A 57,671-nucleotide genomic window follows, 5' to 3' on the forward strand; every position below is an offset into this window, starting at 1 on the left:
TATTTGTATTTAGAAAAAAATGGATAGACAAAGTGTCTATCCATTTCATTATTCTTCTTCTTTGGAGCGTTCCTCATCTTTGGAACGGCCTTCGTCCTGGATTTGATGAAGCAACGATTCGATGCGGTTGCCGTAGTCGATCGATTCATCAAATTCGAAAAGGATTTCCGGTGTTTTCCGCAGCCGGATTCGCTGGCCGATTTCAGATCGGATAAAGCCTTTTGCTTTAGCCAGCCCGCGAAGCGTATTCTCCCTTTGTTCCTCATCACCCAGAACTGAGATAAACACGGTTGCCTGCTGGAGATCCCCGGTTACTTGAACATCAGTGACTGTTACAAAACCAACCCGCGGGTCCTTGATTTTTCGGCTGATGATTTCGCCCAGTTCTTTTTTCATTTGTTCCCCAACCCGATTTGCTCTAAGGCTCATTCTATATCACCTCTTCTTAAAGCCACTCTAAATCTGTAATTGTCCGTTCAATTTCAGGGAACGAATCAATCATTTTCAGCGCATTTTGCAGCTCGTGCTCAGTTGAAACCTGAGTGGACGAAACGGCCACAATGGCAATTTTAGTCCTCTGCCATAGGTCCTGATAGTCCACCTCAGATACAGAAACATTGTATCTTTGTTTCAGCCGGGTTAGAATACGCTGCAAAACTGCCCGTTTTTCTTTCAAAGAATGTGTGTCATAAATGATACATTCACAGGCAGCAAGCCCAATTATCATTAACGTTCCACTTCTTCCATAATATATGCTTCGATTACGTCGCCTTCTTTGACGTCGTTGAAGTTTTTGATGGTAATACCGCACTCATAGCCTTGTGCTACTTCTTTAGCGTCATCTTTGAATCGCTTAAGAGCGTCAACTTCACCTTCAAAAATTACAACTCCATCGCGGATTAAACGAACGCCGCTGTCACGGGTGATTTTTCCATCCGTAACATAAGAACCTGCAATTGTACCGATTTTGGAAACTTTGAATGTCTGGCGTACTTCAGCCTGGCCGATAATTTTTTCCTGGAACTCAGGATCAAGCATACCCTGCATCGCCAATTCGATTTCCTCAATTACTTTGTAAATGATGCGGTGCAGGCGGATGTCAACATTCTCTGCATCTGCTGCACGTTTCGCGTTATTGTCAGGACGTACATTGAACCCGATCACAATAGCGTTGAAAGCAGCAGCTAAAGTGATGTCAGACTCGTTAATGGCACCTACACCTGTATGAAGGATACGCACATTAACACCTTCTACATCAATTTTATGAAGAGCAGCAGTCAATGCTTCCGCAGAACCTTGAACGTCCGCTTTCACAACGATGTTTAAGTCTTTCATTTCCCCTTGTTTCATATGTTCAAACAAGTTATCCAGACTTACGCGTGTTTTTTCATTTCTTTGCGCCTGCAATGCCTGTTGGGCACGGGCTTCTCCAACCTGGCGGGCTGTCTTTTCATCATCAAGAACAGCGAAGCGGTCACCGGCTTGAGGAACATCGTTAAGACCTGTAATCTCAACAGGAGTTGAAGGTCCGGCAGTTTTCACACGGCGGCCAAGGTCATTAACCATTGCTCGGACACGTCCAAATGAGTTACCGACAACGATAGGGTCTCCTACCTTCAATGTACCGTTTTGTACAAGCAGAGTCGCGACTGAACCGCGTCCTTTGTCAAGCTGTGCTTCGATAACAGTACCAACGGCATTGCGATCAGGATTTGCTTTATATTCTTCAACTTCACCTACAAGAAGAATCATTTCAAGCAGTTCATCAATTCCCTCGCCTTTAATAGCTGAGATCGGAACAAAGATCGTGTCTCCGCCCCAAGCTTCTGGAACCAGGCCATGTTCAGTCAATTCCTGCATAACACGATCAGGATTTGCTGCTTCCTTATCCATTTTGTTAACAGCCACAATGATTGGCACTTCTGCTGCTTTCGCATGGTTAATTGCTTCAACTGTTTGCGGCATAACACCGTCATCAGCTGCTACAACGAGAATTGTTATATCGGTAATTTTCGCACCGCGGGCACGCATAGTTGTGAACGCAGCGTGTCCAGGAGTATCAAGGAAAGTAATCTTTTTGCCGTTTTCTTCAACTTGATAAGCTCCGATATGCTGAGTGATTCCGCCTGCTTCTCCCGCAGTTACTTTCGTGTTGCGGATGGAGTCAAGCAATGTTGTTTTACCATGGTCAACGTGTCCCATGATTGTTACAACAGATGGACGTTCCACCAGTTGGGCATTTTCATCTTCAGTGAAGTATACTTCAAGATCGGTTGTATCAACCAGTATCTCTTCTTCTACTTCAACACCGTATTCACCTGCAATCAGCTCAATCGCATCTTTATCAAGTTCCTGGTTAATGGTTGCCATAACACCAAGCATAAATAGCTTTTTAATGATTTCAGAAGGCTCGCGGTGAAGCTTCTTTCCCAGTTCCGCTACTGTCAGTGATTCGCTGAAAGTAATTTTTGAAGGAAGCTCCTTCACTTTTTTAGGAGCTGGGGCCACATGCGTCTGCTGCTGTTTGCCTTTGTTGTTTTTATTCTTATTGTTGTTTCGGTTATTGTTATTGTTTCTATTGTTATTATTGTTTCTGTTGTTGTTATTGCCTCTGTTATTGCCGGAGAAGTTTTTGCCGGACTGGCTGCCCTGTCCCTGGCTTCTGTTTTCACCGGATTTATTCTGAGGCTTGCTTTTAGCAGCTGTGGAATTGCCGGCACTATTATTTGAAGCCGGTTTTTGATTTCCCTGCGGCTTCTGCTGATTTTGAGGTTTACTCTGCTTTTGAGCCTGGCTGTCATTCTTGATAAAAATACCGTCAAGCTTCTGGACTGCCGCCGGCTCAATCGTAGTCATATGATTGGAAACCTCAATATTCATGTCTTTTAATTTTGTAATAACATCCTTGCTTGAAATGTTATGTTTTTTCGCATATTCATAAACGCGCATTTTACTCATACTTTCACCCCCGCTAGTATTAATCGAGCAACGTTAACAGCTTTTTTGCAAATCCGGCATCTAACACTGCCACCACAACGCGGGCTTCCTTCCCTATAGCCTTGCCGAGCATTTCCCGGTTTTGAATCAGCTTATATGGAACCCCAAATGATTTACATTTATCTGTAACTTTTTTTGCCGTATTTGCGGATGCATCTGCAGACAGCAAAACAAGCTTTGCTTTGCCGTTTCTGATCTCTTTAACAGCAAGCTCTTCTCCCGAAGTAATTTTCCGTGCCCGATTGGCTAAGCCAAGCAATGACATCCATTGATTTGAGTTCATTTGGATTGCCGTTTCTCCTTCTCTATTAACTCCAAGAGTTCTTCATAGATAACATCATCTATGGAAACTTCTAAATGATTGGCTAAGATATTCTTCTTCTTTGCTAACAATATTGCTTCCTTTTCTTTGGAAAGATAAGCCCCGCGACCTGATTTTTTTCCGGTCGGGTCAACAGAGACTTCCCCTTCTTTGGAGCGAACGATGCGAACGAGTTCTTTTTTCGGCCTCATTTCACCGGTAGCGACACATTTTCGCAAAGGAACTTTTTTACGATTGTTCACGATCATTCACCTCTTCCCTATTCTTTTTCCTCTAAAAGTTCATCCTGAAAATCGAAGTCTGCATCATTTTCATAGTCTTCGTTTTCATAATTATCATTATCAAAGTTCAACAGTTTTTCATCCCTCGGATAAATTCCGGCTTCACGGGCATCTGTTTCTGATTTGATGTCTATTTTCCAGCCTGTAAGCTTTGCTGCAAGTCTGGCATTCTGTCCGCGCTTTCCAATTGCCAGTGAAAGCTGATAATCAGGAACTACAACAGTTGTTGCTTTGTCATCTTCATTTACGATTACGTCAAGCACCTTTGAAGGACTTAGTGCATTTGCGACGAATACTACAGGATCTGAGGACCATTTTACGATATCAATTTTCTCTCCCTTGAGCTCATTGACTATCGCCTGTACACGTGTGCCCTTAGGACCTACACATGAACCTACAGGATCAACTTCTTCATTGTCAGAATGAACCGAGATCTTGGAACGGTCCCCTGCTTCACGCGCAACGGATTTGATTTCTACAGTTCCATCATAGATTTCAGGAACTTCGATCTCAAATAATCTCTTCAGCAGGCCAGGATGGGTCCTGCTTACGAAGATCTGTGGACCTTTTGTTGTCTTTTCTACCTTTGTAATAAAGACTTTAATGCGGTCATGGGGCTGATAACGCTCATTTGGCATTTGTTCGTTCGCCGGAAGGATCGCTTCAATCTTTCCAAGGCTCACATAGATGAACTTAGGATCTGTACGCTGAACAATCCCCGTCATAATATCTTCTTCACGGTCGATAAATTCAGAATAAATGATGCCTCTCTCCGCTTCACGGACACGCTGTGTAACTACCTGTTTTGCCGTCTGGGCAGCGATGCGCCCAAAGTCCTTAGGTGTTACTTCCATTTCAACGACATCTTCCACCTGGTAGTTCGGATTGATTTTTTGAGCATCCTCAGCAGAGATCTCAAGACGCGGATCAAATACTTCATCCACTACCTCTTTGCGGGCAAAGACTCTCATCGTTCCGTTCCCTAGGTTTAAATCAATGCGCACATTCTGTGCCTGGTTAAAGTTTCTGCGGTAGGCTGACACCAATGCAGCTTCAATGGCTTCGATAATCACATCGCGAGAAATGCCTTTTTCTTTCTCAAGCAATGTCAGAGCATCCAAAAGTTCACTGCTCATGAGATTTATATCCCCCTTTATTTCTCTTATAAAAAATGATCAACTCTAAAGCAGCAATTCGCTTTCTTATTAAGACAAGCAGTGAATTTTGTATTTCAATAGCGCAAGGCGCTTCAGCTTTTCTTAATAAGCAAGCCCGCAATCAGCCGTTATTAAAATACAACGGCTAAACGGGCATTTGCTACCTTCTCATAAGGAATTTCAATATTTTTCTTCCTTGTTTTGATTTTGACTTCTACCGTAACGGTCTCACCGTCAAATTGGGTTAACACACCTTCGAACGTCTTTTCACCATCAATTGGCTCGTATGTTTTAATGTAAACATTCTTGCCGACTGCTTTAATAAAATCACTGTCTTTCTTAAGAGGGCGTTCAGCTCCCGGCGATGAAACTTCCAAGAAATAGTTGTATGGAATCGGATCTTCAGCATCAAGCTTTTCGCTTAGCCTTTCACTGACCATTCCGCATTCCTCGATATCAACACCAGTTTCTTTATCAATAAATACGCGAAGGAACCAGTCTTTCCCTTCTTTTACATATTCAATGTCGACTAATTCTAAATTAAGTTCATCCACAATAGGGGTGACCAGTTGTTCCACCGTTTCAGTCACTTTGCTCATTCATATCCCTCCTTTTTCCTGGAATCTAAAGCGCTGTTTTTCAATCAATAAATCAGAAATTGGCTCTGCTAAACTTAATTAACATATAGTTTTAACATAGATCCGATATTAAGAAAAAACCGTACACAACACGAAAGAGTGGGTTGCCCCACTCTTCCTTTTGCGAGAGTTATTCTTAGTATTTCCAATAAAACTATACCATAACCAATTTTTTTATGCAAATGGAATAGCTGTCAGCAGAAGGGTTTGGACCATTCGCTGGTCTTATTTTTAGAATAGAGAAAGCTGGTTTTGTTCCGGAAGGGATTCCAGGCAGCCGTGGTTATCGAGATACTCGATAATCGTCTTCGACACTTTTCCGCGCTGCTGCAGGTCTTCCTTCGAGAGGAATTCCCCTTCTCCCCTTGCTTTTACTATATTGAATGCTGCATTTGTACCCAAGCCCGGAATGGAATTAAACGGCGGTATCAAAGAATCTCCATCAATGATAAACTCACTTGCGCTTGAGCGGTATAAGTCCACCTTTTGGAAATTAAAGCCCCTTTCATTCATTTCCAGAGCCAGTTCCATTACAGTTAGCAGGTTCTTTTCTTTTGTTGAAGCATCAAGTCCCTTTGCATTGATTTCTTCAATGCGTGCACGGATCGCCTGGGATCCTTTTACCATTGCATCCACATCAAAGTCCTCTGCACGGACAGTAAAATATGCTGCATAGTAAAGGAGCGGATGGTGCACTTTAAAGTACGCAATCCGTACAGCCATTAATACGTAAGCAGCTGCATGGGCTTTTGGGAACATGTATTTAATCTTTTTACAGGAATCAATATACCATTCAGGCACTTCATTCTTTCTCATTTCCTCTTCCATCTCATCGCTCAGGCCTTTACCCTTACGGACCGATTCCATGATTTTGAAAGCAAAAGCAGGCTCCAGGCCCTGATAGATTAAATAAACCATAATATCATCACGGCAGCCGATAACTTCACTTAGGTTACAAATATTATTATGGATTAATTCCTGGGCATTTCCGAGCCAAACATCTGTACCATGAGAAAGACCTGAAATCTGCACAAGCTCTGAAAAAGTGGTCGGCTTCGTATCTTCGAGCATCTGGCGGACAAAGCGCGTACCAAATTCGGGTATGCCGAGTGTTCCGGTTTTACACATGATTTGCTCTTCAGTCACACCAAGTGATTCCGGCCCGCTGAAAATCTTCATTACTTCAGGGTCATCTGTGGGAATGGTTTTTGGATCAATTCCGCTCAGGTCCTGAAGCATCCTAATAACAGTCGGATCATCATGACCCAGTATATCAAGTTTTAATAGATTATCATGAATGGAATGGAAGTCGAAATGGGTTGTTTTCCATTCAGATGTCCGGTCGTCTGCAGGGAACTGAATTGGCGAAAAGTCGTAAATATCCATGTAATCCGGCACAACAATGATACCGCCCGGATGCTGTCCGGTTGTCCGCTTCACCCCTGTACAGCCGGAAGCGAGCCTGTCAATTTCCGCACCCCTTATTTGCAGATTATTATCGTTCTGGTATGCTTTGACGTAACCATAAGCTGTCTTATCGGCAACAGTACCGATTGTTCCCGCACGATATACATAATCCTCGCCGAATAGCACCTTTGTATAGTTATGGGCTCTTGGCTGGTATTCCCCAGAGAAGTTCAAGTCAATGTCGGGAACCTTATCTCCCTTGAAACCAAGGAACGTTTCAAACGGAATATCATGTCCATCCTTTTTATATTTAGCTCCACAGCTCGGGCAATCTTTATCAGGCAGGTCGAAGCCGGAGCCCACTGAACCGTCATTGAAAAACTCGGATGTTTTGCATTCCGGGCAAACGTAATGCGGCGGCAGCGGATTTACCTCCGTTATTTCGGTCATAGTCGCAACAAAGGAGGATCCCACAGATCCACGGGAACCAACCAGATAGCCATCATCCAGTGATTTTTTTACAAGTTTATGAGAGATCAGATAGATAACCGCGAAACCATGTCCGATAATACTCTTAAGTTCTTTTTCAAGGCGCGCCTCAACAATCTCAGGAAGCGGATCACCATAGATTCTTCTTGCCATTCCGTAACTCATGCTGCGCATCTCTTCATCTGCGCCTTCAATTTTTGGCGTATACAAATCATCTTTAATCGGCTTTATTTCTTCAATCATATCTGCTATTTTGTTCGTATTCTGTACCACAATTTCCTTCGCTTTGTCTTTGCCGAGAAATGAAAAAGCGTCAAGCATTTCATTGGTAGTCCTGAAATGAACATCCGGAAGCTGATGGCGATTCAGCGGATTCGCTCCTCCCTGTGAATTAACAAGGATTTTCCGGTAGATTTTATCATTTGGATTCAGGTAATGAACATTTCCTGTTGCAACTACCGGCAGACCAAGCTTGTCTCCCAGTTTTACAATATTAGTGATGATTTCTTCCAGCGCTTTTTCATCTCTTACAAGTTCAAGCTCTAAAAGGTGTGCATAAACGGCCTTTGGATGCACTTCAAGGTAATCATAGAATTGTGCTGTATCTTCGACTTCATCAGGGGATTTCTGCATCATGCCTTCAAAAACTTCCCCTTTATCGCATCCGGAACCAACCAGTATTCCCTCACGATGCTTTTGAAGGACTGACCTGGGAATGCGAGGCACTCTGTAAAAGTATTCCATATGCGAGATGGATACGAGTTTAAAGATGTTCTTCAGACCTGTTTCTGTTTGTGCAAGCAGGGTGCAATGGGCCGGCCTTGCACGCTGATAAGCATTTCCCTGCCCCATATTATCATTGAATTGATCATGATATTCGATTCCTTTTTCTTCTGCACCCTTTAACATCTTAAGTAGCAGATAGCCTGTTGCCTCCGCATCATAGATAGCACGGTGATGCTGGGTGAGTTCAACATCGAATTTTTTGGCAAGGGTATTCAGTCGATGATTTTTCATGTCGGGATATAAAAAACGTGCAAGTTCAAGAGTATCTATTACAGGATTTGGCGCCTTGCCAATACCGATTTTTTTATAGCCGACATTCAGGAACCCCATGTCGAATGAAGCATTATGTGCTACTAAAACAGCATCTCCTGTCCATTCATGGAACTTCTTCAGGACTTCTTCCACTTCCGGTGCATTCTCCACAAGATCATCTGTTATTCCAGTCAAATTAATGGTTGTTGCGGATAAAGGGTGATGAGGGTTTGCAAAGGATTCAAACCGATCAATGATTTCACCATCATGAATCTTAACTGCAGCAAGCTCAATAATCGTATCATAAACAGCTGATAGACCTGTTGTCTCAACATCAAATACAACATACGTATCTTCAGTAAGCTTGCGATGAGCATCGTTATAAGCAATCGGCACACCATCATCCACAAGATTTGCTTCAATTCCATACAGGATCTTAATATCATTCTTTTTCCCGGCACCATAGGCTTCAGGGAATGACTGAGCAACAGCATGGTCTGTAATGGCTACTGCTTTATGGCCCCATTTCTTCGCCTGGGAAACCAGTGCACTGACAGATGAAACAGCATCCATTTGGCTCATCGGTGTATGAAGATGAAGTTCAACCCTTTTTTCTTCAGCAGGCGATGTATCCTGCCTTTGAATAGGTTTAATCTCATTAATATCGTTCCCGATCATTACCAGATCACGGACAAATGTATCATTTTGAATGCTTCCTCGGACCTTTAGCCACATCCCTTTTTGAATATGCTGGTATAAAGCGGCATCCTCTTTATCCCGGGAAAACATTTTTACTAGAATGGAACTGGTATAATCCGTAATTTTAAAAGTTAAGAGTGTCCGGCCGCTGCGGAGCTCTCTTGTCTCAGCAGCAAACACGTAGCCTTCAACGGCTACCCGGCGTTCTTCATCTACTATATCAATCAATTTGCGGTAATCTGCATCATCTTTAATGGTAAGACCAATCGTAAGAGGCCCCTTGGGTGCTGTGTGATCTGCAGATTCAGCTTCCGCTTCTTTCTTCTGCATCTCGATTGCTGCCTGGAGACCACGCTCCTGGTCTTCTTTGCGTTTGGCTTCCATGAATTTTTCATATTCTTCATTGGAACCATCTGCAGAAATCTCTGTATCAACTGTTAAGGCCGGAAAGCCAAAAACTTGAAACACATCTGAAATAGTCCCGGCATACTTTTTCTTGATAGACAATCCTTCCAATTCATTACGGACTTTAATGATAAGTTTGTTGCCCTGTACAGAAGGAACCTGCTCATTCAGAAGCTTTAATAGCGGCGGCGCCATGCCATCCATTTCTTTAATGCAGTTATGCCAGTATTCAAGTACAAGCTGTTCAGTAAAATCCTGATTTCTGACGGAGATGCTATATGAAATTTCCGCGATATGGGAAAATGTTTTTTCCAGCTGATCTGTAAAACGGCTGTATACACTGCAAGGCAATATCTTTGGAAAGGCAAAATAAAAATGCCATTTCCGTGACTGTCTTTCGACTATGACCCTTTCGATTTGGGCATCATGAAAGTGCTGCACAAAGGCATCTTCAGTTAGCTGCATCTGCTGGAGCAAGAGCTGAAATCTAGAAGGTTCGCTCATCTTTCTCTCTCCCATCCAATAATCTTGGTTTCTATTTTAAGTTGAATTTTTTTTAAGTAATTATCAAAGGCTTTTTCCGTATAAATTGTTGTTTTTCTCTTTCAATGTTGTCCGTTGATTTCCGCTCCAGGCTGCTCGCTTTCCGCGGGGCGGGCGGTGAGCCTCCTCGACGCTCCGCGCCTGCGGGGTCTCACCTGTCCCGCTACTCCCGCAGGACGTTGAATAACCTTCCCCGAAAAAACACCGCACGAAGAAAATGCGATAGCATTTTAGAGGATCTCGCACCTTCCGCTCCAATCAACTCAGAAAAATAATATAAAAAAAGCAGCATCTGCGCAAACAGCCTTTTAAAAAAACAGACGGACTTAATTATAACATATCGTATCAGATAGTGATTGAAAAAAACGGATTCCATTTTGGAACCCGTTTTTTCGTCTAATTAAAGGATATTGCTCATATTTTTTATGCAGGAATGTTGCGCTGCACTAGCTTTTTACAGGAAAAATCTCTGAATATCGTTCCAAGTAACCACCAGCATTAATAGCATCAAAAGGGCAAATCCTATAAAATGGACCATTCCCTCTTTGTGGCGGTCAATCGGCTTCCCTCGTACAGCCTCAACTGCAAAAAACATTAATCTGCCGCCATCAAGAGCAGGTATTGGAAGCAAGTTCATAATTCCCAGATTTATGCTTAGAATTCCTGCCCATTTCATCAGGTAGTAGATGCCGGATTTAGCTACAGTATCTGTCGAAACATAAATGCCTACCGGGCCTGATAATGCATCAATTGAAAACTGTCCAGTGACAAGCTTGCCCAGCATAACAAAAATTTCTTTTGTCCAGAAATAAGTTTCCTTGGCTCCGTAGGTAATAGCCTTTAATGGAGATTTTTCCATCGGGCTATAAACACCAATAATTCCAATTTTTTCGCCTTCTACATCTTGAACCTTTGGTGTAACCAATATACTATGTTCCTGGCCGTTTCTTTCCACTAAAAATTCAAGTTCTTCACTTGGGTTCTTTCTAATGATTTCCACTACATCTGACCAGCTTGAAATTTCGGCTCCATCCACACTTTGAACCATATCGCCTTCCTTTAGCCCAGCTTCATAAGCCGCACCATCAGGCGTCAGCTTGCCAAGGGCAGGTTCATTTGTTGGAATGCCCTGCAATAAGGCTATTAGAACAAAAACGATAAAAGCCAGAACAAAATTCATCATTGGGCCCGCGAAAATCGCCATTGTTCTCTGACCCAAGGTCTTTGATGCAAATTGACGATCATACGGAGCAATGAGCGTTTCGGTCCCATCCTCAACCAGTACGGCTGAACGGCTGACTTTGAAAATTTGGATGGACTCATCCTCTTCTCCCTCAACATATCCTTTTATTACAAGGGTATGCTCAATATCAGCATCTTCAACTTCAACGATTCTTGCATCAGGATACTTATCTTTGTTGTTTAATATAATTTTGCTTACTTCCTCGTTTTTATCAAGGATCAAGCCAATGCGGTAGCCTGGTTTGATTTCCACCATTTCAGGATCTTCACCGGCCATGCGGACAAACCCGCCAATGGGCAGAAGACGAATCGTATATACTGTTTCATCTTTTTTAAAGGAAAACACCTTGGGCCCGAATCCAATGGCAAATTCCCGGCAGAGTATTCCTGCTCTTTTTGCGAATATTAAATGTCCGAGTTCATGAAAAAATACCAATGCCCCGAAAATAACAATAAAGGCTATTACTGTACTCAAGTTTTAACCACCTTTTTTTAGAGGTTGTTCAACTGCTGCTGGTAAGTGCATTAATTTATCAACTGTTACGCACTTTTAGCACTTGAACACAAGCTTATAGAAGCGAGCTTACAAATCTCCTCGTTTCCAAATCGGTTTCCTGAATTTCAGTCAGATTTGGATTTGAGATGATGTCATGGCTGCCCAGTGCTCTTTCGATGAAATCTTCTATTTGCAGGAAGGTAATCTTTCCATCCAGGAATGCAGCAACAGCAGCTTCATTCGCAGCATTCAATACGGCTGGCATTGATCCGCCAGCTTTTCCGGCTTCATAGGCAAATTTCAGACAGCGAAAACGATTAAAGTCCATTTCTGCAAAATGGAGCTTGCCGATTTCAGCAAGATTCAGCCGTTTTGCTGTTTGCAGCGGGAGCCTGTCAGGATATGTTAAAGCATACTGTATAGGTACTCTCATATCTGGTGTGCCAAGCTGTGCGATTACACTGCTGTCATGATATTCCACCATGGAATGGATAATGCTTTCTTTATGAAGAAGAACATCTATTTTATTGTAGTCCATGGAGAAAAGCCAATGTGCTTCAATAACTTCAAGTCCCTTATTCATCATAGTGGCAGAATCAATAGTTATTTTTGCTCCCATTGACCAATTTGGATGATTAAGCGCTTCTTGAACAGTCACATTTTCCAGTTCCTTGCGGGAACGGTCCCTGAAGCTGCCTCCAGAAGCTGTTAAAATAAGCCTTTCAATATTTTTTTCTTTTTCCCCCTGCAGAGATTGAAAAATAGCAGAGTGTTCACTGTCTACAGGAAGGAGGGGTACACCATTCCGCTTTGCTGCTTCCATGACCAGATGGCCGGCAGTTACAAGGGTTTCCTTATTCGCGATGGCGATTGTCTTCTTTTCCTCAATCGCCTGCAGGGTAGGATTAAGGCCTACACTGCCTAATACTGCATTAACCAGTATTTCTGATTTTTTGTAAACGGCAACTTCTATCAAACCTTCATGTCCATATGTAAATGTTATGCCGGGAAACTCCGATTTAAGAATATCTGCGGAACTTTTTTCTGATAGTGAGACAAGTTCTGGCTGAAAGTCAGATATAATCTTCCTGGCAAGATCTATATTCCTGCCGGCAGACATGGCTGCCAGCTTAAAATCCTCGGGGTGCTCCTTAATAATGTCGAGGGTCTGTATACCAATAGACCCTGTTGCCCCCATCAAACTGATATGTTTCATAGTCTCCTCCTTATAAGAAAAGCGGAAGCGTCTTGCCCACCCCGACAATGACCTCGAGGGGGTAGGAGCTGGAGCTAGACAGTTATTTAACTTAGGGATCACTAAATCCTGATCTATAAGAAAAGCGGAAGCGCCTCGCTCACCCCCGACAAGCATAAGATGAGCCTCACCCACTTAAATGCGTTCTTTTGCATTTATGAAGGAACGGCTTATGATCTCGAGGTGGCTGGCGCTGGAGCTGAACAATTATCTAGTATCCAAATGTTTACTGGTCTTTAGCCAATATGTTTACAGCAGGTGAAAAAAGTGGAGCAATGGCAGGACGAATAATAAACTGTCAAAACGGTCCAGAATTCCGCCATGACCAGGCAAAATATTTCCTGAGTCTTTTACATTATAATGACGCTTTAATGCTGATTCTACTAAATCCCCTATTTGCCCAAACACTGACAGGATTGCTGTAATTACTAATAACCCGAACAGGGATTCATCAATATCTGTAAAGATAATAAATAACACCGCAACTGCAAGAGCACAGGCTACACCGCCAAGCGAGCCTTCAACGGTCTTATTTGGACTGATTTCAGGCCAAAGCTTCTTCTTTCCCATTGCTTTTCCTATAAAGTAGGCACCTGAATCTGTTGCCCAAATAAGGAAAAGTGCAAAAAAGAGATAGGTCAGGCCTTGGTCGGCGAAGCGGGTTTCCATAAAATAATAAAACCCAATGCCAACATATAATGTGGACATAATAGAAAAAGCCACATCATCAAAAGTAAATTTGTTTTTTGTCGCAACTGTATACGTTAAGAAAAGAAGCACCCCAAAAAGAGCTACCTCAATTTTTGTATAATTCATATCATCCAGGATTGACTGAAATTCTTTAGGCAAAAGGAAAATCCACAATAATAATAAAGAAATAATGCCTGGAATCGAGAATAAACTTAAATTTCTCATTTTCAATAATTCAAATAGGGCAATGGATGCCAGCAAATATGCCAGGATGATGATTGGCATGCCTCCAATGATAATGATCGGCAGGAGGATTGCCCCAAATATAATGGCTGTGATAATACGCTGTTTCATTCAATTTTCAACACCTTTATTGTACTCCTCCAAAACGCCTCTGGCGGCTTTGGAATACTTCGATGGCTTCAAGCATTTGCTCTTCATTGAAATCCGGCCATAAGACATCCGTAAACCAGAATTCCGTGTATGCAAGCTGCCAGAGCATAAAATTACTTAATCTAATTTCACCGCTTGTACGTATCAGCAGATCAGGATCCTTCAGCCCGCCTGTCATGAGGTAGGATGAGAATTTTTCTTCATTCAATTCATTTTCATTCATTATACCACTTTTGCAATCATTTAAGACATGCCTGACGGCTTCAAGTATTTCTGCTCTGCTCCCATAATTTAATGCAAAGTTCAGCACCAGTCCTGTGTTGTTTTTTGTCTCTTCCATCGCTTTGGAAACTGCATTACGCGTATGAGCAGGCAGGTGGTCAAAATAGCCGATCATTCTTACCTGCACATTCTCTTCTATCAGTTCCGGAAGGAAAGTTCCCAGAAACTCCTCTGGCAGCTTCATAAGAAAGTCCACTTCCATTTTAGGACGTTTCCAATTCTCAGTTGAGAATGCATATAAAGTTAGAGTCTTCACTCCAATATCGCTTGCAAATCTGGTGATTTTTCGGACGACCTTCATTCCCTCATGATGGCCGGCAACTCTTGGGAGCGCCCGTTTTTTTGCCCACCTGCCATTCCCATCCATAATGATGGCAACATGCTCAGGTATTTGTAATTCTTTTATTTTTTCAACTCTCTCTCGGAGATTGGAAGAACTGTTTTGAGACTTCCATAACTTCATTTTATCAAACATAAGTCTGCTCCTTTAAAATAGGTTAATCCTCCGATAAAAGACAAAGTGTGAAACTTCAATCAGCAGGGGCTTTTTCCCGCTTATTGATAGTTGAAATTCAGTCATAGTATCTTTTAGAGATTATTCTAATGGTAAAATAATGATATTACCTCTTTCCGCATGATAATATCATACCAAAAATAATTAAATATATCTCTATAAAAGAGTTGTTACCAGAAAGTTAATTCAGGATAGGAATCTGCCATCTTCGTATATTACAGCAGAGTCGGCGCCTTAGCGCCTGATCAGATTATGTATGTCCCTAAAGAGTAAAAGAACCCCCTATTGATAGAGGGTTCTAACTATAGAATAAATTAGACTGCAAGGATTTCTTTTTCTTTTTCTTTTGTTAATTCGTCAATCTTGCTGATATGGTCATCAGTAAGTTTTTGAATATCATCAGAAAAACCGCGGAGATCATCTTCAGTGATCTCTCCATTTTTCTCAAGCTTTTTCAGGTCATCATTGGCATCGCGGCGAACATTGCGGATGGCAACTTTTGCTTCTTCTGATTCTTTTTTAACAACCTTAACAAGCTCTTTACGGCGTTCTTCTGTTAGCTGCGGAATAGCCAGTCTAATTACACTGCCGTCATTTGAGGGATTTAAGCCGATATCAGATTTAAGGATGGCTTTTTCAATTTCTCCCAGAATGGTTTTGTCATAAGGCGTTATGACTAAAAGGCGCGCTTCAGGAGCAGACACCCCGGCAAGCTGGTTAACAGGAGTCGGCGCACCGTAGTAATCAACAGTGATGCGATCAAGCAAAGAAGCGTTGGCTTTACCTGCACGGATGCTCGCAAGCTCCCTTGTATAAGCTGAAATTGCTTTAGTCATTCTTTCTTTTGCATCTGAAATAACTTGTTTTGGCATTATTTTTTCCCCCTAACGATTGTTCCGATTGTTTCACCCATTACGGCGCGGTTAATATTGCCTTTTTCCATGATTGAAAATACAATTAACGGAATGTTGTTATCCATGCATAAAGATGATGCTGTAGAATCCATTACTGCCAATCCTTCTTTTAATACATCAAGATAGGAAAGTTCATCGTATTTCTTTGCGTTTTTATCAACACGCGGATCAGCTGAATAGACGCCATCCACATTGTTTTTCGCCATAAGAATTACTTCTGCTTCAATTTCTGCAGCTCGCAATGCTGCTGTAGTATCAGTAGAGAAGTAAGGATTTCCGGTTCCCGCAGCAAAGATTACAACCCGCTTTTTCTCGAGATGGCGGATGGCTCTTCTGCGGATGTACGGTTCAGCAACCTGTCTCATCTCGATTGAGGTTTGAACTCTCGTCTCCACTCCAAGATTCTCGAGGCTATCCTGTAATGCCAATGAGTTCATAACAGTTGCAAGCATACCCATATAGTCTGCATTTGCTCTGTCCATACCCATTTCTTCTCCGATCTTTCCTCGCCAGATGTTTCCGCCGCCAACTACAACAGCAACCTCGACACCTAGCTCAGCCAGATCCTTCACCTGTGCAGCAATTGATTTAATCACTGAAGGATTAATTCCGAAACCTTGCTCTCCTGCTAAAGCTTCTCCACTTAATTTCAAGACCACGCGTTTGAATTTTGGGCTGCTCATAAGAACCTCCATATGTAGTATAAAAAGCTCAAGCGCTTAAAGGCGCTATTGCTGCATTTACAATTTTATCTCATTCTTGAAAAACAGGGAACACAAAGTGTTCCCTGAGTCATAACTTGATTAATTTCTATTCAAAATTATTTCTTAACTTGGTTCATTACTTCTTCAGCGAAGTTGTCTTCACGCTTTTCGATGCCTTCTCCAACTTCATAGCGAACGAACTCAAGGATTTTTCCGCCTTTAGATTCAACGAATTTGCCAACTTTTTGATCAGGGTTTTTAACAAAAGCCTGGTCGTTTACGCAAACATCTTCGAAATACTTGCCTAGACGGCCTTCAACCATCTTTGCAACGATGTTCTCTGGCTTGCCTTCGTTAAGAGCCTGCTGAGTCAATACTTGACGCTCGCGCTCTACTTCGTCCTGTGACACTTCATCACGGGATACATATTTAGGGTTTAGGGCTGCAATATGCATTGCAACATCTTTCGCTGCATTTTCGTCTGTTGTTCCTTCAAGAACTGTTAATACACCAATGCGTCCGCCCATGTGAAGGTACGCACCAAATGCATCGCTGTCAGTTTTTGTTTTGATTTCAAAACGGCGAAGAGAAAGCTTTTCTCCGATTTTAGCAATCGCACTATTGATGTGAGATTCTAAAGTAGCACCGTTAGCCAATGTCTGGCCAGCTGCTTCTTCTACAGAAGCCGGCTTTGCAGAAAGTAAGTGCTCAGCGATTTCTTTAACAAGTGTTTGGAATCCTTCGTTTTTAGCAACGAAATCTGTTTCAGAGTTTACTTCAAGGATAACGGCTTCGTTTCCGTCAACCTTAACAGAAGTAAGACCTTCTGCAGCAATACGGTCACCTTTTTTAGCAGCTTTAGCAATTCCTTTTTCACGAAGGAAGTCGATTGCTTTTTCCATATCACCTTCAGTTTCCTGAAGTGCTTTTTTGCAGTCCATCATGCCTGCGCCTGTTTTTTCACGAAGTTCTTTAACCATTTGAGCAGTAATTGCCATTATGAGATCCTCCTTAATGAGTTATGTAATAATATCTTTACCATTTATTACTGTATAGAAAACTAAACTTTGCCTTTTCTTTAAAAAAAGGTGATAAAGGGTGCTCCCTCTTATCACCTTCTTTAAAATCAAGAAAAAAGCACCTTAGAGCTGTACAGCTCCAGCGCACCAGGGCGCGTCCGCTTTTCTATTAAGCAGTTGTAACTTCTTCACCTTGTTTAGCTTCAAGGATAGCATCTGCCATCTTGCCTGTTAATAATTTAACAGCACGGATAGCATCATCGTTTGCAGGGATTACAACATCAATTTCATCCGGATCACAGTTAGTATCAACGATACCAACGATAGGGATGTTTAATTTATGTGCTTCTGCAACAGCAATGCGCTCTTTGCGAGGGTCAATGATGAATAGAGCATCTGGAAGGCTCTTCATGTCTTTGATTCCGCCCAAGAACTTCTCTAAGCGCTCTTGCTCTTTCTTCAATTGAACAACTTCTTTTTTAGGAAGAACTTCAAAAGTTCCATCTTCAGACATTCTTTCGATATCCTTTAAACGCGAAATACGCTTTTGGATTGTTTCAAAGTTTGTTAAAGTTCCGCCCAACCAGCGCTGGTTAACATAGAACATACCAGAACGGATAGCTTCTTCTTTAACGGAATCTTGAGCTTGTTTCTTAGTTCCTACGAAAAGGATAGTACCGCCGTTTCCAGCAAGCTCCTTAACGAAGTTGTAAGCTTCTTCTACCTTCTTAACAGTCTTTTGAAGGTCGATGATGTAGATGCCGTTACGCTCAGTGAAGATATATTTCTTCATCTTAGGGTTCCAGCGGCGTGTTTGGTGTCCGAAGTGTACACCAGCTTCAAGCAATTGCTTCATTGAAATTACTGACATTTGTGTTTCCTCCTAATGGTTTTTATTTCCTCCGCCTATATCATTTTCAGCCGGCAACTGCATGTGAACAGCACCATCCGGCTAAATCCATAAGCGTGTGTATTAACACCATTTGTTAATATAGCATAAGTGTTTTTCACAATCAAGCTATTCTTGCTGATTTTGACGAAATTTAAGCATTAACTCGACTTCTGTCTTCCCTTTGCCTAATTTTTTGGCAATATCCCCCGCACTCATTCCCTGTTTTTTCAGAATAAATACTTGATCATTTATTGATGAAGGATTTTCTTCCTTAATTGACTGACTGCTATCTGACTGTGTGACAGATTCAGTTTCCTTTAAGGATGATAAGCTTTCTTTTTCACTCAATTTATGCTCTGCTGCCCTCAAAATTTGTTTGTAGGCTTTAGATGCCTGGTAAATGGACGCTCTGGCTAATGGCATTGATTTATCATCTGCTTTAGCTATATCTAGTTCATTTTTTCTGTCCAAATTTCCCGGGATGCTTTTCTCTTTTATAGAAGTATCGTTATTCGCATTGGACTTCGAAAGTTTGCTAATAAAATCATCGTTTTCTTCTTTCATCTGAACAAGGTACGCTGATATAACCTCTTCCATTTCAATAAGCACTTTTTCCTGTCTCTTCTCTGTATCCATTAGTTTATTCTGACGCAAATAAAGCAGAATAATGGCTAATAAGGCTACAATATTTAATAACAGGCTTATAGCTAATAGAAAAGCTGTCATGATATCCCTCTATCCGCTGTAGTCAATAACCTTCCCTTTGTAAGGATGGTTCTGTCTGTCATTGCTGTCTTTTTTTTGATCTTCTTTCCTATCATGTCCACCGGCCTTTTTTTGTCTTTGACTGTCATCATTGCCAAGATTGACATTTTGTTTATGCTCCTGTTTTACCACAGTTTCCCGCTGCTTTTCAGCATTTTCCCGGGTACTGTCGGCAGCAAACCCGCTAATGGTCTGTCCCCTCTGCTGAAGCTGATCCTGAATTTTACCTGCTTCGAACGTTCTAGGCAGTGCTATCTGAAGTTCTATTGATTTCAAACTCATCCCAGATCACACTCCTGATAACGGCTCACTTCTTATTTCTCCTTTTAGGAAATGAAACTTTAAAGATTTGATAGTTTGCTGAGTCACTTTAGAATACTTTCCAAAGTGAATTACAGTGTTAGGATAGATCTGCCCGTTTTCCGGTCAAAAGAGACTTCATTTAATAGATATGCATCACTGCCGTTTTCTGCAGGAACTCCTTTTGCTATTGGTATGGGATATTCCACTGAGAACGGATCTTTGCAGATTCTCTGAATTACTTCTTCGCTCACACCAAAAATGACCTTTTCATCAGCAAGCAGTTTATGAATCATTTCAGGCTGGACAGTTCCATTCAGTTCATCAATATCTATCGGCTGTATCCATGCAGATAAACCGTGAGCATCAACTAAAAGTTGAAAAAGATTTTCCATGCTGATTCCTTCCTTTGCAGAAAGAAATGGCATAAGACTATATGACTTTTTCCAGCAGCTGTCTCAGCTTAAAAATTGACTTTGAATGGATTTGGGATATGCGAGATGTTGATAGGCCCATTACTTCGCCAATTTCTGTAAGTGTTAACTCCTCTTTGTAAAATAAACTTAGCACAAGCTGCTCTTTTTCATTCAATTGTAAGATTTTTTCAGCCATTTCTTCCAAGATTTCATTTTTTAATACCTTTTCTTCTGGAATGATTGCTTTTTCATCCTTTATTGAATAACTGGCATCTTTTTCTTCTGAATCAGGCTGCTCATCAATTGAGAGGATGTTTGCGTAAAAATGTTCGTTCATAACAGAATACACTTCTTCTTCCTGCATATCTGTTTCTTCAGCAATTTCATAAACTGTTGCATTGCGCATAAGCCGCTGCTCCAGCTTCTCAGTAGCAGCTTCAATTTTTTTCGCCTTATCCCTCGTACTTCTGGGAAGCCAATCTTCTTTTCTTAATCCATCTAGAATGGCACCGCGAATTCGAAAGGAAGCATATGTATCAAATTTCAAATCTCTTGCAGGCTCAAACTTTTCCAGCGCATCATACAAACCCATTAGTCCAAGGCTTCGTATATCATCTCTTGAAACATTCTTCGGCAGGGCAGCGGATATTCGCTGAACATGATAGCTTACAAGAGGCAAATATTTTTTCACAAGAAAATTCCCCGCTTGAGCATCACGAGAGTCGACCCATTTAGCCCAGTATGTGCTTTCTTCGGTTATCATGTCTGCCATGGCCATCCTCCTCAAATGTTTCCATTTCTACTAATTATTGTTAGTATATCAAAACTTTTCTATAAAAATATTGCCTTTCATCCTAAACTGCTCAGTTCTTTTCCAAAATAAGGGGGTCTTTCGAAGAAATAATTGGAGAGAGCAATAATTTAACCGGAGAGAAAATCAGCTTGTATGGCTGGCAGTCAGTAATCATCCGGCAGCATTTAAGACTTTTATGACGATGTATATAAGGCTTGAACCTTCTCACCCTAGAACGAGAGTTTAAATAACAACTTGCCCTTTATTAACAGTCCGCACCATCAGGTCGCCTGATTGAGGATTGAATTCAATTGTTCTGCCGCTATGTCCGCCAACATCTTCACCTAAAATAGCAATCTTTAAGGAATTTAGTTCCTTTTTTACTGCTTCCACATTCCTTGGGCCAATCCTCATTAAATCACTTCCGGAGGAGTATTGGAACATTTGGGCTCCGCCGGCAATTTTGGCTTTTAATTGTGAAGCTTTTGCACCTTTTTTCTCCATCAGGCTCACTAAATCCCTGATTGCAGTATTAGCATATTTAGCTGAATTAAAGCTTGTGTTTTTTGCAAGAGATGAATCAGGCAGCATAATATGTGCCAGCCCGGCAATTTCTGCACTAAGATCATAAAGAACCACACCAACACAGGAACCAAGTCCTGATGTCCTGATTAATCCGGGAGTTTTAACAATATTCATATCTGCTATACCGACTTTTACAATTTCTTGAATACTATTCATAATCCGGAACTCCCAATGCCTTAAAGATTATTTGAAATGATTCAGGATCAGGCAGCAGAAAGAAATGGCCATTAACAGCATCCGTATTTTGAAGCTCATCATTTAAAGCTGTATCAATTACGATGGCATAATCGCTCACCTGCGAAATTTCCAGGAGACCTGTTCCGATAATTGCCCCCACCATATCAATGCTTAGCATCGGCACTGAAGGGAAAAGTGACAGCTTAGTAAAATCCGATAACGAAGATAAATATGATCCAGATAAAATGTTGCCAAGCTCCTGTAGAGCGGATAGAGCAAGTTCATCATATGGCAGCTCATCTGCACAAAAAGGAATGTTTCCAGGCAGTTCCCGAATAAAGATTTCAGCCTGTGTAAGAGGCAGGACAAAAAACATGCTGCCTGGGGCGTCTCCTTCTATCCTTAGAAACACCCCTGCCACAACATTTTCCGGGCCTCCTGCCATATCGATCATTTCATTAAAAGAAACAATTTTCACATCCGGAACAGACATATCAATTTTTTTATTAAGCAGCGTTGATAATGCAGTAGCCGCATGACCCGCACCAATATTCCCGATTTCTTTAAGAATATCCAATTGCATGCTGCTGATATTTTTTTCTAAAAAATTCATCCCGCTAATCCTTTTTCATCCTGAGCTGCCAATTCTTCAGGATTCAGAACTTTTTTTAAATCTATCAGGATAAATAACCGTTTTTCGATCTTTGTAACACCCTTGATAAAATCGGCATCTTCTGAACCTATTACCTCCGGAGGGGGTTCAATTGATTCAGGCGCCACATCAATCACATCATTTGCAGAATCTACAATCAAACCGACTTCCATATCGTTCAATACTGCGATGATGACTCGTGAATGCTCATTATATTCAGCCTCTTCAAGATTAAATCTGCTTCTCAGACTAATAATAGGTGTCACAACACCCCTTAAATTGATTACTCCTTTAACAAAACCGACTGTTCGAGGAACCCGGGTAATGTGCTCAACTTTCTCAATGGAACGCACCTGATTAACTGGAATTGCATATTCTTTGTCTTTCAGCTGAAATACAATCAATTTTAAATCCGCTGCTGCCGCCTCACTCAACATGTTCACTCCTCGTCAAAATGTATTATTTTATCAATGCATTGCAGTCCACTATCAGGGCAACCTGTCCATCTCCTAATATAGTTGCTCCGGAAATGGCAAACACGCTTGTTAAGTAGTTTCCTAGTGATTTTAAAACGACTTCCTGCTGCCCGATAAAGGAATCCACCACAAGCCCAGCCATCTTTTCCCCTTTTCTGACGATGACAATGGAAATGAATTCATCTTCATGAGTGTAAGATGGCACCTCAAAGATTTCCTTCAATGAAAGAAGCGGAACAACCTTGCCTCTGAAATCTATCACCTTCTGATTATGTGCACTTAAGACGTCTTCTTTTCTGATAATAGCTGTTTCAATAATAGAAGATAGAGGGATTGCATATTTTTCCTTTTCAATCTCAACGAGCATGACAGAAATAATGGATAAAGTTAATGGCAGCTGTATGGAGAATATGGACCCCTGTCCAACTTTTGAATCAATGGATACGGATCCTCCCAATGACTCAATTGTATTCTTGACAACATCCAGACCTACACCTCGTCCGGAAACATCCGAGATTTTATCCGCAGTTGAGAATCCTGAGGCAAAGATAAGTTCATATGCCTGTTTGTCGGTTAGTGCTGAAGCCGTTTGCTCTGTAATGATGCCATTTTTTAATGCTTTCTTTATAACCTTATCCTTGTTTATGCCTGCGCCATCATCCTCTATTTCAATGAAAACATGATTGCCGCTGTGATAAGCCTTTAGAATGACATTTCCTTCTTCACCTTTACCATTTGCTTTACGTACTTCCGGTGTTTCAACACCGTGGTCTAATGCATTTCGGATTAAGTGAACAAGCGGATCGCCAATTTCATCGATAACCGTTCGGTCCAGTTCGGTATCTGCACCGACAATTTCGAGATTAATCTTTTTGTTTAAATCTCTTGCTAATTGTCTGACCATTCTAGGGAAACGATTGAATACTGTTTCTATTGGGACCATGCGCATATTCAGAATAATATTCTGCAGGTCTCCAGAGATCCTTGACATATGCTCAACCGTTTCGTGGAGTTCCTGATTATTTAATTCCTTGGATATTTGTTCAAGTCTGCCTCTGTCAATCACCAGCTCTTCAAACAGGTTCATAAGGATATCCAGTCTCTCGATATTCACCCTAATGGTTTTGTTGCTGACTTGCTTTGCTGCAGGCGCCTTCTTTTCCTCTTTTGGCATATCTGAAGCACGATCTGTCTTCTCCTCCACTTCAGGCTGCAGAGTACTTTCCTCCTTCACAGCTTCCCGGGAGATGTAATTCCCCATAGAAACCTCCAGGACATCTATGCTGTCCACTTCTGAGACCTTCAAAAGTTTCTGTCGGATAACTTCGGGTGTTTCTTGGGTCACAATTGTTACAGAGAATTCCTGATCAAATTGCTCATCTTCAAGCTGCTCAACAGAAGGAGTGGCTTTTATCACTTCCCCGCTCTTCTCGAGGACCTCAAAAACCATAAAGACTCTGGCTGCTTTCAGCAGACAATCAGCCCGCAAGGCTATGGATATTTCATAGGTCTCAAAGCCCTGCTCCTTCGATTGCTGAATCACGGTCCACTCGAAATCATCATATGTACCCTTGGCCAGTCCTTGCGGTTCAGCAATAGCAGCTGCCGTTTCGGCTCTTGCTTTTGATAATGCCGGGCTTTCCCCTTTTTCTATGAGCATCAGCTTTTCAACAGCTATGGAAACATCCCTTTTGCCGTCTCCGCCTTCTGAAATTGATTGGACCATTGCTTCAAGATCATCAACAGCCAGAAAAACGACATCGAGAATTTCAGCATTTACCTTAATCTTCTGATTTCTGATTGCATCAAGAACATTTTCCATCTGATGAGTTAGATTTGCGAGATCTTCATAACCCATGGTGGCTGACATGCCTTTCAGCGTATGAGCTGATCTGAAAATCTCATTAACTATTTTTATATCATCAGGATTTTTCTCTAATTCAAGAAGCTGTTCATTGCACGACTGCAAATGCTCCTTGCTTTCTTCGATAAACACCTCTAAATATTGGTTCATCTCCATGTGCCTGCCCCCTCGGCTTTAAACAAATTTCAATATGGATTCTGCTATACGTTCAATATGCTGCACATCATCTGCCAGGCCTGACTCTATCACTGCTCTTGGCATTCCAAATACAACGGAGGATTCTTCTGATTCAGCGATGGCTTTTACTTCACCGCTTTTCTTCAGTCCCATCAGGCCATTTTTGCCATCTGATCCCATTCCAGTCATTATGACAGCAATCTTCCTGATCCCGTCAACTTCACCCACAGACTCAAACATCACATCAACTGAAGGTCTGTGTCCGTTCCTTGGAGGTGATTTATCCAAATGTATAACAAGATCCCTGCCTAACCTTGAAGCTGTCAAATGAAAGCCGCCAGGAGCAATATAGGCTGTCCCGTTTTTAAGAATATCTCCTTCTTCGGCTTCCTTAACCGATAACGCCGATAATCCGTTTAGTCTGCTTGCCAGTGACTTCGTAAATCCGGCAGGCATATGCTGAACAATTAGAATCGGTGCGTTAAGATCTCCCGGTAGATCCTTCAGCACCTTTTGTAGTGCCCGTGGTCCGCCAGTGGAAGTTCCCATACAGATAAGCTGTTTGACATTAAGGCTTGATTCATCAGCAGAACGATTAAGATAAATAGATTGGCGTGGTTCTATTTTACTATAATTTCGCTGAAGTCCGGCAGATTTTTTTCCAATACCTGAAAAATTAACCAGCCCTTTCATATTCGCGTTACTGGCCTGCACTACTTTATCTGTTAATTCAGTTTTAATTTTATGCAGATCCAGGGAAATTGGCCCAGATGGCTTTGCTATAAAATCTACTGCCCCATATTCCATGGCAGTAAAGGTATTATCAGTGCCTTCCTTCGTTGTGCTTGAAAGCATCACTACAGGAACAGGCATATTTTTCATAATTATTTTGAGAGCTTCCAGGCCGTTTAGAACCGGCATTTCAACATCCATTGTTACCACATCAGGAGTTAATTCTTTAATTCTCCTTAAGCCTTCTTCTCCGTTTCTGGCTGTCCCAACAACTTGAATTCTCTCATCTTCAGAGAGGAGATCCGCAATCAGTTTCCTCATAAAGGCTGAATCATCCACTACAAGCACTTTTATAGTCTTCATGCTGATTCACCCCCTATTAAAAAGAAATTTTTTGAGCTTTGAAATAAATTGGGAAGTATGATACTCACCAGCAGGCCCTCCAGGCCTGCCGCCAACTTTCTCAGTCATACTCCGAATTGCTTTTGAAGCAGCTGAATTTTCATGATAAATAATGAAAGGAATCTGCCGTTTAACAGCCTGCTGTATGGTGCGATCATCCGGAATAATTCCCAGGAGGTCAGCATCCCTCCCTAAAAACCTTGATGCGACAGCAGAAATCCTTTTATATGTTTCCTGCCCTTCCCGTTCTCCTTCAGACCTGTTAATGACCAATTGAAATGGAATCTTATCATCCAAAAGATGTATATTCTTCATTACTGAGTATGCATCTGTAATAGACGTTGGTTCAGGTGTAGTAATGACCGCTATTTCCTGAACAGAGAGTATGAACTTCGCCGATTCTTCCGTAATGCCTGCACCCATATCAAAAATGATATAATCATAGTTTTGAATGAGCTGGGCAAGTTCTCCGGTAAATCTGGAAATTTGCTCATCATCGAGTTTCACAATATGCGAAAGGCCCGTCCCGCCGCCAATATAATTCAGTCCATATGGCCCCTCTGAAATAATATTATTTAAAGGTATATCCATTTCTAAAAAATCAGCAATTGAATACTCAGCTGATCTTCCCATGAGAATCTCAACATTCCCCATGCCGATATCCAAATCGAATAACAATACTCTGCAGCCCGTTTTGGATAGGGAAATAGAGAAATTCAATGAAAAATTTGTTTTCCCTACTCCCCCTTTTCCGCTTACCACTGCAATTGTTTTTAATTGATGACTTCGGCCGTCTTTTTCTTTCAGTCTTGCTCTTAGCCTTTCTGCCTGATCGTTCATTTCTTATTCCCCATTAGTTGTTTTACAATAGCTTCCGGCCCTGCCATCAGGATATCATCAGGAACATCCTGGCCATTTGTAATATAAGCTGCGCCTTTTTTGTATTTATGAATGATGTTGTACATGGCACCGTAAGTTGACGTTTCATCTGCCTTTGTAAAGATAAGTTTATCAATGTCTATGATTGAAAACTGATTATATATATCTTCCATATCCTTTTGTTTCGCGGTAAGCGAGAGCACTAAAAAAGTTTCCATATCCTTCTCAAAGTCAATCATATTCTTTAAATCTTCCACATACTGTCTGTTCCTGAAATTCCGTCCGGCTGTATCTATTAGTACAAGGTCGTAATCTTTCAGTTTCTCTGCTGCCTGTCTGAAGTCATCTATTGTATAGCAAACTTCTAAAGGTATATCCAGGATGCCTGCATATGTTTTTAATTGATCGATCGCCGCGATCCTGTAGGTGTCGGCTGTGATAAATGCAGCCTTTTTTTTATGTTTAATTACACACTCTGCTGCCATCTTCGCCAAGGTAGTTGTTTTCCCTACGCCAGTTGGACCTGCTACATTAATATATTTTTTGGTGAATGAAATCCCGCTGAATGGAATATTCTCAATTTGCTTTATCAGTTCTTCATGCATCCAGGCTTCTACTTCAATAACTTTAGCTTTGGCACCGCCCAGGTACCATTTTTCCAGCAATACTTGAAGCACTTGGTCCTGAATGGAATTGTCAATTTCCTGTTCTTTGAGAACATGCATGACTTTTCTTATCGGTTCAGGGTAAACCATACTTATCTGCTGTCCACCGGCCAATGAGGACATCATTTGTTTTAAGCTGCTAATCTCTCTAATCAGCTCATTTGAAGTTTTCGATCCTGTAAATAGGGACTCTTCAGTGTTTTCCTTGAAATGATTTGCAGCAGCAGGGATTACTGCAGGCTTAACAGCGGGTTTTTGCTCTATTTCCTGATTTGGATCTGCTGCTGCCATCACTTCTATACTTCTCTTCTTAAAAAAGCCTAAAACCCCGCCTGTATATACTACTCGTGAATTTAAAATTACGGCATCTTTACCCAGTTCCGCGCGTATTTGTTTCATCGCATCAGGCATGGACGCTGCCATGAACTTTTTTACCTTCAATCTATATTCACCACCCCGACACTTTGAACTTCCGCATTTGCTTCCAGCTCGTTATAGGAAAGGATAGGTATTTGCGGGAAATACCTTTCTGTTAATTGTCTGACATACATTCTGACTGCTGGAGAACAAAGGACAATTGGCGTCTGCTCCATCAATGAAAGCTGTTCAACCTGGGACGCTATCGATTCAAGAATATTCTGCGATACCGCAGGATCCATGGATAAATAATTGCCATGTTCTGTCTGCTGAACACCTTCTGCAACCATTTTCTCAACTCTCCCTGAAAGGGTAACGACTTTTATAGAGTCACCCTGCTGTGAAAACTGGTTCGTGATTTGTCTGGCCAAAGACTGACGGGCATATTCTGTAAGTAAATCTGTATCACTTGTAGATTTGGCAAAATCGGCAAGCGTTTCAAAAATAACCGGCAAATTCCGGATCGAGATGTTTTCCTTCAATAATTTTGCAAGCACCTTTTGAACTTCACCGACAGACAGCGGATTTGGTGTAACTTCTTCAACAAGGATCGGATAGCTTTCCTTAACATGATCAATCAGCTGTTTTGTTTCCTGGCGTCCTAATAACTCATGTGCATTGCTTTTTATAACCTCTGTTATATGAGTAGATACAACAGATGGAGGGTCAACGACTGTATAGCCGAAAATTTCTGCCTGCTCTTTCATTTCTTCTGTTATCCATTTTGCCGGCAGGCCGAAGGAAGGCTCAATCGTATTAATACCTTCGATGCTATCATCATCAATACCGGGACTCATTGCCAAGTAATGATCAAGCAGAAGCTCTCCGCGGGCCATTTCATTTCCTTTTATCTTCAATCTGTATTCATTCGGCTGCAGCTGAATATTATCACGTATTCTAACTACCGGAATGACTAGACCCAATTCAATCGCCAGCTGTCTTCTGATCATGACAATCCTGTCCAGAAGGTCCCCGCCCTGATTCGTATCAGCAAGAGGTATTAACCCATAGCCAAACTCGAATTCTATCGGATCTACATTTAATAGGTTAACCACACTTTCAGGACTTTTCATTTCATCGGTCTCGATTTCTTCTTCCATCTCCAGCAATTGTTCCTTATCCGGCTGTGGAGTCTTGGCAATCGTATATCCGCCAAAAATCATCAAGCCGCCAATCGGCAGTGTTAAAACGAGCCCTATTGGTGTCAATAACCCTAGCAGAATGATAGTTCCGCCAGTAACATATAACATTTTCGGATAAGCAAATAGCTGGGAAGTAATATCTTTACCAATATTTCCATCTGACGCCGCTCTTGTTACGACAATACCCGTCGCCGTAGAGATTAGCAGTGCCGGAATCTGACTGACAATTCCGTCTCCGACGGTCAGTGTAGAATATTTCATCGCAGCCTCTCCAAACGGCAGCCCCAGCTGCATCATCCCAATGACTACTCCGAACAGAAGATTTATTAGAGTTATAATGATTCCTGCAATGGCGTCACCTTTTACAAATTTACTGGCTCCATCCATTGAACCGTAAAAATCAGATTCACGGCTGATTTTTTCACGTCGCTCGCGGGCTTCATGCTCAGAGATCATCCCTGCATTTAAGTCTGCATCGATACTCATCTGTTTACCCGGCATGGCGTCAAGTGTAAAACGCGCCGCAACTTCAGAAACCCTCTCAGAACCTTTGGTAATGACGATAAATTGAATAATAATGAGGATTAAGAATACAACGAGTCCGACTATGACATTACCTCCGGTTACAAATGAACCAAATGTTTCAACGACCTTTCCTGCTTCCCCTTCCGATAAAATGGATCTGGTTGTTGACACATTCAATCCCAGCCTGAATAAAGTCATTAACAATATTAGGGAAGGAAAAATAGAAAACTCGAGCGCTTCCTTCATATTCATGGCCGTCAGCAAAACCATAAGTGCAAGGGCAATATTAATGATTATCAGTACACTTAAAAGCCAAGGCGGGAAAGGAATAATAAGCATGGCTACTATTAGAATTACACTCATCAATACTGATAAGTCTCTTACTTGCATTGAAACTCTCTCCTTACAAGAAAAGCGCAGGCGCTGGAGCTGGTCAGTTATCGCTGTTTAAATAACAATACTTTTTTATCTTACAAAAAGCGGAACCGCCAGCTATTTCATATTTCTTTAGTTAAATTTTGTTTTTAGTTCTGTACACATAAGCTAAAATCTCTGCAACAGCTTTGAAAAACTCTTCAGGGATAGCCTGGCCAATTTCTGCCTGAGTATAAAGAGCCCTGGCAAGCGGCCTGTTTTCAACAGCGATCACATCATGCTCCTTTGCGATTAATTTAATCTTTTGGGCAACAAAGTCCACACCTTTCGCCACTACAATAGGAGCATCACTTTTTGTTTCATCATAGCTCAAGGCTATGGCAAAATGTGTCGGGTTGGTAATAACCACATCCGCTTTTGGGACTTCCTGCATCATCCTTCTCATTGCCATTTCCCTCTGTCTTTGCTTAATCTTGGATTTAATTAACGGATCCCCTTCAATATTTTTGTGTTCATCCTTAATGTCCTGTTTTGACATGCGAATGTTCTTTTCAAAATCGTATTTTTGATACAGATAGTCCAAGACGGATAAAAATAGCAGTGCCGCTGAAGCAATTAAACCCATTTGAACGGTCAGGCTGGCAATTGTGGCCATCGCCGTTCCTGCTGATTTTTGAGAAAGAAATAATATTTCATCTATCCTTAACCATAAAACGGTAAACGCAGCGACACCGACAAAAGCAATCTTAAGCATTGACTTTAGCAGCTCCACGATTGCCCTCATTGAAAAAATGCGCTTAAAGCCTTTTATTGGATCCAGTTTCTCCAATTTAGGCTGTATGGCTTCTGTTGAAAAAAGAGTACCTACCTGCATGAAATTTGCAGCTATACCCGCAAGCATAGCAATCAGCATGATAGGACCTAAAAAAAGCACCAGTTCCTTTAGTACATCAAGAAAAATCACCTGAACATTCGCCTCTGTCAGCGGCATCATCATATAATCATTAAATGAATGCGTAAATATATAAAGGATGATATTCTTCAAATACGATCCGGCAAACAGCAAAAACAGAAACACAGCTAAAAGGACGATGGCTGTATTAACATCCTGGCTTTTGGCTACTTGTCCTTTTTTTCTGGAATCCTGCCTTTTTTTCGGAGTGGCTTTTTCTGTTTTTTCTCCAGAAAACAGCTGAAGATCTAGAGAAAGCAGTAACCTCATTCTATGAACCTCCCATAAGCTCCATAAGCCCTCTCATTGTCTGCAGCATCGTTTCAATCGCAAGGGAAAAAGCATATATTAATACACTCATAACAACGATCAGAACAATAAAACTGACGCCTATTTTCAAAGGAAGTCCTACGACGAAAACATTTAGCTGCGGAACTGTCCTGGCGACAATCCCTAACGCAACATCTACAAGAAACAGACTGCCGACAACAGGGATGGACATCTGAAAGGCAATAACGAACATCGTATTCATGGCTTTAATGACATATTCAGCCATATTTTCATCCCCGAAAGAAATCCATGCCTGATCCAGCGGGATAAAATTATAGCTGTAAAACACTCCATCAAGCATGAGATGGTGGCCATTAACGGTTAATAAAAAAAAGAGAGCGATCGTATACAAATACTGTCCCATTAAAGGGCTCTGCGCTCCTGTCTGCGGATCAATCACATTCGCAATGGCAAAACCCATCTGGAAATCAATAAATCCTCCGGCAATTTGAATGGCTGAAAGGATTAAATAGGCAATAAATCCAACCATCAGCCCAACCAATGCTTCTTTTATGGTTAAAAGAAAAAATGTGCCGTCAATTTCAAGAGCAGGGACATCCATGCCCAGGAACATAATCCAGGCCAAAAAGAAGCCTAGGCCAATTTTGTGTGATGCCGGGATGGATCTGTAAGAAAAAAGGGGCATCATTAAAAAGAAAGATGTCACCCTTACAAAAATAAGTAAAAAGGCAGGAAAAGAAGGCAGAAAATCTAACATGTCATCAGCCTACAAACCTGGTCAAATTAGAGAAAATCTCATTTGCATACGAGAGCATGTGGCTAAGCATCCAAGGACCAAAGAATACAACACCTACAAGGACCGCTACAATTTTAGGAATAAAAGCCAGCGTCTGTTCCTGAATTTGAGTTGTAGCCTGAAAAATGCTGACAACTAAGCCGACTACTAGTGCCAAAATTAGCAAGGGACCACAAATCATCAATACAGTGATGATCCCTCTTTCTGCAATGGATATAACTGTTTCTGGAGTCATTCTGAATGTTCACCTGCTTAAAAGCTTTGTAAAAGGGATTTAACTACTAAGTACCATCCGTCCACAAGTACAAATAATAATATTTTGAACGGAAGCGAAATCATAACCGGAGGAAGCATCATCATCCCCATGGACATCAACACACTTGCAACAACCATGTCGATAACCAGAAAAGGAATAAAAATCATAAAGCCAATTTGAAAAGCTGTCTTAATTTCACTTATGGCAAATGCCGGAACAAGACTCGTAAGCGGAATATCTTCAATGGAAGCCGGCGCTTCAGCCCCGGAGTATTCAAGAAATAGAGCCAAGTCCTTCTGCCTTGTATGGGCACTCATAAATTCCTTGAAGGGTATTGATGCTTTTTCATACGCTTGTTCCAGATTTATTTCTTCATTGAATAAAGGAGTTAAAGCCTGTTTGTTCACTTCCTGCATGGTTGGAGCCATAATAAAGAATGTCAGGAATAAGGATAGGCCGATTATAACCTGGTTCGGCGGCATTTGCTGAGTAGCAAGCGCCGTTCTGACAAAGGAAAGAACGATGACAATCCTTGTAAAGCATGTCATTAATATTAGAATACTCGGTGCGAGAGAAAGTACCGTCAGCAATAAAAAAAGCTTCACAGATGCAGATACATTTTCAGGAGAGCTGCTATTAAAAAACTCCATGAATTCATTCATCTTTCTTCTGGCCCTTTCTTTCTAACTCATCAAACAGTTTTTTTCTGCCCTTTTTCATTTCATCCAGCTGAATCCCGAGCAGTGCACTGAAGTTTTGGCTGCCTTGCTTGTTTTCCTCTGTTTGCTGTGTTCTTTTCATCACCTTTGTCACAATGTCGCTTGGACGGATAAGCTGTTCCAGTTTGTCATTATGTTCTTTGATGATCTGGCTGTACTCTTCTGAGTTGTCTATTTCTTTTAACAGCTGAATATTTTCTCCTACCCCTACTACCAAAATGCGTTTTCCAACCTTAATCAGCTGAATTGACCTGTTTGCACCTAAAGCTGTCCCTCCAAGGTTTTCAACCAATTGTGACCTGTTATACACCTTACTTTTTTTATTGATGAACTTTAGGAGACCATACAGTAATCCAATCGTGAAGCCTGTTGCTAAAATCATCTTTATAAAATCCCAAAAAGTAAGGCCAATTTTGCCGCTTTCATCCTGTTCTTTCTGTCCTTCTGCTGTCTTTGAATCCTTTGAATCCTTTGATTCTTTTAACTCCTGTTTTCCGCATTCCTCAGGATTTTTCATACATTCTTTAACACTATTATTCAATTGCTCTGCCTGGGCCTGCGGCTGCACGCCCAGCAGAACAATTGAAAACAACAGCAGCAAAGAAATCACTTTCTTTACATTACACACTATTTTGCACCCTCTAAAAAGAATAATGACTATCCCAAAGTTTTGCCGATTGCTTCCAGTACTCTATCAGCCTGGAACGGTTTTACAATAAAATCCTTTGCTCCAGCCTGAATGGCATCAATAACCATCGCCTGCTGGCCCATTGCAGAACACATAATGACTTTTGCAGCTGGATTTAATTTTTTAATTTCTTTCAGAGCTGTAATTCCATCCATTTCCGGCATGGTTATATCCATTGTGACAAGGTCAGGCTGTGTTTCCTTATATTTTTCAACAGCCTGTGAACCGTCAGCAGCTTCGCCTACTACGTCATACCCATTCTTGGATAAAATATCTTTGATCATCATTCGCATAAAAGCTGCATCGTCAACTATTAAAATTTTATGTGCCATTCTAATAACCCCCGCTTTTTATCTTAATTTTTTTATTCGGTCACTCTGGCTGATAATATCTGTAACTCTCACACCAAAGTTTTCATCAATGACAACCACTTCACCCTGTGCAATTAAACGGTTATTCACCAGAATATCAACAGGTTCACCTGCCAGTTTATCCAGTTCGATAATTGAACCGGAAGACAATTCAAGAATCTCCTTTACGGAACGTTTGGTCCTTCCCAGCTCGACCGTTACCTGAAGCGGTATATCCAAAAGCATATCTAAATTTTTTGTTTCTGTCTCCTGCATATGGTATGGTTCAAAACTCGAAAAGGCTGCCGGCTGTACATTCGGCTGCACTCCATTTGCATAAGTGCCTCCGAAATGCTGCGGTCCGGAATGCTGAGCCTGGTTTTGAGCAGGCGGATAGCTTTGAGGGTTTGTTGCCTGACTCATTACCGGCTGCGAATATGCCGGCTGCTCTCCGGAATAACTCGTTTGAGTATAAGCCTGAGCTAGTCCGCCTGTGTGTGATTCAGGTTTATGATCATAAGAAACCTGGCTTTCCTTATAATCGTGCTGTGTTTGCGCCGCTGGCTTCTCTTCAGAGAAAGTGCTATTTTCTGAAAGATCCTGACCCGGATTTAATAATTCATTTACAAGGCTTTTGCCAAATTCAAAAGGAAGCAGCTGCATAATATTCGAGTCAATCAGACTGCCAATTTTCAAACGGAAAGAAATTCTTACAAGCATGTCATCAGCCGGGACTCGATCGGCACCTTCTCCCTGAGGCAAATCAAGAATATCGATTGCCGGCGGTGAAATATCTACCTTTTTACCAAAGATGGTTGACATAGAAGTGGCTGCAGAACCCATCATCTGGTTCATTGCCTCCTGAACGGCGCTTAACTGAATCTCCCCCATTAGGTCAGCCGGGCTGGTACCATCGCCCCCAAGCATTAAGTCAGCAATGATGGCTGCATCTGATTGCTGAATTACAAGCAGGTTGCTTCCAAAGAAGCCTTCCGTATAATTCACCTGAATTGCTACATAAGGATGCGGGAATTCATCAGCTAATTTTTTGCGCAAAACAACTGATACAGCAGGTGTAGTGATATCAACTTTTTGATTTAACAAAGTAGACAAAGCTGTTGCAGAGCTTCCAAATGAGATATTGCCGATTTCACCCAGAGCATCCTGCTCCATATGGGACAAATAATCCTCAGTTTGAAAAAATGCCTCATTATAACTGTCTGTTTCGTCACTGTCGTCTGCTGCTCCCCTTAATAGAGCATCAATTTCATCTTGCGAAAGCATATCATCACTCATCATCCTCATCTCCCCCTTTCACAGTGTCTAAAATTTGCACTGCCATTTTTCTATTCATTTTTCCGGGCTGTCCGATGAATTTTGGGATATTGCCGACTTTTATTGTAAGAGCCTGGTCAATCCCCTGGTTTAACTCAATAACATCTCCAATATCGAGTGTTAAGAAATCCTGTATGGCTATGTCAGAACCGCCGAGCTCACATATGACCGGTACTTCGGCTTTCTGAATGTTTCGTTCTAGCCTTGCAATGACCTCCGGTTCCCTTTCCTTTTTGTCCGTCTGCATCCAATAATGTACAGACAGCTTAGGAATAATGGGCTCAAGAACAACGTGAGGAATACAGATATTAATCATTCCGCTTGTTTCCCCAATGATCGTATTTAGTGAGATTACGACAACTGTTTCATTTGGAGAGACCATTTGCAGAAATTGCGGATTTACCTCAAAATCAGATAATATCGGATCAATGTCAGCGATTGTACTCCAGGCTTCCCTTAAGTTTTCAAAGGCCCTTTCAAATGTAGCTGACATGATTTTTGTTTCAATTTCTGTTAAATTATCAATTTTATTAATGCTTGTTCCTCTGCCGCCCATCAGCCTGTCCATCATGGCATATGCGACGTTTGGGTTCACTTCCATGAGAATTCTTCCATCCAGAGGGGGCACTTCAATTACATTCAATATGGTCATTTTCGGTATGGACCGTATAAATTCTTCATATGGTATCTGGTCTGCAGAAGCAACCGAAATCTGCACATAGGTCCTCAGCTGCGCCGAAAAAAAGGTAGTTAGAAGCCGGGCAAAATTCTCATGAATTCTCGTTAAACTTCGTATTTGATCTTTAGAAAATCTTAATGCTCTTTTAAAATCATAAACTTTTACTTTTTTCTCAGTTTGTTCCTTTTTCAACTCATCTGCATCCATTTCTCCGGTAGAGAGAGCCGAAAGCAGGGCATCAATCTCGCTCTGCGATAAGACCTCACCTGACATGAATCCTCACCTCCATTTATTGCTGTTAATTATTTGGTTTTCACTGGAGGAGAGATTCAGTTATGTACACCTGTACGATCTTTCCTTCTTGCATTAAACCGTTTATCTTAGTTTTCAAATCTTCCTGCAGCTTGATTTGGCCTTCTTTCCCCTGTATATCCTCTGCTTTCATTTCGGACAATTCCTGAATGATGAGGTTTTTAACCTGAAAATCTCTTTTTTGCAATTCCTCTTTTGCTTTTTTGTTTTCAGTCTGGATTTTAAAAGAAATCCTGATATAATCATCACTCGCTAAATTAGCTGTAACTTGCGGAATATCCACAGAGGCCTCCAGCACTTCATCAATGGTCGGCTTTTTTGTTTCATTATCACCCGAAAACTTCATTACAAGCACCAGGGCAATAGCTCCTATAAGCGTGATTGCTACAAGCATCATTAACATTATCATTAACAGCTTATTGTTCTTCATTTTCATTTCCCTCCGCCAGCTGCTGCCCCAGTAGATTAACAGATTGATAGAATTCTAAAATCGATTGCATGACTCGATCTTCAGATTCCTTTACAACATACTTCTTCCCATTCGTGAGCGTAATTGTCGTATCTGGAAAAGACTCTACTGTTTCTATGTACAAAGCATTCAATACAAAAGTTTTGCCGTTCAGGCGAGATACTTTAATCAATGTTTATTTCAGGGCTAAAGATCCTGTACCTTCAGCCCTGGCCCTCCTTTAGATTAACGTTTTAAATTAACAAGCTCCTGCAGGATTTCATCTGATGTTGTAATGATTCGTGTGTTTGCCTGGAAACCGCGCTGTGCTGTGATCATTTCAGTGAATTCTTCTGACAGGTCTACGTTGGACATTTCCAGTGTACCGGAAACGAGTACTCCTGCACCGTCTTCTCCCGGGGTTAATGGGACTGCATCACCTGAGTTTACAGTGTCCTTATAGAGATTATCTCCAAATTTTTCAAGACCGCCATTATTATTAAAGCGTGCTATTCCAATTGGTCCGGCAGTCTGCAGTGTATCGTTCCCGTCTATTAAGAAGTTTATAGTTCCATCATTTGATATACTTAAACTCTTAATTACGGTAGCATCCCCTCCATTTAATCGGATAGCTGTCCCATCAGCTCCTTTTACTTTATCTCCTGATGCTGTAACCAGGTTTGCATCATCATCCAGATACAAATTTCCAGCGCGGGTGTAATAGGTGTTATTCCCTCGCTGAACCATTAAATAGCCATCACCTTGAATCCCTATATCCAATACACGGCCAGTAGTTTGTAAACTCCCCTGTGTATCAATTGTATCAATTGAGGATAATTGAGAACCAAGGCCAACCTGCTTAGGATTAATACCGCCTGAATTGTCTCCACTGCCTGTTGCACCTGAAATAGTCTGACTCACCATATCTTTAAAGTTAACCCGACCCTTTTTATATCCAAAAGTATTAACATTCGCAATATTATTCCCAATAACATCCAGCTTTGTCTGAAAGTTTTTCATTCCGCTTATTCCTGAATACATTGAACGTAACATAAGTAAGTTGCTCCTCTCTTTATGCTGCTTCTGTCAGTCCGCAGCTTAGGCTTCCTTATACGGTCCAGCCTAGTTATTATCCAGTATTATGGTTCCATTAATATTTGTGAATATTTGGTTTTTAGCTTCTTTGCGATCCATCGCAGTAATCACTGTATTATTCTTTGCACTTACAATAAGTGCTGCATCTTCAAGCAATACCAGTGATTCTTTAACACCCATCTGCTTAGCTTCCTGTACTTTCTCTTCAATTTGCCCCCATCGCTCTGCATTAATATCTATACCTCTCTGTTGGAGTCTCTGTTTTGCATGCTTACTGACGATTAATTGGGACTCGGTCCGCAAGGCTGTCTGGAGGTGGGCAGAGAATGTATTTTTTGATGGCTTTGAAGTTTGAACGGCATTCCCTTTTGGTGTAATTACCGGCTGGGTGTGGATCGGACGAAAAATTAGTTTATCCACCCACTCACTTCCTTTTATTCATTTAGTTGAGAAATATTTGCTGGTTCTAGCTCCGTCCCATCATCCAAAATAAATATTGCAGAATTATTCTTATACTGGATAGAGACTACTCTTCCAGTTCCTTCTTCTATACTTGGATCCTGGTTTGGTTCACTTGATTCGGTCAATTTATGCCAGGTTACATTTTTCCCCAGAAAGTTATTGTATGTCATCAGCTGGTTCTGCTCTTGAAAAGCCAATAACTTCTCCATCGTCTTATTCATATTGGTCATCTGCTCCAAAGACGAGAAGGTTGCCATTTGCGCAATGAAGTCCTTGTCCTGCATCGGATTCATAGGATCCTGGTTTTGCAGCTGTGTCATTAGAATCTTCAGGAAATCATCTTTGCCTAATATATCTGAGCCGGTTTTTCGGGTTTGGCTTTGGTAGTTTGATAGCATTAGGGAAGGATCTATTGTATTTGCCAATTACTATCACTCCTATGCTTCTGTATTAAGAAGTGCTTCTTCAAAAGAGCTGTTAAATTCTCTTTCAGGCTGCGGATTCTGATCATCCTTGTTCTGCTGCCTCTGTTCCTGCTGCTGGGGATCTTTGTTAAAAGACCGATCCTGCTGCGTCATTTGCTGAGAGATTTCTATTCTCTCAATCTGGATATTTTGTGAACTGAAGGCCTGCTTCAATCCGTTAATATGTGAATCCAGAATTTCTTTTGCTGCTCCGGAGGAAGTAAGTATCCTCGCAATCATCGCCGAGTCCTTTTGAATAAGTTCTATTCGCAGCGCTCCTAGATGGTCAGGGTTCAGCTTAATAAATAACTTTTGTGTCCCTCCCGTTTTGAGGAAGCTGCTCCTTGATAATATGTTTTCAAATTGCTGCATAAGCTGGTCTGCACTTAATGTCTTTCCCTGAGGATTCAGGAGAGTCATCTGTTCAGGTTTTGAAAAGGATGGAATCTGAATAAATCCCTGTAAACCAGTTTCTGCTCTGTGTACGATTTTAGCAGCAGTCTCACCCGCGGGTTCTTTAGCTGCATTATTTTGTTGTTTTATAGAGTTTAATTCGCTTGCGAGCGGGGTGAAAATCTTCTGTAAAATACCCTCTCTATTGTTTATCAGACTCTCAATTCTCACTTGAACATCTTTCAGGAAATCTTTCAGGTTTAGTTTACTAGTGTGAAAGTCTTGTTTCGCAGAAAGCAATTCATACAATTTCAGAACTTTCAATGCCCCGCTAAGATCTTTCCCCTGCAAGTTGATGCCTTCGTTTTGTTCAAAATTGGAGATTGCGGATATTAAAAAACGGATTTTATTTTCTGCATCTATATCTTGTTCGGGATATACATCCTTAAGCTTTACTTCCGGCAGAACCTGTTCAATAAAACCTTCAAGCATCTGCACCAATTCTTCCTGTGAAAGATCCAGCTGCTCTGAAATGATATCAATAATGTCAGTTTCATTTTGAAAGGAAATCTTATCTAGCAGCTCGCTTCCGTTTTCTGCTTCCGTGATCTCACTTACTTTTAGAAATTCAATAATTTCTTTTAACTGTCCGATCTCATTTTCATCTGCTGGAGAAGTTAAGCTTTCTCCTTGCGGTTTGGCGGTTCCGGTTAAAGCGAAGAAAAGACTTCCAAAACCACTGCCCGGTGCATCCTGCAGAGATAATTTATCTTCGGATGAATATTGTGACTGAATGAATCCTAATCCTCCGATTTGCACCTATTTCACCTCCTTTCAGGATTTCTGTTAATTATTTGATCCGCCTGCTTTTTTAGCAGCTGTCAGGAGTGCTGTATAACGTGCGGCATCTTCGGGATTCATCTTTTCCATAATGTCAGCCAGCGTATCAGAATTAACATTTGCAAGGATTTTTACTGCTTCTTCATCCTTCATCTCACTTAAAATGGGTGCTGCTTTTTTAGCAGAAATGTTTTCATAAGTCTTTACGATATCTTTAAAGGCCCGCTTGTTCTCTTCCTTTATAGCCGTAAGCTCGCTGATTTCTTCCTCCAGTCTCTGCTTTTCGAGCCCTGCCCTTTCTATTTCCAGCTCTTTGCTGTCAAGCTGGCTTTCCAGCTGAGATATTCTTGCTTCCCGATCTTTAACTTCTGCCTGCATTCCGATGAGCTGCTCTTCCATAACTTCCTGTGAACGGGAGTTCTTATCATTAAAAACTGAAGCTAGAAATGGCACTTCCTGGCTATATTTTTTGGCTGTTTCAAAAATATTGTTTCCTGATAGCGTGAAAACCAGCAGGGCTACGGTTATTCCGAACAGAATCGGAATTAAGAAAGCAAATATAAACCATTGAAACCGGCTAGTTTTGCGTGTCTCTTGTTCTTCTGGTATTTTTTCCATTTAACCACCTAATTTCCCCGATTCATATACAGCTGAATCGAGATATCATCCATTTGCCTTCCTTCTGCTTGCTTCATGCTTTCCAAAAAGCCTGCTAAATCTCTTTCCTGCATTTTTTCAAACTTCTTTACTTCAATATTTTTTTCCATTAGTTTTTCCTGCTGAAAATTCATTTGGCTTCTTGCATTTGCCACCATCTTTTGATAATGGTCAATTGTTTTCTCAAGGCTGCTCACAAAATGCTGGTGATGCCTGATTTCCTGAACCGGAAGTCCTTCAGCCAGTCTTGATTGCTGATATTCTTCCAGATCTTCTTTCTTTTTCAGCAGATCGTACAGTTTCTTTGCAGTTTCTTCAAATCGTTTTACAGCCTGATTATATACATCAAATGCCTGATCTTTTTCTCTTTCTTTAATCGTCAGGATTTTATTGAATTTAAATTGGTACTGCATTTTTTATTCCCCTTTTCCAGCTAATCCCTTTAATTGGCCAATGCTTTCCAAGATAGAAATTTTTTCGTTCGTTTCTTGTTTCAAAAAAGAGATGATCGAAGGATATAATCTTATGGCTTCATCTATTTCCATCGATGAGCCGCGTTTGTAGGCTCCAATATTAATTAAATCCTCTGCATTGATATATGTGCTCAGCATTTCTCTTACCTTTTCAGCTGATTTAACATGAGATGCATCTGCTATATGATTCATTACACGGCTTACACTTTTCAAGACATTAATAGCTGGATACTGCCCCTTGTTCGCTAATGACCGGTCAAGAACAAAGTGTCCATCCAATATTCCCCTGACAGTATCTGCGATTGGTTCATTCATATCGTCGCCGTCCACCAGTACGGTATAAAATGCCGTTATAGAGCCGTATTCGTTTGTACCTGTTCTTTCAAGCAGCTTAGGTAGTACAGCAAAAACAGATGGCGTATAGCCTTTAGTTGTTGGCGGTTCTCCTACTGCAAGGCCGACTTCCCGCTGAGCCATTGCCACCCTGGTTACTGAATCCATCATTAACATGACATTTAAGCCTTTGTCCCTGAAATATTCAGCAATTGCTGTGGCTGTGTATGCCCCTTTAATTCTCATGAGTGCCGGCTGATCAGACGTAGCTACAACCACTATGGATCTTCTCAGCCCTTCCGGCCCCAGGTCTCTCTCAATAAACTCCCTTACTTCTCTGCCCCTCTCGCCAATAAGGGCAATCACATTTAGATCTGCATTAGTATTGCGGGCTATCATTCCAAGAAGAGTGCTCTTTCCAACTCCGCTTCCTGCAAATATCCCGACCCGCTGTCCGTTTCCCACAGTCAGCAGACTGTCGATCATTCTTACACCTACTTCAATAGGTTCAGAGATCGGCGGTCTTTTCAGAGGATTAGGAGGAGTTTGTTCCGTTAGGACTGGCGTCAGCCCTTTTGGGAGCATGGACCCATCTAGAGGCTTTCCGAGTGAGTCTATTGCCTGTCCAATTAGAGCCGGGCCTATCTTCACCTCAAGAGGTCTCGAGGTTGTCTCGACAAGAGAGCCTGGTGAAATATCCTGTACATCTGTATAAGGCATAAGTATCACATTCTCATTCTTAAATCCGACTACTTCCGCCTGGATCTTTCTTGTGTGTCCTTTGCCGATATGAATAATACATACATCCCCAATAGAACTTTCCGGGCCTTGGGACTCAATCATCAGACCCACTACTCTTTTTACTCTGCCAAAACGCTTAAAGCTATCAATTTTTTCTATCTCGCTGATCAGCTGTTCAAGATTCAATTTGGTTCACTCTCCAGCATCTCAAAGAGTTTTCTTTTTATTTCTTCAAGCTGGCTGTCAACACTGGCTTCAATTCGTCCGTTGGCTGATTCAATTATGCAGCTTGTATTACTTAGTTCCTCATCCGGATAAATATATAAATCTGTCTCTTTAGGAAATACCCGGATTAGTTCTTCCTTATGGGATAGAAGCAAATCATAGTACATTGGGTGTACATGGAGCTGAATCTCAGTATATTCTCTCGCTTCTTTTAAAGCCCTTTTTACTATAGAAAGGAATTGGTCACTATTCTGTTCAAGTGCTTCGCTGAGTATTTTCCCTGCAACCTTTAATCCGATGTTCAGAATGGTCCGTTCAGATGATTCGATGTGCTGCTGATAATCATGTTTGGCAGTGTTTACAACTTCTCTTGCCATATGAATCAGTTCACTGTATTCCCTGTGACCGCTTTGTCTGCCTTCATCAGCTCCAGCAGCAAACCCTTTTATTCTGGCATCTTCAAATATTTTTTGTTTTTCCTGTTCAAGCGCCATGCGCTGTTCGTCCATTTGCCGGGCCACATTTTCAGAATCTATTCTTGCAGCGTTTACAATCCTCTCAGCTTCTTCATGAGCGCTGTTCAGCATGGCTTGAATCTCTTCATGGGGGCTAGCCGCACTCTGCTCCACTGCCTCTTCAATAGGGTTTGAATTGCTTTGCATCAGTCTGATCGAAATGACTTTCTTTTCTTCTTTCGGCACTGCGGGAGAGTATGATTTTATTAGCCTAGACAATAATATCATCTCCTCCGCCGCGAGCGACGATGATCTCCCCTGATTCTTCCAACCTGCGGATAATGCCAACTATTCTTGATTGGGCTTCTTCAACATCTCTTAATCTCACAGGACCCATATATTCCATTTCATCTTTGAAGGTTTCAACCATTCTTGAAGACATATTTTTAAAGACGATTTCTTTGACTTCATCACTCGACACTTTCAATGAAAGCATAAGGTCCTCACTTTCACAATCACGGATAACGCGCTGTATAGCGCGGCTGTCCAGGGTAACGATATCTTCAAACACAAACATTCTCTTCTTAATTTCCTCAGCAAGCTCTGGATCCTGAATCTCCAGTGCATCCAGAATAGTCCTTTCTGTTGCACGGTCAACTCCATTTAGAACATCGACCACCGATTCAATGCCGCCGGTCTGAGTATAATCCTGAGTTACAGTAGAAGACAGCTTTCTTTCAAGAATCTGTTCAACTTCATTAATAATTTCAGGAGATGTACTATCCATAACAGCGATCCTTCTTGCAATATCCGCCTGCATTTCCTGCGGCAGCTCTGACAGAATTTGCCCGGCCTGCGCTGGATCAAGATATGACAATATCAAGGAGATTGTCTGCGGATGTTCATTTTGAATAAAATTAAGAATTTGTGCCGGATCAGCCTTTCTCGCAAAATCGAAAGGTCTTACCTGAAGAGAAGAAGTCAGCCTGTTAATAATGACTGAAGCCTGCTCTGTACCGAGTGCTTTCTCGAGAACTGTTTTTGCGTAACCGATTCCTCCCTGTGTAATATAATCCTGCGCCAGGGCAATTTGATGGAATTCTTCAAGGATTTCTTCTTTTGCAAACGAATCAACTTTTCGGACCCCTGAGATTTCCAGGGTCAATTTTTCAATTTCTTCCTCGCTTAAGTGTTTATAAACAGAGGATGCAACATCAGGACCAAGTGAAATAAGAAGAATAGCCGCTTTTTGCTTACCTGTGAGTTCTCTTTGTTCTTTTTTTGGCATTTTTCACCCTCCTTAATCTTCTGCGATCCATGTGCGAAGAAGCTTCGCAAAGTCTTCAGGCTTTTCCTTTGCCATTTTCTCCAGCTGTTTGCGCCTCATTGTACTCTCTGTTTCATGCTCATCATTAACATCCGGAAGGCTGAATGTCTCTTGTGCTTCTAATTCCATCTCCTCTTCTTGTTTCTGCTTCTTTCTCGCTTTTGCAAAAAGGAAGATTAATAGAGCGATAATTAACAGCAGTATTCCCCCGATTGCATAAATCCACCAGGGAATGCTGGTGCTTGTCTCATCAGGAAATTCAACTTTTCCGTTGAAAGGCTGTACTGAGACGACAATCTTATCCTGAATTGCCTCATCAGTTAATTCATCAGCTGCTGCATCTTTATTAATAGTCGTACGAACTACAGTCCCGAGGATTTGTGTAATATCATTTATTCTTTCCTGCGGAAGTGATGCAGGATCATCCGCTGTCGGTGGTTCCACCATTACCTGGATTCCTAAATCCCGGACTTTATATGGGCTTTCAACGATCTCTTTGCGGATTTTATTAACTTCATTATTAATAGTCTCTTCTATTCGTTCATAATCCCCGTTGGAATTTCCGTTTTCCTGATAAGTAGCAGCATCAGTGCCGGCAGGTTCATCGCTGCCGCCAGCAGGAGTAAATCCGCCTGCAGGATCACCGTTTCCAGTAAACGTTTCCGTAATCTTTTGAGCACTGATAGCAATACCTTCCATATTTTCTTCATCAACAGGTGTAACCAGGTTTTCTTCCCTGTTTTCCTGGGTAAAGTCAATATCGGCGGTTACAGATACAACCACCTTATCCTGTCCCATTAAAGTGCCCAGCATATTCTGCACCTGGCGCTGAACATCACGCTCGATTTCTTTTTTAATTTCATGCTGTGCCGCAAAAGTACTTTCAGGTGAATTTTGTTCATTTTTTAAATCAAAATACTCAAAGAACTGGTTGGTAATGACGATATTATCAGTGGGAAGATTTGGTATGCTTTTCGCAGCCAGGTGATAAAGCGCCTGAATTTGCGATTCTTCAAATTGATGACCTGGTTTTGTGTTAAGGACAATAGAAGCAGAGGCTTCCTCTGAAGGATCATTTACAAAAATGCCTTTCGCCGGAAGGTTAATCATTACCTTGGCGTCGTTGACTCCATCGATCCCTTTCATCAAGTTCGCAAGCTCCGTCTGCATTGCTTCCAGCTTCAGTACATTGAACTCGTTTTCAGTCATGCCAATTCCGGCATTTTGGCTGAAAAATGAATAATCAATGCTTCCTGATTTAGGAATTCCTTCTGCTGCCAGTTCTACTTTCAGGGTATCTACTGACTCTTCAGGTACTTTAATGGTTGTTCCGCCATCTGCTATTTCAGATACAATTCCTCTGGTATCGAGACTTTCTTTTATCGTTCCAGTTTCAGAAGGTGTCAGGTTGCTGTATAGAGGAACGAGATTGGTCCTGGTACTAAAGAAAGCTGCAGCTGCAATCAGCAATAAACATAATACAGCGGCACTAATCATAGTTGTCTTTTGTTTTTTAGACCTGCTCCCCCAGTATTCTTTCAAGTTGCCAATATATCTCTGTAGCGTTTCTTTCATCACAATCCTCCGGTTATTCTGTCTTAGCTAATAACCGCCATGACTAGTTTTTAGCTTTAATCATTTTCTTCAATAAAAAATTGAAAAAACCTCACTAATAAGCGGATTCTTTCAATTTTCTAAGTTTTTTCAGTAGAACAGCTGTAATATTAAACCTGCATTCTCATAGCTTCCTGATAAGCTTCAATTACTTTATTTCTGATTTCGAGTCCAGCCTGCATTGTAATGCTCGCTTTCTGTGAAGTAATCATCACCTGGTGAAGATCAATATTTTCTCCCCTGGCAAGTTTTTCAGTCATAGCATCTGACTGTAGCTGTGCATCATTTATTTTTTCAATTGATTGCTTCAAGACCGACGAAAAACTTTGCTGACCATCGAAAGATGTATATGTATGAGTCTTTTGATTTTCACCAGGCTTTAAAGCATTCACTGGCATAAAAGTTACATTATTCATTTAAGGTTCTCCTTATTTGCCGATTTCCAAAGCTTTCATCATCATCCCTTTAGAAGCATTAAAAACCGTTACGTTCGCCTCATATGACCTGGTGGCGCTAATAAGATCTGTCATCTCTCGTAAAGGGTCGACATTGGGCATTTCAACATATCCGTCTTCATTCGCATCGACATGGGAAGGATCATAAACCATTTTAGTTGGGGTCACTCGATCTTCTACAATTCTTGACACCTTTACCCCATTACCTGCTGAAACTCCTCCTTTTCGGCTTATGGCCATATTTAAAAAGGATGAGAACTGCCCTTCTCTCGGTTCCAGTACTACTGATTTCCTTCTGTAAGGTCCATCTCCATTTATACTTCTTGTAGAATCCGCATTGGCCATATTTGAAGAAATCACATCCATGCGGAGCCTTTGGGCAGTTAGTGCCGATGCTGTGTTGTTCATACTATGAAACATAGACATTACTACTTGCCTCCCCGCAATACATTCTGCAGACTGGAAAACTTGCCGCTTACCCGTTCAACAACTGCATTATAGTAAATCTGATTTGTAGCCAGATCCGCCATTTCCTTATCTAAATCCACACTATTGCCATTATGATTGTAAGAAGTATCAGGTCTGGTCACTATCCCTTGCCCTGAGGATGAACCATTTTTAAAATCGTAATGTCTATAATCACTTTTGTTCGCATCCAATGAGTCATTTAAAGCGCTCTTGAAAGCAGCTTTAAAGCTAGCATCTTTTGCTTTATAGTTTGGAGTATCAGCATTTGCAATATTTTGTGAAATTACTTTTTGTTTAAGAGAAGAATAATTCAATGCTTGTTCTAATGTTGATATAGTGCCGGAAAACAGCTTCAATCATAACACCTCGAATAAAAACAAAATTTTTACATGGTAATTATTGTAGAAATTTGGTGATAATGGACAAAATATGTCATCATAAACATTATTGTAATGAATATGAAATAATATGTCTATGTACATAAGGTTAATTTTAATGATTCTTTTGACCTATTTTCGACAAATCTTTTAAATATGCTGAAAGTTACACAAGTTAAATTGTAATAATTACCAGAATCAACTTATTCTTTATTCCTTCTGAATTTTTCTCGCTTTTTCTTTTCCGGTTCTTATGGACTATAATTTTGAATGTCTTAATTAAAAATTATGTAATCTATGACTAATGAACTTATAAATTTTGTTTAAAATACATAAATTTACCAATTTTAATCGTAATAATTTTGTAACAAAAAAAAACCCGCCACTAAGGGACGGGTTTTCAGATTTTATTAATTGGATTTTAGCTTCTCCAATTCAACCAGGAACTTGTCATTTAGGACTTTGATATAAGTACCCTTCATTCCTAAAGAACGGGACTCAATAACTCCTGCACTTTCCAGTTTTCTTAGGGCATTTACGATTACAGAGCGGGTAATTCCTACACGATCAGCAATTTTTGACGCAACAAGAAGTCCTTCGTTGCCGTTAAGCTCTTCAAAAATATGCTCGATCGCTTCAAGCTCGCTGTAAGAAAGAGAACTGATTGCCATTTGTACAACAGCTTTGCTGCGAGCTTCTTCTTCAATTTCTTCCGCTTTTTCACGCAGAATTTCCATACCAACTACAGTAGCGCCATATTCAGCAAGAATTAAATCATCATCATGGAACTGTTCCTGTAATCTCGCAAGAATAAGTGTGCCGAGACGCTCACCGCCGCCGATGATTGGAACAATTGTAGTCAATCCACTAGCAAAAAGGTCCTTGTTTTCAACTGGGAATGCAGTATATTCGCTTTCCATATCAAGGTTTGATGAAGTTTCCTGGATGTTAAATAAGTTTTTCGTATATTCTTCAGGAAACTGACGATCTTCAAGCATTTGCTTCATGCGCTCATTTTCGATTTGCTGGTTTACTGCAAATCCAAGCAGTTTGCCTCTGCGGCTTACTACGAAGATATTTGCTTCGATTACATCACTAAGTGTTTCTGACATTTCTTTGAAGTTAACCGGCTTTCCGGCTGCTCTTTGAAGCATTGCATTAATCTTTCTTGTTTTTGTTAATAAATCCATTGTATTTCCTCCTATTTGCTGCAACCCATAAACATATATTTTGTTAAAATTTAATATCTTATTGCTTCTGTTTGAATCAAACGTCATTTTGACTTTTTTCAGGATTCACTTTCCGTTACCCTTTGACCTTAGCTTTTAAACTATGAGGTCATAGTATAAACTGGCTTAAATCCTTATTGCGGGAAATGGCTCCGAGCTTTTCCTCAACATACTGAGGGGTAATCGTGATTTTTTCCATGGTGATGTCCGGTGCTTCAAATGATAAATCTTCGAGCAGCTTTTCCATGATTGTATGAAGACGCCTTGCACCGATATTATCTGTATTTTGATTAACTTCGAAAGCAAATTGAGCAATCCTACGAATAGCATCGTCAGAAAATTCAATTTGTATACCTTCAGTTACCAATAATGCTTCATATTGTTTAATTAAGGCATTGTCGGGTTCCACAAGTATTTTGTAGAAATCTTCAACAGTTAGCTTTGTAAGCTCCACACGGATCGGAAAACGCCCCTGCAATTCAGGAATAAGGTCAGAAGGCTTTGCCATATGGAAAGCTCCTGCAGCAATAAACAATACATGGTCCGTTTTAACAGAACCGTATTTGGTTACTACTGTTGAACCTTCCACCACCGGCAAAATATCTCTTTGAACCCCTTCCCTTGAGACATCTGCTGATGAACCGCCGCTGTTTTTGCTGGCAATTTTATCGATCTCATCAATGAATATTATTCCTGACTGTTCAGCACGGAATACAGCCTCCTGACTGACTTCATCCATATCAATCAGCTTTTGGGCTTCTTCATTTGTCAGGATCTTTCTGGCTTCACTTACAGTCAGTTTTCTTTTTTTCCTTTTCTTTGGCATAAGGCTGCTGAGGGCATCCTGCATATTCATGCCCATTTGCTCCATCCCGGAGCCCTGCAGCATGTCAAACATGGAAGGCTGCTGCTCTTCCACCTCAACTGTAATCACTTCATTTTCCAATTCGCCAAGTGCAAGCTTTTCTTTTACAATCTTGCGCTTTTCCTGGAGGTTTAAATCTTCTGTCTGATACGTATCCTGCTGCTGATCATTACCTCCGCCAAATAGCATTTCAAGTGGATTTTTATAATTAGCGGCCTTTTTGGCACCAGGTACAAGCAGTTCAAGTATGCGGCGGTTGGCACTTTCTTCTGCTCTTTCCTTTACACTGGCCATCTTCTCTTCTTTTACCAGACGGACGGATGTTTCCACAAGATCTCTGACCATAGATTCAACATCCCTGCCCACATATCCTACTTCAGTGAATTTGGTTGCCTCCACTTTAACAAATGGTGCGCCTACCAATTTAGCCATTCTGCGCGCAATTTCAGTTTTTCCAACACCAGTTGGGCCGATCATCAATATATTTTTAGGATTTACTTCTTCCCGCAATTTTTCTTCCAGCAAGCTTCGGCGATAACGATTTCGAAGAGCTACCGCAACTGCTTTTTTTGCATCCTTTTGACCGATGATATATTGATCCAAGCGCTCAACAATTTGGCGCGGAGTTAAGCTTGTTCCTTTACCCATTCAACAGCACTCCTTCATTAGAGTTCTTCCACAATGATATTGTGGTTTGTATATACACATATTTCGGCAGCCATTTCAAGTGAGGCCTTGGCAATTCCTCTTGCTGACAAGTGTTCGCCTGCGAATCTTTTTAAAGATCGTCCGGCTGCAAGAGCATAATTGCCTCCTGATCCAATAGCCAAAATTCCATCATCCGGCTCAATAACTTCACCTGTACCGGAGATTAGCAGCAGACTATCCTTGTTCATAACGATAAGCATTGCTTCAAGCTTGCGCAAAACCTTGTCGCTTCTCCATTCTTTTGCTAGCTCCACAGCTGCTCTCTCAAGGTTGCCATTATACTCTTCAAGCTTTCCTTCAAACATTTCGAATAACGTAAATGCATCGGCAACTGAGCCTGCAAATCCAGCAAGCACCTTCCCATTAAAAAGCTTTCTGACTTTTCTTGCAGTGTGTTTCATTACAACTGCATTTCCAAAGGTAACCTGGCCGTCGCCAGACATTGCACATTCTCCATTATGATGCACAGCAAATATTGTTGTTGCATGAAATTCGGACATGAAAGACTCCTCCTTTGGAGCATATTGCCTTTGATTTTTTTCTGCAGACTATTCGTTAATGGCTGTTTTCCGCTACGCCCGCGGATGATGGGCCATATAAGTTTTTTTCAAGTATTCATTCGTTACATGTGTATATACCTGGGTCGAAGATAGAAATGCGTGTCCAAGCAATTCCTGGACTGTTCTCATATCAGCCCCATTAGCCATTAAATGCGTCGCAAATGTGTGGCGAAGCATGTGGGGGTGAATTTTGCCTGTTAAGGATGATTTCTCTATGATCCGGTCAAGAATAGTCCTGATTCCCCTTGCTGTAAGAGGACCGCCACGGGCGTTCAAAAACAAATTTTCCTGCATGTTCCCATTTGCAAGCAATTCTTTACGGCCATGGTTTATGTATGTGTCAATTGCGTCCTGGGCGAAGCTGCCGAAAGGAACATACCGTTCTTTGCTGCCCTTTCCCCGTACAAGAACAGTTGATAAATGCATATCCAGATCTTTTAAGCGGATTTGACTGCACTCACTTACACGGATGCCCGTTGCATATAATAATTCAAGAAGGGCTTTATTTCTTTGCCCAAGAGGAGTGCTGGATTCACAAGCATCAAAAAGCTGTTTCATTTCCTCTTCATAGAAAAATTCCGGCAGCTTTTTCTGTGCTTTCGGAATGGAAACAAGTGCGAAAGGATTCTCAGCGACTATCTCTTCTCTTAGCAAAAATTTAAAAAAACTCCTTAGGCTTGATATCTTTCTGGCAACAGACTTGCGTGACATCTTTCTTTCGAAAAGATTAGTAAGATATATCCTGACATCCTGATACTCGACTTTTGTTAAATCTGAAATGGCTTGTTCAGACATGAACATAAAGAAATCACTTATATCATGCTGGTAATGTTCAATAGTATATTGTGAATAATTTTTCTCGATTTGTAAATATTCAATAAACAACTTTAAAGAAACGTTCACATTTTCAGACATTAATTGTTCACCTCGGCATGGGCTACTAAATAGTATCACAACTCAGCAGCCCACGCAACATAATTTACAAATTTTTCACAAAGTTCTGAATTGTTCCCAATGCTCTTTCTGCATGTTTTTCATTTCTTTCTTTTTTTCCTCTAATTTTTTCAGGAAGATCTGGGAATAAACCAAAATTAGCATTCATAGGCTGGAAACTCTTCGGGTTTGCTGTAGTAATATATCGAGCCATACTTCCAATCGCCGTTTCATGAGGAAACTCTATTGGATCTTCTCCTGCAACAAGCCTTGCAGCATTGATGCCTGCCACAAGTCCGCTGGCTGCAGATTCCACATACCCTTCAACTCCGGTCATTTGTCCTGCAAAGAATAAATCATCCCTATTCTTGAACTGATATGTTGCACGAAGGACTTTTGGAGAATTGATGAATGTATTCCGGTGCATAACACCATATCTTACTATCTCAGCATTTTCAAGACCAGGAATCAATCGGATTACTTCTTTTTGAGGACCCCATTTCAGATGTGTCTGAAAACCTACTATATTGTAAAGAGTTCCTGCTGCATCATCCTGGCGAAGCTGGACAACTGCATATGGCCTTTTTCCTGTTTTAGGATCTTCTAAACCAACAGGTTTCATCGGGCCGAAAAGCATGGTTTTCTTCCCCCTGTTTGCCATCACTTCTATTGGCATACAGCCCTCGAAAAAGATTTCCTTTTCAAATTCCTTTAATGGAACTGTTTCCGCTGAGGTAAGAGCCTCATAAAAGCGGTCAAATTCTTCTTCTGTCATTGGACAATTCAGATATGCCGCTTCTCCCTTATCATAACGTGATTTCAAATAAACTTTATTCATATCGATTGAATCTTTTTCGAGAATTGGAGCAGCCGCATCATAAAAATATAAATAATCTTCCCCGGACAGCTCTTTTAATTTTGCGGATAAAGCTTCACTTGTGAGCGGTCCAGTGGCAATAACAGTTGGCCCTTCCGGAATATCTGTCACTTCTTCGTTTATTACTGTTACGTTCGGATGGTTTTTGACTTGTTCGGTTACACGGGCAGCAAAATCATGGCGGTCAACTGCCAATGCGCCTCCGGCAGGAACTGCACTGCTGTCAGCTGAATGGATAATGACAGAATTCAGCTTTCTCATTTCTTCTTTTAATACCCCGACTGCATTTGTTAAAGTATTTGCACGCAGGGAGTTGCTGCAGACAAGTTCTGCAAATTTATCAGTGTGATGAGCAGGAGTCTGCCTTACAGGCCTCATTTCATATAGATTTACCTTTATTCCCCTGCTGGCAAGCTGCCAAGCAGCCTCACTGCCTGCCAATCCTGCGCCAATTACATTCACTGCTGTATCTTTCATAAATTGAACCTCCATATATACTTATGATGACGATATCATGAATAATTTATATTTATTAAAAACAGTCTCTCTTACTTTACCCTGTTCTTATTCATTTTGCCATTTTACAATACGATTTAAAAATAAAAAAGTTTCATGAACTAATTTCTTTGAAAATAGCCAGACTGGAAGTATTTTGGATGCTCATCCCTCAATAGAAAAGAGTGAGCATTTAAGCTCACCCTTAACTTTGCTTTTCTTCCTTATAGTCGCATTCAACACACTGAACCTGAACACCTTTTTTGAGTTTTTTCTCAACCAGCAGGTTATCACATTTCGGACAGCTTCTCGGCAGGGGCTTATCCCAAGAAATAAAGTCACATTCAGGGAACCTGTCACAGCCGTAGAAGATCCGGCGTTTTTTGCTTTTTCTTTCAATGATATTACCTTCTTCGCACTTTGGACATTTCACACCGATATCCTTGACAATCGGTTTAGTATTGCGGCAGTCAGGGAAATTGCTGCAGGCCATGAACTTTCCATAGCGTCCCATCTTGAACACCATAGGATTGCCGCATTGTTCGCAATCCTCACCGGCAGGTTCATCCTTAATTTCTACTTCCTGCATTTCCTTTTCCGCTATTTTAAGATTTTTTTCAAAATCTATATAGAAATCATCTATGATCTGTACCCAGTTGACTTTGCCTTCTTCAACATAGTCCAGATCTTTTTCCATTTTTGCGGTAAACTCGATATCAAGGATCTCAGGGAAGAATTCCATGATTAATTCTAGAACGATTTCACCCAGTTCGGTCGGAATAAAACGTTTATTATCAAGAGCAACATAGCCCCGTTTCTGGATTGTATCAAGTGTCGGTGCGAAGGTGGATGGCCGCCCAATCCCCTGTTCTTCAAGTGTTTTTACCAGCCTTGCCTCAGTATACCTTGGAGGGGGCTGTGTAAAGTGCTGTTTAGGTTCGATGTCTTTTTTAAGGACTTCATCCCCTTCCTTCAGATCAGGGAGCATATTATCTTTTTCCTCCGACTGGTCATCAGTGCCTTCAACATATACTTTCATGAATCCTGGGAATTTCACTTTTGAGCCTGTTGCCCGGAAGATCACTTCACCATTTTTCAGATCGACACTCATGGTGTCCATAACCGCTGGTGCCATTTGGCTTGCAACAAAGCGTTCCCAGATAAGCCTGTATAATCGCAGCTGATCACGCGACAAGTATTCTTTTAAACTTGCAGGCGACCTTAATGTGCTTGTCGGGCGGATGGCCTCATGGGCATCCTGGGCATTGCTGTTTTTCTTTTCTTTTTTCTTTTCACTCTGCAGGAACTCTTTCCCGTAAGAGCTTTGAATATAATCTGCAGCTTCACTTTGTGCAATTTCGGATATGCGTGTTGAGTCGGTTCTCATATAAGTGATTAAACCGACAGTTCCTTCCTTGCCGAGTTCAATTCCTTCATATAGCTGCTGTGCAAGCATCATCGTTTTCTTGGCACGGAAATTTAATTTTCTTGCAGCTTCCTGCTGAAGTGATGACGTAGTAAAAGGGGCTGCAGGATTCCGCTTTCTTTCCTTCTTGGTGACCGATTCCACCTTGAATTTATTGCCCTTCATTTTACTTAAAATATTTTGAACTTCGCTTTCCGACTTCAATTCCACTTTTTCATTCTTAAATCCGTAAAATGATGCATCAAAGGCTGTTTTTCCTTTAAGGAACTCTCCATCAATGGACCAGTACTCTTCTGGTATAAAGTCCTTAATTTCCTTTTCACGGTCGATGATCAATCGGACTGCAACAGACTGGACTCTCCCCGCACTTAATCCTTTTTTCACTTTCTTCCATAGTAAGGGGCTGATATTATAGCCGACCAGTCTGTCCAGCATCCTTCTTGCCTGCTGCGCATCAACAAGATCCATGTTGATTGGCCTTGGATGCTTAAAGGATTCTTTAATGGCATCTTTAGTGATTTCATTAAAAACAACACGGCAATCCGACTTAATATCCATATCCAGGCTATGTGCCAAATGCCAGGCAATAGCTTCCCCTTCTCTGTCGGGGTCAGCCGCGAGATAAATTTTCTTAGCTTTTTTGGCCGCTGTCTTAAGCTCCTTTAAAACAGGGCCCTTTCCGCGAATTGTTATGTATTTGGGTTCAAAGTTATTTTCCACATCAATGCCCATTTGGCTTTTGGGAAGATCCCTGACATGTCCCATGGAAGCTTTTACTTTATATTTTTTTCCTAAATAACGCTCAATCGTTTTTGCCTTTGCAGGTGACTCAACGATAACAAGAAACTCTGACATCAATAGTCCTCCTTGAGAGGGAATTTTAAAACATCCAGGCAAAATCTTTTTGAAACACGGTATTTTTCACCTGCTAAAATTGCCTGTCTTCTTTATCTATATCAATAGAACAGCCTCATAATTGCATGTGTATTGAAATATTCATTATTATTCTACATTCTATTCAAGTTTGTCAAACTTAATCGGATTATTTCCGCAACCGTTTCCAAGAAAAGATCCTAAATTAACTAACTAAGCATTCTCTTACTTTTGTTCATACCTGTTGCAAAATGTATAACAGTTTTAATAGAATTTCAACCTTTTTGTAAAAAATCCTTTAAATAAACAAATTTATTATGACTGATGAAAGATTAGGAGCCTTTAATTTATATCAAGGCTCCTTTTTTATTTGACCTGATCAGTAAGGGAACTCCTCTAAGATTTCTTCAGCTGATTTAACCAGTTTGGCGCCTTGCTGAATTAACTCATTGGTTCCACATGAGAATGGGCTGAAAATATTCCCTGGTACCGCAAACACTTCCCGGCCTTCTTGCACAGCATAGTTAGCTGTAATAAGAGAGCCGCTTTTGCTTTTCGCCTGAATAATCAGTGTCCCTCTGCTAATACCGCTTATGATTCGGTTTCTCATTGGAAACTGCCATCTTGAGGGCCTTGTGTCTGGCGGATATTCAGATATAACCAGATGGTTTTTCATCATTTCATAAGCAAGCTTCTGATTTGCCTGTGGATAAATATGAAACAGGCCCCCGGCTATGACACCGATTGTTTTTCCTTTATTTTTTATTGCTTCCTTATGCGCAATGGCATCGATGCCGGCCGCCAGCCCGCTTACAATAATAACCCCACGGTCAATAAGCTTGGGGAAAATGGACTGAATGGCTTTTTCGCCATACTCTGTTGCCTGTCTGGACCCAACAACGGCCAGATGAACTCCGCTATTCAAAAGACGGGTATCGCCTCGGGCATATAAAACCCAAGGCGGCTGGTATGTTTCTTTTAGCAGAACTGGATATTCCTCGTCAAAAATTGTAATGGCTTTAATGCCATTTGGTGAGTATTGGCGAATTTGTTCCTCGATTCGATCAGAATGGAGATCCTGAAGTGCATTGGAAAGTGCTTCCTGAGTGGTGATTACCTGGGGCATAATTCGGCGGGGTGCATCATTATACAGAAATTTCAATTCGGGATCTGTTTTCAGAATGTAATAAATCATCTTCCAGCTCATTCCTCTGCAGTGGTGGAGATGGGTGAGCCTCATATTAAATTCATTCATGGGAGCCTCCTGAAATGTTATTAAAGTAGACGGGGGTATGTGGGGGATGACCGGATTTGACAATGCAGAAATAGTCCCTCATAAAGAGGGACTATTCTTAAGTTATTCGAAAAGATTAGTGTGTTTTACACTGGTCATAAAGGCCTTTTTCTTTTAGAACCTTAATCAGGGTTTCACCCATTACGGATGGAGTATCAGCTACCTGAATTCCGCATTCATTCATTACACGGATTTTTTCATCAGCTGTTCCTTTGCCTCCTGAAATAATTGCTCCGGCATGGCCCATACGCTTTCCTGGAGGTGCAGTGCGCCCTCCGATGAAGCCTACAACAGGCTTGGTCATGTTCTCTTTAACCCATTCTGCAGCTTCTTCTTCAGCAGTTCCGCCGATTTCACCAATCATGATGACAGCATAAGTTTCAGGATCTTCATTGAATGCTTTTAAAACATCAATGAAGTTTGTTCCGTTAACCGGATCTCCGCCGATTCCAACAGCAGTAGATTGGCCGATTCCTTCCTGTGTCAGCTGATGTACAGCTTCATAAGTCAATGTTCCGGAACGTGACACAACTCCAACATGGCCTTTAGTGTGGATGTAACCAGGCATAATGCCGATCTTACACTCTTCAGGAGTGATAACACCCGGGCAGTTAGGACCTACAAGGCGTGTCTTCTTGCCTTCCATATAACGCTTAACTTTAACCATATCCAACACAGGAATATGCTCAGTGATACAAATTGCAAGATCTAATTCTGCATCTACAGCCTCAAGAATAGCATCTGCAGCAAATGGAGCCGGAACATAGATTACGGAGGCATTTGCACCTGTTGCCTTAACCGCTTCCTCCACTGTATTGAAGACAGGAACACCCTCTACTTCAGTACCGCCTTTACCCGGAGTTACACCGCCGACAATTTGCGTTCCGTATTCAAGCATTTGCTTTGTATGGAAGAGGGCTGTTGAGCCGGTAATCCCTTGAACTATAACTTTAGTGTCTTTATTAATAAATACGCTCACATTAATTCTCCTTCCTGGTCTAAAGAGTGCCGTCATATGCTCATAGGCTTTAATCAAAAACTGAAGATCGGTTTCCGCTATATGCCTTTAATGCTGAACGGCCGCTCATTTTTAATTCTTAGCCTACTAAAGAAACAATTTTTTGTGCGCCGTCAGCCATGGATTCAGCTGCGATAATATCGATATCGGCTTCAGCAAGAATTTTCTTGCCCATTTCAACATTCGTGCCTTCCAGACGTACAACTAATGGCACATTCAAGCCTACTTGCTTCGCTGCTTCCACTACACCAGTGGCGATGATGTCGCACTTCATGATTCCGCCGAAGATATTTACAAAAATACCTTTTACGTTTTTATCAGAAAGGATGATTTTGAAGGCTTCTGTTACTTTCTCAGCTGTTGCTCCGCCCCCAACATCAAGGAAATTGGCCGGGTCTCCGCCATAATGCTTAACGATATCCATAGTAGCCATCGCTAAACCTGCACCGTTAACCATGCAGCCGATGTT

60 protein-coding genes (1 of these 60 cut by a window edge) are annotated in these 57,671 nt (G+C 41.2%); all 60 read right to left on the reverse strand.

All coding sequences use genetic code 11. The annotated features are described in order from the left end of the window. Window positions 1-48: 48 nt before the first annotated feature. Window positions 49-429, reverse strand: coding sequence for a 30S ribosome-binding factor RbfA (gene rbfA, locus AC3WTL_RS07485; protein WP_035329043.1), 381 nt, complete (start codon window positions 427-429; stop codon window positions 49-51). Window positions 430-445: 16 nt separating this feature from the next. Next, window positions 446-727, reverse strand: coding sequence for a DUF503 domain-containing protein (locus AC3WTL_RS07490; RefSeq protein ID WP_009330702.1), 282 nt, complete (start codon window positions 725-727; stop codon window positions 446-448). Continuing rightward, window positions 727-2,958 (reverse strand): translation initiation factor IF-2, encoded by a 2,232-nt coding sequence (gene infB / locus AC3WTL_RS07495; protein WP_048008986.1) that lies wholly within the window; start codon window positions 2,956-2,958, stop codon window positions 727-729. Before infB ends, AC3WTL_RS07490 begins: the two co-directional genes overlap by 1 nt. Before the next feature lie 19 nt (window positions 2,959-2,977). Continuing rightward, on the reverse strand, window positions 2,978-3,280 hold the full coding sequence (locus AC3WTL_RS07500) for a YlxQ family RNA-binding protein (RefSeq protein WP_009330704.1): 303 nt from the start codon (window positions 3,278-3,280) through the stop codon (window positions 2,978-2,980). Continuing rightward, the gene (rnpM, locus tag AC3WTL_RS07505; protein WP_048008987.1) at window positions 3,277-3,561 is read right to left on the reverse strand and encodes an RNase P modulator RnpM; all 285 of its coding nucleotides are present in this window, start codon (window positions 3,559-3,561) and stop codon (window positions 3,277-3,279) included. The genes AC3WTL_RS07500 and rnpM overlap by 4 nt, the downstream gene beginning before the upstream one ends. A 17-nt stretch (window positions 3,562-3,578) precedes the next feature. Then, window positions 3,579-4,736, reverse strand: coding sequence for a transcription termination factor NusA (nusA, locus tag AC3WTL_RS07510; RefSeq protein ID WP_248346953.1), 1,158 nt, complete (start codon window positions 4,734-4,736; stop codon window positions 3,579-3,581). 152 nt (window positions 4,737-4,888) lie between these two features. Then, window positions 4,889-5,356, reverse strand: coding sequence for a ribosome maturation factor RimP (rimP, locus tag AC3WTL_RS07515; RefSeq protein ID WP_048008989.1), 468 nt, complete (start codon window positions 5,354-5,356; stop codon window positions 4,889-4,891). A 270-nt stretch (window positions 5,357-5,626) separates the two neighbouring features. Further along, a complete protein-coding gene (locus AC3WTL_RS07520; RefSeq protein ID WP_248346952.1) occupies window positions 5,627-9,937 on the reverse strand; it encodes a PolC-type DNA polymerase III in 4,311 nt (1,436 codons plus the stop codon). Between the two features lie 493 nt (window positions 9,938-10,430). Further along, window positions 10,431-11,693, reverse strand: a complete 1,263-nt coding sequence (rseP, locus tag AC3WTL_RS07525) for an RIP metalloprotease RseP (RefSeq protein ID WP_048008991.1) — start codon at window positions 11,691-11,693, stop codon at window positions 10,431-10,433. Window positions 11,694-11,787: 94 nt separating this feature from the next. Next, entirely contained in the window at window positions 11,788-12,930 is a 1,143-nt protein-coding gene (gene dxr, locus AC3WTL_RS07530; protein WP_197214881.1) for a 1-deoxy-D-xylulose-5-phosphate reductoisomerase, read from the reverse strand. A gap of 288 nt (window positions 12,931-13,218) precedes the next feature. Then, on the reverse strand, window positions 13,219-14,013 hold the full coding sequence (locus tag AC3WTL_RS07535; protein ID WP_163145105.1) for a phosphatidate cytidylyltransferase: 795 nt from the start codon (window positions 14,011-14,013) through the stop codon (window positions 13,219-13,221). A 16-nt stretch (window positions 14,014-14,029) separates the two neighbouring features. Then, window positions 14,030-14,809: an undecaprenyl pyrophosphate synthase gene (gene uppS / locus AC3WTL_RS07540; protein WP_076255831.1), complete on the reverse strand. Its 780-nt coding sequence runs from the start codon at window positions 14,807-14,809 to the stop codon at window positions 14,030-14,032. Between the two features lie 353 nt (window positions 14,810-15,162). Further along, window positions 15,163-15,720, reverse strand: coding sequence for a ribosome recycling factor (gene frr, locus AC3WTL_RS07545; RefSeq protein WP_076255829.1), 558 nt, complete (start codon window positions 15,718-15,720; stop codon window positions 15,163-15,165). Then, the gene (pyrH, locus tag AC3WTL_RS07550) at window positions 15,720-16,445 is read right to left on the reverse strand and encodes a UMP kinase (protein WP_163145104.1); all 726 of its coding nucleotides are present in this window, start codon (window positions 16,443-16,445) and stop codon (window positions 15,720-15,722) included. The genes frr and pyrH overlap by 1 nt, the downstream gene beginning before the upstream one ends. Before the next feature lie 137 nt (window positions 16,446-16,582). Next, complete coding sequence (gene tsf, locus AC3WTL_RS07555) at window positions 16,583-17,464, reverse strand: translation elongation factor Ts (RefSeq protein WP_248346950.1); 882 nt, start codon at window positions 17,462-17,464, stop codon at window positions 16,583-16,585. A 190-nt stretch (window positions 17,465-17,654) separates the two neighbouring features. Beyond that, entirely contained in the window at window positions 17,655-18,356 is a 702-nt protein-coding gene (gene rpsB, locus AC3WTL_RS07560) for a 30S ribosomal protein S2 (RefSeq protein WP_035329011.1), read from the reverse strand. Window positions 18,357-18,503: 147 nt separating this feature from the next. After that, a complete protein-coding gene (locus AC3WTL_RS07565; protein ID WP_222496969.1) occupies window positions 18,504-19,103 on the reverse strand; it encodes a DUF6115 domain-containing protein in 600 nt (199 codons plus the stop codon). A gap of 9 nt (window positions 19,104-19,112) precedes the next feature. Continuing rightward, entirely contained in the window at window positions 19,113-19,424 is a 312-nt protein-coding gene (locus AC3WTL_RS07570) for a hypothetical protein (protein WP_252221509.1), read from the reverse strand. Window positions 19,425-19,534: 110 nt separating this feature from the next. After that, the gene (locus AC3WTL_RS07575) at window positions 19,535-19,837 is read right to left on the reverse strand and encodes a flagellar assembly protein A (RefSeq protein WP_248346945.1); all 303 of its coding nucleotides are present in this window, start codon (window positions 19,835-19,837) and stop codon (window positions 19,535-19,537) included. A gap of 37 nt (window positions 19,838-19,874) precedes the next feature. Next, on the reverse strand, window positions 19,875-20,630 hold the full coding sequence (locus tag AC3WTL_RS07580) for a FliA/WhiG family RNA polymerase sigma factor (protein ID WP_048009002.1): 756 nt from the start codon (window positions 20,628-20,630) through the stop codon (window positions 19,875-19,877). A gap of 264 nt (window positions 20,631-20,894) precedes the next feature. Then, window positions 20,895-21,392, reverse strand: a complete 498-nt coding sequence (locus AC3WTL_RS07585) for a chemotaxis protein CheD (RefSeq protein ID WP_197214875.1) — start codon at window positions 21,390-21,392, stop codon at window positions 20,895-20,897. After that, the gene (locus AC3WTL_RS07590; RefSeq protein WP_163145101.1) at window positions 21,385-22,026 is read right to left on the reverse strand and encodes a chemotaxis protein CheC; all 642 of its coding nucleotides are present in this window, start codon (window positions 22,024-22,026) and stop codon (window positions 21,385-21,387) included. The genes AC3WTL_RS07585 and AC3WTL_RS07590 overlap by 8 nt, the downstream gene beginning before the upstream one ends. Beyond that, on the reverse strand, window positions 22,023-22,502 hold the full coding sequence (locus tag AC3WTL_RS07595) for a chemotaxis protein CheW (protein ID WP_197087616.1): 480 nt from the start codon (window positions 22,500-22,502) through the stop codon (window positions 22,023-22,025). The genes AC3WTL_RS07590 and AC3WTL_RS07595 overlap by 4 nt, the downstream gene beginning before the upstream one ends. Before the next feature lie 22 nt (window positions 22,503-22,524). Next, complete coding sequence (locus AC3WTL_RS07600; RefSeq protein ID WP_222496973.1) at window positions 22,525-24,561, reverse strand: chemotaxis protein CheA; 2,037 nt, start codon at window positions 24,559-24,561, stop codon at window positions 22,525-22,527. 18 nt (window positions 24,562-24,579) lie between these two features. Beyond that, window positions 24,580-25,677 carry a protein-glutamate methylesterase/protein-glutamine glutaminase gene (locus tag AC3WTL_RS07605; RefSeq protein WP_252221506.1) on the reverse strand — a complete coding sequence of 366 codons (1,098 nt, stop codon included), beginning with the start codon at window positions 25,675-25,677 and terminating at the stop codon, window positions 24,580-24,582. Window positions 25,678-25,683: 6 nt separating this feature from the next. After that, complete coding sequence (locus AC3WTL_RS07610) at window positions 25,684-26,556, reverse strand: MinD/ParA family protein (RefSeq protein WP_222496975.1); 873 nt, start codon at window positions 26,554-26,556, stop codon at window positions 25,684-25,686. Further along, complete coding sequence (gene flhF, locus AC3WTL_RS07615) at window positions 26,553-27,701, reverse strand: flagellar biosynthesis GTPase FlhF (protein ID WP_252221505.1); 1,149 nt, start codon at window positions 27,699-27,701, stop codon at window positions 26,553-26,555. The genes AC3WTL_RS07610 and flhF overlap by 4 nt, the downstream gene beginning before the upstream one ends. Beyond that, window positions 27,698-29,734 carry a flagellar biosynthesis protein FlhA gene (gene flhA / locus AC3WTL_RS07620; protein WP_248346942.1) on the reverse strand — a complete coding sequence of 679 codons (2,037 nt, stop codon included), beginning with the start codon at window positions 29,732-29,734 and terminating at the stop codon, window positions 27,698-27,700. The genes flhF and flhA overlap by 4 nt, the downstream gene beginning before the upstream one ends. A gap of 121 nt (window positions 29,735-29,855) precedes the next feature. After that, window positions 29,856-30,941, reverse strand: a complete 1,086-nt coding sequence (gene flhB, locus AC3WTL_RS07625) for a flagellar biosynthesis protein FlhB (protein ID WP_222496978.1) — start codon at window positions 30,939-30,941, stop codon at window positions 29,856-29,858. Window position 30,942: 1 nt separating this feature from the next. Continuing rightward, window positions 30,943-31,719 carry a flagellar biosynthetic protein FliR gene (fliR, locus tag AC3WTL_RS07630; protein ID WP_197214867.1) on the reverse strand — a complete coding sequence of 259 codons (777 nt, stop codon included), beginning with the start codon at window positions 31,717-31,719 and terminating at the stop codon, window positions 30,943-30,945. A gap of 4 nt (window positions 31,720-31,723) precedes the next feature. Beyond that, window positions 31,724-31,993, reverse strand: a complete 270-nt coding sequence (gene fliQ / locus AC3WTL_RS07635) for a flagellar biosynthesis protein FliQ (protein WP_009330744.1) — start codon at window positions 31,991-31,993, stop codon at window positions 31,724-31,726. A gap of 17 nt (window positions 31,994-32,010) precedes the next feature. Beyond that, entirely contained in the window at window positions 32,011-32,676 is a 666-nt protein-coding gene (gene fliP / locus AC3WTL_RS07640; protein WP_197214866.1) for a flagellar type III secretion system pore protein FliP, read from the reverse strand. After that, window positions 32,669-33,361: a flagellar biosynthetic protein FliO gene (locus tag AC3WTL_RS07645; protein ID WP_248346940.1), complete on the reverse strand. Its 693-nt coding sequence runs from the start codon at window positions 33,359-33,361 to the stop codon at window positions 32,669-32,671. Before AC3WTL_RS07645 ends, fliP begins: the two co-directional genes overlap by 8 nt. A gap of 29 nt (window positions 33,362-33,390) precedes the next feature. After that, entirely contained in the window at window positions 33,391-33,753 is a 363-nt protein-coding gene (locus AC3WTL_RS07650) for a response regulator (protein WP_222496980.1), read from the reverse strand. Between the two features lie 18 nt (window positions 33,754-33,771). After that, a complete protein-coding gene (gene fliY, locus AC3WTL_RS07655) occupies window positions 33,772-35,070 on the reverse strand; it encodes a flagellar motor switch phosphatase FliY (RefSeq protein ID WP_222496982.1) in 1,299 nt (432 codons plus the stop codon). Further along, window positions 35,060-36,058 (reverse strand): flagellar motor switch protein FliM, encoded by a 999-nt coding sequence (fliM, locus tag AC3WTL_RS07660; protein ID WP_222496985.1) that lies wholly within the window; start codon window positions 36,056-36,058, stop codon window positions 35,060-35,062. The genes fliY and fliM overlap by 11 nt, the downstream gene beginning before the upstream one ends. Window positions 36,059-36,098: 40 nt before the next feature. After that, complete coding sequence (gene fliL / locus AC3WTL_RS07665; RefSeq protein ID WP_248346938.1) at window positions 36,099-36,527, reverse strand: flagellar basal body-associated protein FliL; 429 nt, start codon at window positions 36,525-36,527, stop codon at window positions 36,099-36,101. After that, the gene (locus AC3WTL_RS07670) at window positions 36,514-36,738 is read right to left on the reverse strand and encodes a flagellar FlbD family protein (protein WP_197214863.1); all 225 of its coding nucleotides are present in this window, start codon (window positions 36,736-36,738) and stop codon (window positions 36,514-36,516) included. The genes fliL and AC3WTL_RS07670 overlap by 14 nt, the downstream gene beginning before the upstream one ends. 53 nt (window positions 36,739-36,791) lie before the next feature. Beyond that, complete coding sequence (gene flgG / locus AC3WTL_RS07675) at window positions 36,792-37,598, reverse strand: flagellar basal body rod protein FlgG (protein WP_222496987.1); 807 nt, start codon at window positions 37,596-37,598, stop codon at window positions 36,792-36,794. Between the two features lie 69 nt (window positions 37,599-37,667). Beyond that, window positions 37,668-38,060: a TIGR02530 family flagellar biosynthesis protein gene (locus AC3WTL_RS07680; protein WP_248346937.1), complete on the reverse strand. Its 393-nt coding sequence runs from the start codon at window positions 38,058-38,060 to the stop codon at window positions 37,668-37,670. A 14-nt stretch (window positions 38,061-38,074) separates the two neighbouring features. Further along, window positions 38,075-38,527 (reverse strand): flagellar hook assembly protein FlgD, encoded by a 453-nt coding sequence (flgD, locus tag AC3WTL_RS07685; RefSeq protein WP_248346936.1) that lies wholly within the window; start codon window positions 38,525-38,527, stop codon window positions 38,075-38,077. A 12-nt stretch (window positions 38,528-38,539) separates the two neighbouring features. Then, on the reverse strand, window positions 38,540-39,778 hold the full coding sequence (locus AC3WTL_RS07690) for a flagellar hook-length control protein FliK (RefSeq protein WP_248346934.1): 1,239 nt from the start codon (window positions 39,776-39,778) through the stop codon (window positions 38,540-38,542). A gap of 27 nt (window positions 39,779-39,805) precedes the next feature. Further along, window positions 39,806-40,417 carry a MotE family protein gene (locus AC3WTL_RS07695; protein WP_222496993.1) on the reverse strand — a complete coding sequence of 204 codons (612 nt, stop codon included), beginning with the start codon at window positions 40,415-40,417 and terminating at the stop codon, window positions 39,806-39,808. Window positions 40,418-40,425: 8 nt separating this feature from the next. Further along, complete coding sequence (fliJ, locus tag AC3WTL_RS07700) at window positions 40,426-40,869, reverse strand: flagellar export protein FliJ (protein WP_048009024.1); 444 nt, start codon at window positions 40,867-40,869, stop codon at window positions 40,426-40,428. 3 nt (window positions 40,870-40,872) lie between these two features. Beyond that, window positions 40,873-42,189 carry a flagellar protein export ATPase FliI gene (gene fliI, locus AC3WTL_RS07705; RefSeq protein ID WP_248346932.1) on the reverse strand — a complete coding sequence of 439 codons (1,317 nt, stop codon included), beginning with the start codon at window positions 42,187-42,189 and terminating at the stop codon, window positions 40,873-40,875. Then, window positions 42,186-42,971: a flagellar assembly protein FliH gene (gene fliH, locus AC3WTL_RS07710; RefSeq protein WP_248346930.1), complete on the reverse strand. Its 786-nt coding sequence runs from the start codon at window positions 42,969-42,971 to the stop codon at window positions 42,186-42,188. Before fliH ends, fliI begins: the two co-directional genes overlap by 4 nt. Beyond that, entirely contained in the window at window positions 42,955-43,971 is a 1,017-nt protein-coding gene (fliG, locus tag AC3WTL_RS07715) for a flagellar motor switch protein FliG (RefSeq protein WP_048009027.1), read from the reverse strand. The genes fliH and fliG overlap by 17 nt, the downstream gene beginning before the upstream one ends. Before the next feature lie 12 nt (window positions 43,972-43,983). Next, a complete protein-coding gene (gene fliF, locus AC3WTL_RS07720; RefSeq protein ID WP_248346928.1) occupies window positions 43,984-45,585 on the reverse strand; it encodes a flagellar basal-body MS-ring/collar protein FliF in 1,602 nt (533 codons plus the stop codon). A 149-nt stretch (window positions 45,586-45,734) separates the two neighbouring features. Further along, window positions 45,735-46,040, reverse strand: coding sequence for a flagellar hook-basal body complex protein FliE (gene fliE / locus AC3WTL_RS07725; protein ID WP_222496997.1), 306 nt, complete (start codon window positions 46,038-46,040; stop codon window positions 45,735-45,737). A 12-nt stretch (window positions 46,041-46,052) separates the two neighbouring features. After that, window positions 46,053-46,505 (reverse strand): flagellar basal body rod protein FlgC, encoded by a 453-nt coding sequence (flgC, locus tag AC3WTL_RS07730; protein WP_222496999.1) that lies wholly within the window; start codon window positions 46,503-46,505, stop codon window positions 46,053-46,055. Window positions 46,506-46,507: 2 nt separating this feature from the next. Next, window positions 46,508-46,903 (reverse strand): flagellar basal body rod protein FlgB, encoded by a 396-nt coding sequence (gene flgB, locus AC3WTL_RS07735; protein WP_248346926.1) that lies wholly within the window; start codon window positions 46,901-46,903, stop codon window positions 46,508-46,510. A gap of 431 nt (window positions 46,904-47,334) precedes the next feature. After that, window positions 47,335-48,114, reverse strand: coding sequence for a GTP-sensing pleiotropic transcriptional regulator CodY (codY, locus tag AC3WTL_RS07740; protein WP_035328947.1), 780 nt, complete (start codon window positions 48,112-48,114; stop codon window positions 47,335-47,337). Window positions 48,115-48,262: 148 nt separating this feature from the next. Continuing rightward, entirely contained in the window at window positions 48,263-49,666 is a 1,404-nt protein-coding gene (gene hslU / locus AC3WTL_RS07745) for an ATP-dependent protease ATPase subunit HslU (RefSeq protein ID WP_222497001.1), read from the reverse strand. A gap of 17 nt (window positions 49,667-49,683) precedes the next feature. Beyond that, window positions 49,684-50,226: an ATP-dependent protease subunit HslV gene (hslV, locus tag AC3WTL_RS07750; protein ID WP_048009033.1), complete on the reverse strand. Its 543-nt coding sequence runs from the start codon at window positions 50,224-50,226 to the stop codon at window positions 49,684-49,686. A 72-nt stretch (window positions 50,227-50,298) separates the two neighbouring features. After that, window positions 50,299-51,201, reverse strand: coding sequence for a tyrosine recombinase XerC (gene xerC / locus AC3WTL_RS07755; protein ID WP_048009034.1), 903 nt, complete (start codon window positions 51,199-51,201; stop codon window positions 50,299-50,301). 64 nt (window positions 51,202-51,265) lie between these two features. Continuing rightward, a complete protein-coding gene (trmFO, locus tag AC3WTL_RS07760) occupies window positions 51,266-52,573 on the reverse strand; it encodes an FADH(2)-oxidizing methylenetetrahydrofolate--tRNA-(uracil(54)-C(5))-methyltransferase TrmFO (protein WP_048009035.1) in 1,308 nt (435 codons plus the stop codon). Window positions 52,574-52,796: 223 nt separating this feature from the next. Next, window positions 52,797-54,872: a type I DNA topoisomerase gene (gene topA / locus AC3WTL_RS07765; protein ID WP_197207374.1), complete on the reverse strand. Its 2,076-nt coding sequence runs from the start codon at window positions 54,870-54,872 to the stop codon at window positions 52,797-52,799. Between the two features lie 397 nt (window positions 54,873-55,269). Continuing rightward, window positions 55,270-56,145 (reverse strand): DNA-processing protein DprA, encoded by an 876-nt coding sequence (dprA, locus tag AC3WTL_RS07770; protein ID WP_197248021.1) that lies wholly within the window; start codon window positions 56,143-56,145, stop codon window positions 55,270-55,272. Window positions 56,146-56,260: 115 nt separating this feature from the next. Then, window positions 56,261-57,163 carry a succinate--CoA ligase subunit alpha gene (gene sucD / locus AC3WTL_RS07775; protein WP_035328940.1) on the reverse strand — a complete coding sequence of 301 codons (903 nt, stop codon included), beginning with the start codon at window positions 57,161-57,163 and terminating at the stop codon, window positions 56,261-56,263. 118 nt (window positions 57,164-57,281) lie between these two features. Next, window positions 57,282-57,671, reverse strand: partial view of an ADP-forming succinate--CoA ligase subunit beta gene (gene sucC, locus AC3WTL_RS07780; RefSeq protein ID WP_048009038.1) — the 3' end only. Its footprint extends 771 nt past the window's final position; only the last 390 of its 1,161 coding nucleotides appear in the window; the start codon falls outside the window, past its right edge; its stop codon occupies window positions 57,282-57,284.

It is taken from the genome of Cytobacillus sp. EB106-05-05-XG126, assembly GCF_058791715.1.

What these genes read in the sequence shown, in the direction of transcription:
- AC3WTL_RS07605 (WP_252221506.1), bottom strand. Translation starts at nt 25,677, where the DNA reads ATGAAGACTATAAAAGTGCTTGTAGTGGATGATTCAGCCTTTATGAGG.
- rbfA (WP_035329043.1), bottom strand. Translation starts at nt 429, where the DNA reads ATGAGCCTTAGAGCAAATCGGGTTGGGGAACAAATGAAAAAAGAACTG.
- nusA (WP_248346953.1), bottom strand. Translation starts at nt 4,736, where the DNA reads ATGAGCAGTGAACTTTTGGATGCTCTGACATTGCTTGAGAAAGAAAAA.
- AC3WTL_RS07565 (WP_222496969.1), bottom strand. Translation starts at nt 19,103, where the DNA reads ATGACAGCTTTTCTATTAGCTATAAGCCTGTTATTAAATATTGTAGCC.
- uppS (WP_076255831.1), bottom strand. Translation starts at nt 14,809, where the DNA reads ATGTTTGATAAAATGAAGTTATGGAAGTCTCAAAACAGTTCTTCCAAT.
- fliL (WP_248346938.1), bottom strand. Translation starts at nt 36,527, where the DNA reads ATGAAGAACAATAAGCTGTTAATGATAATGTTAATGATGCTTGTAGCA.
- fliR (WP_197214867.1), bottom strand. Translation starts at nt 31,719, where the DNA reads ATGTTAGATTTTCTGCCTTCTTTTCCTGCCTTTTTACTTATTTTTGTA.
- fliG (WP_048009027.1), bottom strand. Translation starts at nt 43,971, where the DNA reads ATGCCAAAAAAAGAACAAAGAGAACTCACAGGTAAGCAAAAAGCGGCT.
- AC3WTL_RS07595 (WP_197087616.1), bottom strand. Translation starts at nt 22,502, where the DNA reads ATGTTGAGTGAGGCGGCAGCAGCGGATTTAAAATTGATTGTATTTCAG.
- AC3WTL_RS07580 (WP_048009002.1), bottom strand. Translation starts at nt 20,630, where the DNA reads ATGGCAGACATGATAACCGAAGAAAGCACATACTGGGCTAAATGGGTC.
- flgG (WP_222496987.1), bottom strand. Translation starts at nt 37,598, where the DNA reads ATGTTACGTTCAATGTATTCAGGAATAAGCGGAATGAAAAACTTTCAG.
- trmFO (WP_048009035.1), bottom strand. Translation starts at nt 52,573, where the DNA reads ATGAAAGATACAGCAGTGAATGTAATTGGCGCAGGATTGGCAGGCAGT.
- pyrH (WP_163145104.1), bottom strand. Translation starts at nt 16,445, where the DNA reads ATGAGCAGCCCAAAATTCAAACGCGTGGTCTTGAAATTAAGTGGAGAA.
- AC3WTL_RS07585 (WP_197214875.1), bottom strand. Translation starts at nt 21,392, where the DNA reads ATGAATAGTATTCAAGAAATTGTAAAAGTCGGTATAGCAGATATGAAT.
- fliP (WP_197214866.1), bottom strand. Translation starts at nt 32,676, where the DNA reads ATGAATGAATTCATGGAGTTTTTTAATAGCAGCTCTCCTGAAAATGTA.
- flgC (WP_222496999.1), bottom strand. Translation starts at nt 46,505, where the DNA reads ATGTCTATGTTTCATAGTATGAACAACACAGCATCGGCACTAACTGCC.
- xerC (WP_048009034.1), bottom strand. Translation starts at nt 51,201, where the DNA reads ATGTCTGAAAATGTGAACGTTTCTTTAAAGTTGTTTATTGAATATTTA.
- AC3WTL_RS07610 (WP_222496975.1), bottom strand. Translation starts at nt 26,556, where the DNA reads ATGAACGATCAGGCAGAAAGGCTAAGAGCAAGACTGAAAGAAAAAGAC.
- AC3WTL_RS07535 (WP_163145105.1), bottom strand. Translation starts at nt 14,013, where the DNA reads ATGAAACAGCGTATTATCACAGCCATTATATTTGGGGCAATCCTCCTG.
- fliF (WP_248346928.1), bottom strand. Translation starts at nt 45,585, where the DNA reads ATGAAAGAAACGCTACAGAGATATATTGGCAACTTGAAAGAATACTGG.
- fliH (WP_248346930.1), bottom strand. Translation starts at nt 42,971, where the DNA reads ATGATATTATTGTCTAGGCTAATAAAATCATACTCTCCCGCAGTGCCG.
- topA (WP_197207374.1), bottom strand. Translation starts at nt 54,872, where the DNA reads ATGTCAGAGTTTCTTGTTATCGTTGAGTCACCTGCAAAGGCAAAAACG.
- dxr (WP_197214881.1), bottom strand. Translation starts at nt 12,930, where the DNA reads ATGAAACATATCAGTTTGATGGGGGCAACAGGGTCTATTGGTATACAG.
- AC3WTL_RS07490 (WP_009330702.1), bottom strand. Translation starts at nt 727, where the DNA reads ATGATAATTGGGCTTGCTGCCTGTGAATGTATCATTTATGACACACAT.
- AC3WTL_RS07590 (WP_163145101.1), bottom strand. Translation starts at nt 22,026, where the DNA reads ATGAATTTTTTAGAAAAAAATATCAGCAGCATGCAATTGGATATTCTT.
- AC3WTL_RS07500 (WP_009330704.1), bottom strand. Translation starts at nt 3,280, where the DNA reads ATGAACTCAAATCAATGGATGTCATTGCTTGGCTTAGCCAATCGGGCA.
- hslU (WP_222497001.1), bottom strand. Translation starts at nt 49,666, where the DNA reads ATGGGTAAAGGAACAAGCTTAACTCCGCGCCAAATTGTTGAGCGCTTG.
- fliQ (WP_009330744.1), bottom strand. Translation starts at nt 31,993, where the DNA reads ATGACTCCAGAAACAGTTATATCCATTGCAGAAAGAGGGATCATCACT.
- rimP (WP_048008989.1), bottom strand. Translation starts at nt 5,356, where the DNA reads ATGAGCAAAGTGACTGAAACGGTGGAACAACTGGTCACCCCTATTGTG.
- codY (WP_035328947.1), bottom strand. Translation starts at nt 48,114, where the DNA reads ATGGATTTATTAACAAAAACAAGAAAGATTAATGCAATGCTTCAAAGA.
- infB (WP_048008986.1), bottom strand. Translation starts at nt 2,958, where the DNA reads ATGAGTAAAATGCGCGTTTATGAATATGCGAAAAAACATAACATTTCA.
- AC3WTL_RS07570 (WP_252221509.1), bottom strand. Translation starts at nt 19,424, where the DNA reads ATGAGTTTGAAATCAATAGAACTTCAGATAGCACTGCCTAGAACGTTC.
- fliE (WP_222496997.1), bottom strand. Translation starts at nt 46,040, where the DNA reads ATGAATAATGTAACTTTTATGCCAGTGAATGCTTTAAAGCCTGGTGAA.
- flhB (WP_222496978.1), bottom strand. Translation starts at nt 30,941, where the DNA reads ATGAGGTTACTGCTTTCTCTAGATCTTCAGCTGTTTTCTGGAGAAAAA.
- AC3WTL_RS07520 (WP_248346952.1), bottom strand. Translation starts at nt 9,937, where the DNA reads ATGAGCGAACCTTCTAGATTTCAGCTCTTGCTCCAGCAGATGCAGCTA.
- frr (WP_076255829.1), bottom strand. Translation starts at nt 15,720, where the DNA reads ATGCCAAAACAAGTTATTTCAGATGCAAAAGAAAGAATGACTAAAGCA.
- rpsB (WP_035329011.1), bottom strand. Translation starts at nt 18,356, where the DNA reads ATGTCAGTAATTTCAATGAAGCAATTGCTTGAAGCTGGTGTACACTTC.
- dprA (WP_197248021.1), bottom strand. Translation starts at nt 56,145, where the DNA reads ATGAATGAATTTAATATGAGGCTCACCCATCTCCACCACTGCAGAGGA.
- fliJ (WP_048009024.1), bottom strand. Translation starts at nt 40,869, where the DNA reads ATGCAGTACCAATTTAAATTCAATAAAATCCTGACGATTAAAGAAAGA.
- flhA (WP_248346942.1), bottom strand. Translation starts at nt 29,734, where the DNA reads ATGCAAGTAAGAGACTTATCAGTATTGATGAGTGTAATTCTAATAGTA.
- fliY (WP_222496982.1), bottom strand. Translation starts at nt 35,070, where the DNA reads ATGATGAGTGATGATATGCTTTCGCAAGATGAAATTGATGCTCTATTA.
- fliM (WP_222496985.1), bottom strand. Translation starts at nt 36,058, where the DNA reads ATGTCAGGTGAGGTCTTATCGCAGAGCGAGATTGATGCCCTGCTTTCG.
- hslV (WP_048009033.1), bottom strand. Translation starts at nt 50,226, where the DNA reads ATGTCCGAATTTCATGCAACAACAATATTTGCTGTGCATCATAATGGA.
- AC3WTL_RS07695 (WP_222496993.1), bottom strand. Translation starts at nt 40,417, where the DNA reads ATGGAAAAAATACCAGAAGAACAAGAGACACGCAAAACTAGCCGGTTT.
- AC3WTL_RS07575 (WP_248346945.1), bottom strand. Translation starts at nt 19,837, where the DNA reads ATGGAAAATCTTTTTCAACTTTTAGTTGATGCTCACGGTTTATCTGCA.
- AC3WTL_RS07650 (WP_222496980.1), bottom strand. Translation starts at nt 33,753, where the DNA reads ATGGCACATAAAATTTTAATAGTTGACGATGCAGCTTTTATGCGAATG.
- tsf (WP_248346950.1), bottom strand. Translation starts at nt 17,464, where the DNA reads ATGGCAATTACTGCTCAAATGGTTAAAGAACTTCGTGAAAAAACAGGC.
- AC3WTL_RS07600 (WP_222496973.1), bottom strand. Translation starts at nt 24,561, where the DNA reads ATGGAGATGAACCAATATTTAGAGGTGTTTATCGAAGAAAGCAAGGAG.